The 49,481-nt window shown below is 53.8% G+C and carries 38 protein-coding genes (1 of these 38 running past the window's edge); 21 read left to right on the forward strand and 17 right to left on the reverse strand.

All coding sequences use genetic code 11. The features are described 5' to 3' along the window. The 9 genes from CKX93_RS08745 to galU form a co-directional block, all read left to right on the forward strand. A protein-coding gene (locus tag CKX93_RS08745; protein WP_084178556.1) for a prephenate dehydrogenase crosses the window boundary here: on the forward strand, positions 1 to 372 show its final stretch. 486 nt of this gene lie to the left of the window's left edge; 372 of the gene's 858 nt are visible here — the last part of the coding sequence; its start codon lies off the left edge, out of view; the stop codon is at positions 370 to 372. Continuing rightward, on the forward strand, positions 369 to 1,724 hold the full coding sequence (aroA, locus tag CKX93_RS08750; protein ID WP_076753898.1) for a 3-phosphoshikimate 1-carboxyvinyltransferase: 1,356 nt from the start codon (positions 369 to 371) through the stop codon (positions 1,722 to 1,724). Before CKX93_RS08745 ends, aroA begins: the two co-directional genes overlap by 4 nt. Before the next feature lie 10 nt (positions 1,725 to 1,734). Then, the gene (cmk, locus tag CKX93_RS08755; protein ID WP_076753912.1) at positions 1,735 to 2,436 is read left to right on the forward strand and encodes a (d)CMP kinase; all 702 of its coding nucleotides are present in this window, start codon (positions 1,735 to 1,737) and stop codon (positions 2,434 to 2,436) included. A gap of 77 nt (positions 2,437 to 2,513) precedes the next feature. Beyond that, positions 2,514 to 4,187, forward strand: coding sequence for a 30S ribosomal protein S1 (rpsA, locus tag CKX93_RS08760; RefSeq protein ID WP_076755120.1), 1,674 nt, complete (start codon positions 2,514 to 2,516; stop codon positions 4,185 to 4,187). Positions 4,188 to 4,248: 61 nt separating this feature from the next. After that, positions 4,249 to 4,539, forward strand: coding sequence for an integration host factor subunit beta (locus tag CKX93_RS08765; RefSeq protein WP_076753914.1), 291 nt, complete (start codon positions 4,249 to 4,251; stop codon positions 4,537 to 4,539). 2 nt (positions 4,540 to 4,541) lie between these two features. Then, entirely contained in the window at positions 4,542 to 5,765 is a 1,224-nt protein-coding gene (gene lapB / locus CKX93_RS08770; RefSeq protein WP_076753916.1) for a lipopolysaccharide assembly protein LapB, read from the forward strand. A 47-nt stretch (positions 5,766 to 5,812) separates the two neighbouring features. Next, a complete protein-coding gene (gene pyrF / locus CKX93_RS08775; RefSeq protein WP_076753918.1) occupies positions 5,813 to 6,529 on the forward strand; it encodes an orotidine-5'-phosphate decarboxylase in 717 nt (238 codons plus the stop codon). Positions 6,530 to 6,636: 107 nt separating this feature from the next. Then, entirely contained in the window at positions 6,637 to 6,912 is a 276-nt protein-coding gene (locus CKX93_RS08780) for a ComEA family DNA-binding protein (RefSeq protein ID WP_076753920.1), read from the forward strand. A 96-nt stretch (positions 6,913 to 7,008) separates the two neighbouring features. Beyond that, complete coding sequence (gene galU / locus CKX93_RS08785; protein ID WP_076753922.1) at positions 7,009 to 7,896, forward strand: UTP--glucose-1-phosphate uridylyltransferase GalU; 888 nt, start codon at positions 7,009 to 7,011, stop codon at positions 7,894 to 7,896. Here the strand turns inward: galU and CKX93_RS08790 are convergent. Together CKX93_RS08790 and msrP are read right to left on the reverse strand one after the other, a co-directional pair. Next, the gene (locus tag CKX93_RS08790) at positions 7,860 to 8,510 is read right to left on the reverse strand and encodes a protein-methionine-sulfoxide reductase heme-binding subunit MsrQ (protein ID WP_076753924.1); all 651 of its coding nucleotides are present in this window, start codon (positions 8,508 to 8,510) and stop codon (positions 7,860 to 7,862) included. The genes galU and CKX93_RS08790 overlap by 37 nt on opposite strands. Before the next feature lie 30 nt (positions 8,511 to 8,540). Then, positions 8,541 to 9,488, reverse strand: a complete 948-nt coding sequence (msrP, locus tag CKX93_RS08795; RefSeq protein ID WP_076753926.1) for a protein-methionine-sulfoxide reductase catalytic subunit MsrP — start codon at positions 9,486 to 9,488, stop codon at positions 8,541 to 8,543. Between the two features lie 158 nt (positions 9,489 to 9,646). Here msrP and CKX93_RS08800 point away from each other — a divergent pair, with 158 nt between their 5' ends. From CKX93_RS08800 to CKX93_RS08815, 4 genes are all read left to right on the forward strand, one after another. Then, positions 9,647 to 10,633, forward strand: coding sequence for a cytochrome-c peroxidase (locus CKX93_RS08800; protein WP_200799791.1), 987 nt, complete (start codon positions 9,647 to 9,649; stop codon positions 10,631 to 10,633). Between the two features lie 89 nt (positions 10,634 to 10,722). Beyond that, positions 10,723 to 11,523 carry a BUD32 family EKC/KEOPS complex subunit gene (locus CKX93_RS08805; protein ID WP_076753930.1) on the forward strand — a complete coding sequence of 267 codons (801 nt, stop codon included), beginning with the start codon at positions 10,723 to 10,725 and terminating at the stop codon, positions 11,521 to 11,523. 147 nt (positions 11,524 to 11,670) lie between these two features. After that, entirely contained in the window at positions 11,671 to 13,260 is a 1,590-nt protein-coding gene (locus CKX93_RS08810) for an inorganic phosphate transporter (protein ID WP_076753932.1), read from the forward strand. A gap of 65 nt (positions 13,261 to 13,325) precedes the next feature. Beyond that, positions 13,326 to 13,916, forward strand: coding sequence for an NnrU family protein (locus tag CKX93_RS08815; protein WP_076753934.1), 591 nt, complete (start codon positions 13,326 to 13,328; stop codon positions 13,914 to 13,916). Positions 13,917 to 13,972: 56 nt separating this feature from the next. Here CKX93_RS08815 and CKX93_RS08820 read toward each other — a convergent pair whose 3' ends face one another. The 7 genes from CKX93_RS08820 to trxB all read right to left on the reverse strand — a co-directional run bounded on the left by CKX93_RS08820 (position 13,973) and on the right by trxB (position 20,354). After that, positions 13,973 to 15,202 (reverse strand): RuBisCO large subunit C-terminal-like domain-containing protein, encoded by a 1,230-nt coding sequence (locus CKX93_RS08820; protein WP_076753936.1) that lies wholly within the window; start codon positions 15,200 to 15,202, stop codon positions 13,973 to 13,975. Then, positions 15,199 to 15,627, reverse strand: a complete 429-nt coding sequence (locus tag CKX93_RS08825) for a secondary thiamine-phosphate synthase enzyme YjbQ (RefSeq protein WP_076753938.1) — start codon at positions 15,625 to 15,627, stop codon at positions 15,199 to 15,201. The genes CKX93_RS08820 and CKX93_RS08825 overlap by 4 nt, the downstream gene beginning before the upstream one ends. A gap of 67 nt (positions 15,628 to 15,694) precedes the next feature. After that, positions 15,695 to 16,066, reverse strand: coding sequence for a hypothetical protein (locus tag CKX93_RS08830; RefSeq protein WP_076753940.1), 372 nt, complete (start codon positions 16,064 to 16,066; stop codon positions 15,695 to 15,697). A gap of 28 nt (positions 16,067 to 16,094) precedes the next feature. Then, on the reverse strand, positions 16,095 to 17,459 hold the full coding sequence (locus CKX93_RS08835) for an NAD(P)/FAD-dependent oxidoreductase (protein ID WP_076753942.1): 1,365 nt from the start codon (positions 17,457 to 17,459) through the stop codon (positions 16,095 to 16,097). 124 nt (positions 17,460 to 17,583) lie between these two features. Then, positions 17,584 to 18,246: a leucyl/phenylalanyl-tRNA--protein transferase gene (gene aat / locus CKX93_RS08840; protein WP_200799792.1), complete on the reverse strand. Its 663-nt coding sequence runs from the start codon at positions 18,244 to 18,246 to the stop codon at positions 17,584 to 17,586. Next, positions 18,243 to 19,394: a GNAT family N-acetyltransferase gene (locus tag CKX93_RS08845; protein WP_200799793.1), complete on the reverse strand. Its 1,152-nt coding sequence runs from the start codon at positions 19,392 to 19,394 to the stop codon at positions 18,243 to 18,245. The genes aat and CKX93_RS08845 overlap by 4 nt, the downstream gene beginning before the upstream one ends. Positions 19,395 to 19,403: 9 nt before the next feature. After that, on the reverse strand, positions 19,404 to 20,354 hold the full coding sequence (gene trxB, locus CKX93_RS08850) for a thioredoxin-disulfide reductase (protein WP_076753944.1): 951 nt from the start codon (positions 20,352 to 20,354) through the stop codon (positions 19,404 to 19,406). Between the two features lie 125 nt (positions 20,355 to 20,479). On the opposite strand from trxB, the gene CKX93_RS08855 reads away from it, so the two are divergent. The 6 genes from CKX93_RS08855 (at position 20,480) to CKX93_RS08880 (ending at position 26,058) form a co-directional block, all read left to right on the forward strand. Beyond that, on the forward strand, positions 20,480 to 22,789 hold the full coding sequence (locus CKX93_RS08855; RefSeq protein WP_234982750.1) for a DNA translocase FtsK: 2,310 nt from the start codon (positions 20,480 to 20,482) through the stop codon (positions 22,787 to 22,789). 122 nt (positions 22,790 to 22,911) lie between these two features. Beyond that, a complete protein-coding gene (lolA, locus tag CKX93_RS08860) occupies positions 22,912 to 23,526 on the forward strand; it encodes an outer membrane lipoprotein periplasmic chaperone LolA (protein ID WP_076753948.1) in 615 nt (204 codons plus the stop codon). Between the two features lie 190 nt (positions 23,527 to 23,716). Further along, on the forward strand, positions 23,717 to 24,115 hold the full coding sequence (locus CKX93_RS08865) for a bactofilin family protein (RefSeq protein WP_076753950.1): 399 nt from the start codon (positions 23,717 to 23,719) through the stop codon (positions 24,113 to 24,115). 61 nt (positions 24,116 to 24,176) lie between these two features. Further along, positions 24,177 to 24,515, forward strand: a complete 339-nt coding sequence (locus tag CKX93_RS08870) for a bactofilin family protein (RefSeq protein WP_076753952.1) — start codon at positions 24,177 to 24,179, stop codon at positions 24,513 to 24,515. A 27-nt stretch (positions 24,516 to 24,542) separates the two neighbouring features. Continuing rightward, positions 24,543 to 25,607 carry a M23 family metallopeptidase gene (locus CKX93_RS08875; protein ID WP_076753954.1) on the forward strand — a complete coding sequence of 355 codons (1,065 nt, stop codon included), beginning with the start codon at positions 24,543 to 24,545 and terminating at the stop codon, positions 25,605 to 25,607. After that, complete coding sequence (locus tag CKX93_RS08880) at positions 25,597 to 26,058, forward strand: bactofilin family protein (RefSeq protein WP_076753956.1); 462 nt, start codon at positions 25,597 to 25,599, stop codon at positions 26,056 to 26,058. The genes CKX93_RS08875 and CKX93_RS08880 overlap by 11 nt, the downstream gene beginning before the upstream one ends. A gap of 33 nt (positions 26,059 to 26,091) precedes the next feature. Here CKX93_RS08880 and modC read toward each other — a convergent pair whose 3' ends face one another. From modC to CKX93_RS08920, 8 genes are all read right to left on the reverse strand, one after another. After that, a complete protein-coding gene (gene modC / locus CKX93_RS08885) occupies positions 26,092 to 27,162 on the reverse strand; it encodes a molybdenum ABC transporter ATP-binding protein (protein ID WP_076753958.1) in 1,071 nt (356 codons plus the stop codon). Then, positions 27,159 to 27,848 carry a molybdate ABC transporter permease subunit gene (gene modB, locus CKX93_RS08890; RefSeq protein WP_076753960.1) on the reverse strand — a complete coding sequence of 230 codons (690 nt, stop codon included), beginning with the start codon at positions 27,846 to 27,848 and terminating at the stop codon, positions 27,159 to 27,161. The genes modC and modB overlap by 4 nt, the downstream gene beginning before the upstream one ends. 123 nt (positions 27,849 to 27,971) lie before the next feature. Continuing rightward, on the reverse strand, positions 27,972 to 28,739 hold the full coding sequence (modA, locus tag CKX93_RS08895; protein WP_084178615.1) for a molybdate ABC transporter substrate-binding protein: 768 nt from the start codon (positions 28,737 to 28,739) through the stop codon (positions 27,972 to 27,974). A gap of 93 nt (positions 28,740 to 28,832) precedes the next feature. Continuing rightward, positions 28,833 to 29,228, reverse strand: coding sequence for an RNA-binding S4 domain-containing protein (locus CKX93_RS08900; RefSeq protein WP_076753962.1), 396 nt, complete (start codon positions 29,226 to 29,228; stop codon positions 28,833 to 28,835). A gap of 118 nt (positions 29,229 to 29,346) precedes the next feature. Then, on the reverse strand, positions 29,347 to 30,573 hold the full coding sequence (locus CKX93_RS08905; RefSeq protein WP_076753964.1) for an MFS transporter: 1,227 nt from the start codon (positions 30,571 to 30,573) through the stop codon (positions 29,347 to 29,349). A 108-nt stretch (positions 30,574 to 30,681) separates the two neighbouring features. After that, positions 30,682 to 31,296: a response regulator transcription factor gene (locus CKX93_RS08910; protein ID WP_159435501.1), complete on the reverse strand. Its 615-nt coding sequence runs from the start codon at positions 31,294 to 31,296 to the stop codon at positions 30,682 to 30,684. Further along, positions 31,296 to 32,768 (reverse strand): sensor histidine kinase, encoded by a 1,473-nt coding sequence (locus CKX93_RS08915; protein WP_076753969.1) that lies wholly within the window; start codon positions 32,766 to 32,768, stop codon positions 31,296 to 31,298. Before CKX93_RS08915 ends, CKX93_RS08910 begins: the two co-directional genes overlap by 1 nt. A gap of 180 nt (positions 32,769 to 32,948) precedes the next feature. Continuing rightward, a complete protein-coding gene (locus CKX93_RS08920) occupies positions 32,949 to 33,323 on the reverse strand; it encodes a DUF6746 family protein (protein WP_084178557.1) in 375 nt (124 codons plus the stop codon). 527 nt (positions 33,324 to 33,850) lie between these two features. On the opposite strand from CKX93_RS08920, the gene CKX93_RS08925 reads away from it, so the two are divergent. Both CKX93_RS08925 and CKX93_RS08930 read left to right on the forward strand, forming a co-directional pair. Beyond that, positions 33,851 to 35,695, forward strand: coding sequence for a ShlB/FhaC/HecB family hemolysin secretion/activation protein (locus tag CKX93_RS08925; protein ID WP_076753971.1), 1,845 nt, complete (start codon positions 33,851 to 33,853; stop codon positions 35,693 to 35,695). Between the two features lie 24 nt (positions 35,696 to 35,719). Then, positions 35,720 to 49,481 (forward strand): filamentous hemagglutinin N-terminal domain-containing protein (locus CKX93_RS08930; RefSeq protein ID WP_240076654.1); only part of this gene is annotated, 13,762 nt, incomplete at its 3' end.

Here is a 49,481-nt window from a genome sequence, read left to right on the forward strand (position 1 = left end):
TTGTGGGAGCTGACCGGTGCGCAAGTCGAGTTGATGGCGGTGGAAGAGCACGATCAGGTTCTGGCCGCCACCAGCCATCTGCCGCACATCCTAGCGTTTGGCTTAGTCGATTGCTTGGCTGGGATGCGCGAGCAGGAAGAGATTTTTCGGTACGCCGCTGGCGGCTTTAAAGATTTTACCCGCATCGCCTCTAGCGATCCGGTCATGTGGCGGGACATCTGTCTGGCCAATCGCGAGGCGATCCTCAAGATCATGGCTTTGTACCAGAAGGACCTACAACAACTCACCACCGCGATCGAGCAGGGCAATGGCGATGAGTTACTCGGTATTTTTCAGCGAGCCAAGGCAGCACGCGATCGATTCTGTTTATGAACAATAGTCCACAACCCATTGAATTTACTATTAATAGCGGCGGCTACCTTAGCGGCTCTGCGCGCGTGCCGGGCGACAAGTCGATCTCACATCGCGCCATCATGCTGGGTGCTTTAGCTGAGGGTCAGACCCCGGTGACAGGCTTTCTCGCTGGTGAGGATTGCTTGGCGACCATTGCCGCTTTTCGGGCTATGGGTGTGCATATCGACGGGCCAGATGAGCAGGGGCGGGTGGTGGTCGACGGTGTGGGACTGCGTGGTCTGCGGTCGCCCAATGCGCCCTTAGATTTAGGCAACTCGGGTACCTCCATGCGGCTCATGGCCGGTCTTTTGGCTGGGCAGGGGTTTGACGTCACGCTTCACGGTGATGCCTCTTTGAGTCGCCGGCCAATGCGGCGTGTGACGCAGCCACTGGCGCTGATGGGTGCGCACATTGAAACCGCAGAGGAAGGCAGGCCGCCACTACAGATTAAATCCACACAGCAGCTTCAAGGCATGGACTATGCGCTGCCCATGGCCAGCGCCCAGGTGAAATCCTGTTTGCTGCTGGCAGGTTTATACGCTAAGGGGCGGACCTGTATCGCTGAGCCTGCACCCACCCGCGACCACACCGAGCGTATGCTCCAAGGCTTTGGCTATCCCGTGCAGGTGGATGGCGCGCGCATCTGTATCGAAGGTGGCGGTGCGCTCAAAGCAACGCCTATTGATGTGCCTGCCGATATCTCATCGGCCGCCTTTTTCTTGGTGGGTGCCAGCATCGCCGAGGGCAGTGAGTTGGTGCTTGAGCATGTCGGTATTAACCCGACGCGCACTGGAATCATCGATATTCTGAAGCTCATGGGCGCCGATATTGAGCTGCGCGACAGGCGCGAAGTCGGCGGTGAGCCAGTAGCGGATCTGGTTGTGCGTGCGGCGCCATTAACAGGGATCGCCATTCCCGAGGCTTTGGTGCCTTTGGCCATTGATGAGTTTCCTGCCGTGTTTATCGCGGCGGCTTGTGCCCGCGGCCGCACGGTGTTGACCGGGGCAGAGGAGCTGCGGGTCAAGGAAAGCGACCGTATTCAAGTCATGGCTGATGGCCTGCAAGCCCTGGGCATCGATGCTCAGCCCACCGCCGATGGCATGATTATCGAAGGTGGGCAACTGCAGGGCGGAGACATTCAAAGTCACGGGGATCACCGTATCGCTATGTCATTTGCCATGGCCGCGTTGCGCGCCAGTGGCCCTATCCGCATCCACGATTGCGCCAACGTGAACACCTCATTCCCTGGCTTTGTGTCCTTGGCGCGGACAGCGGGCCTTGAGATCAGCCAGACGCCAAGCTCTGCTGATACCGCTGAAAAACGTGCATGAGGATTAACGTATGAGTCAAAGCGCGCCAGTGATTACCCTTGATGGGCCGGCAGGAGCAGGCAAGGGCACGATCAGCCGCTTGTTGGCCACGCGCCTGGGCTGGAGTTTTTTGGACAGCGGCGCTCTCTACCGCCTGGTTGCGCTCGCTGCCCAAAAACGGGGTCTGACCCCGTTGTTAGATGAGGCCGTGCTGGCAGATGTGGCGCTGAATTTGGATGCGCGCTTCACTCAAGACACGGCCGGTGAGCCGGTGATTCTGCTGGCCGGTGAGGTGGTTGGCACGCAGCTGCGCACCGAATCCTGTGGGGATTTGGCCTCGCAAGTGGCCGCTATGCCTGATGTTCGCGCCGCTTTGCTTGAACGTCAGCGGGCCTTTGCGCAGTCTCCGGGTCTGGTGGCTGATGGCCGCGATATGGGCACGGTGGTATTTCCACAAGCGCCGCTTAAGGTGTTTTTGACCGCTAGCGTTGAAGAACGCGCCCGCCGTCGCCATAAGCAGTTGATGGAACAAGGACTTAGTGCTAGTATCGACGACCTTTTGGGTGAAATTGCCGAGCGAGATCGGCGGGACAGCGAGCGTAAAATAGCGCCGCTTAAGCCCGCAGACGATGCCCTGATACTCGATTGCTCCGATTTATCGATCGAAGCGGTGGTATCCGAGCTGATGCACCACGCAGAGCAAGCAGGCCTAACAGAGCGCCGCGGCAGGTAAGCTGCGGCGAATTTTCCAAACCGGTGGGCAGATGGATGCTGCAGCCTTTAACCAAAAAAGCAGGTTTAAACAATCACATGAGCGAAAGTTTTGCGCAAATGCTCGAAGAGAGCATGGCCGCCACCCAAATGCGGCCCGGAGCCATTCTTTTTGGCAAAGTTATCAACATCACTGACGACATCGTACTGGTCAATGCCGGTCTGAAATCCGAAGGTGTGATCCCCATTGAGCAGTTCTATAACGAAAAAGGCGAGCTGGAAGTTCAGGTCGGTGATGAAGTAGAAGTTGCTCTGGAGTCCGCCGAAGACGGTTTTGGCGAGACCCGTATGTCTCGTGAGAAAGCCAAGCGCGCTAAAGCTTGGGTGCGTTTGGAACAGGCGATGGAAGGCAACGAAACCATCACTGGCACCATCAGCGGCAAGGTCAAAGGCGGCTTTACCGTCGAGCTTGGCGATATTCGCGCGTTCCTGCCCGGATCGTTGGTGGATGTGCGTCCCGTACGTGATACCGGATACCTCGAAGGCAAAGAGCTGGATTTCAAACTGATCAAGCTGGATCAGCGCCGCAACAACGTGGTGGTCTCACGCCGCGCCGTAGTCGAAAAAGAATACAGCGCCGAGCGTGAAGCTCTGCTGGAAAATCTCCAGGAAGGCCAGGTCCTCAATGGCGTGGTCAAGAACCTCACCGATTACGGTGCGTTCCTTGACTTGGGCGGCATTGATGGCCTGTTGCACATCACCGACATGGCTTGGAAGCGCGTCAAACACCCCTCTGAAGTCGTCAATATCGGCGATGAAGTGGAAGTCAAAGTGCTCAAGTTCGACCGTGAGCGCAACCGCGTCTCATTGGGCCTGAAACAGTTGGGCGAGGATCCTTGGGAAAATCTGGCCCGCCGCTACCCCACGGGTGCGCGCATGTACGGCAAGATCACCAACATCACCGACTACGGCTGCTTTGTTGAGATCGAAGATGGCGTTGAGGGTCTGGTGCACGTCTCTGAAATGGATTGGACCAACAAGAACCTCAACCCTGCCAAGATGGTCGCCGTCGGTGATGACACCGAAGTGATGATTCTTGATATCGATGAAGAGCGCCGCCGCATCTCCTTGGGTATGAAACAGTGTCAGCCCAACCCTTGGGATGAGTTTGCTGCCACCCATAACAAGGGTGAGAAAGTCTCTGGCACCATCAAGTCCATCACCGACTTCGGTATTTTCGTCGGCTTGGATGGTGGTATCGACGGACTGGTGCACTTGTCTGACCTGTCTTGGAACATGCCCGGTGAAGAAGCCGTGCGCAACTACAAGAAAGGTGATGAGCTCGAGGCTGTGGTGCTGGCTGTGGATCCTGAGCGTGAGCGTATCTCGCTGGGTATCAAACAGATGGACAAAGACCCCTTCTCTAACTTCGTCGCTGAAAACAGCAAAGGCGCTGTGGTGCGTGGGGTGATTAAGGAAGTCGATGCCAAGGCTGCCATCGTTGATTTGGGTGATGGTTTGGATGGCGTATTGCGCGCTTCTGAACTGTCTCGCGATCGCGTTGAAGATGCCCGCACCGTGCTCAATGTGGGTGAGGAAATCGAAGCCAAGTTCACCGGTGTTGACCGCAAGAACCGGACCATCATGCTTTCCATCAAGGCCAAAGAAAGTGCTGATGAAGCTGAGATGATGCAGGATTACAGCAGTTCCTCTGTCGCCACGACCTCGCTTGGGGATATCCTCAAGGAGAAACTGGCTGGCAGCGATAAGTAATCTAGCAAGCTAAGTAGGCCGGGCTGGCAACAGCCCGGCCGTTTTGGTCTAGGGGGACGTGATGACCAAATCCGAATTGATAGAGATTCTGGCGCGCAAGCAGCCGCATCTGGCATATCGCGATGTTGAGCTGTCGGTGAAGACCCTGCTCGAACAGATGAGTCAGATTCTGGCCAGCGGTGAGCGCATTGAAATTCGTGGTTTCGGTAGCTTCTCTCTGCATTTTCGACCACCGCGCACCGGCCGTAATCCCAAAACCGGTGAGACCGTGGCCTTACCCGGCAAATACGTCCCGCACTTCAAGCCCGGCAAAGAGCTGCGCGAACGGGTGAACGAAGTCGCCGGATCCTAATCATGGGCATCGAGGGGCTGCTCTGGCTGCTCCTCCCGGTAGCTGCGGCTTCCGGCTGGTGGGCCGCCCAAAAAAAACACAAACGGGGTACGACCCCATCCCCCCAATGGGGTCGCACCCCATTTCCCGATGACTATATCCATGGTCTCAATTATCTATTGACCGATCAGTCCGATCGCGCCTTAGACGTCTTCATCCGTTTGGTTGATGTGGACCCTGATACCGTAGAGACCCACCTCATCCTCGGCAACTTATATCGTCGTCGTGGTGAAGTAGACCGAGCCATTCGCATCCACCAAAATCTGCTGGAGAAAAAAGACCTGCAGGGCCGTCACCGCGCCGGGGCATTGCTCGAACTGGGTCGCGATTTTATGCAAGGCGGTGTGTTCAACGAGGCCGAACGGCTGTTTCGGGATTTGTTGGCCTTGGGATATTTCAAGGCGGAAGCCTACTCGCAGCTGCGTAGCCTTCATGAGCAGGAAAAGGAGTGGGCTAAAGCGATCGCCATCTGTGAACAACTGGCTGAAGTCACTGATGAGCCGCAGAATGTGCTGATTGCCCATTACCACTGTGAGATTGGCGAAGCCGCTTTTGCCATGGCGGAAACTGAGCGAGGCGCCGAGCATGCGCGCCGGGCCTTAAGCTTTGATCATGATTGTGTGCGGGCGAGCTTGCTGCTCGCGGATATCGCCCAATCACAGGGCAATAGCCGACAAGCCATCGATCACTTGCGCCGCGTTTTGCAACAAGACAGTCGCTTTGCAGCCCTAGCTCTAGAGCGCGCTGGTAAGGCCTTTGGGTTCTTGGGCGATGATTTGGGCTTAGAACAGTTTCTTTATGAAACCTTGGAATACGACACGTCTATTTCAGCAGCTTTAGCGGTGATCGAACAACTGCTAAAAAAGCAAAAACGGGAAGCTCTGGATCAGTTTCTGGAACAACAAATGAATCAGGCTGATGTGTCGCTAAGGCTGGTTCTGGCTTACTTAAAACATCGTGGTGCGAGGCGGTTGGGGGGACACTTTGAGGTGCGCGAGCGGGTGGTGGATGCGTTGCAGCGTTTTCTGGAAGACCGCCCCTTATATCATTGCCAAACCTGTGGATTTCGCAGTAAAACGCATTTTTGGCATTGCCCCAGCTGTAGTCAGTGGAGCACGGTGATTCCCAATACCAAGGGGCCACAGACCCGCGTGGACAGTGTCTTGCCCAAGTTGCCGCCGAATTAGAGCCCGGTCCCACCCTCATCAAACCATTCATAGGGAGAGTTACTGTCATGTCGGAAAACCGTGCCTTAGGTCCCAGAGTAATCGTGGCCCTAGATTATCCCAATGCGGCCGAGGCACTGGCGATGGCGCAGCGGTTAAGTCCAGAGCTATGTCGCTTAAAGGTGGGCTTTGAGCTATTTGTCAGCGCCGGCCCTAGCCTCATCGAAACATTGCAAGATCAGGGCTTTGATGTGTTCTGTGACCTCAAATTTCATGATATCCCCAACACCGTTGCTAGCGCATGTCGTGCCGCTGCGCGCTTGGGCGTGTGGATGCTCAATGTCCATGCCAGCGGCGGCCCGGCGATGTTAGAGGCAGCGCGGGCAGCCATCGATGAGGGCGCCCATAAGCCGCTGCTGATTGGTGTTACCGTCCTGACCTCCATGGACGATGCGGATCTGCATGCTTCCGGTCTAGCGCGCAGTGCCTCAGCACAGGCAGGCTTTCTCGCCGACTGGGCGGCCAAGGCTGGCTTGGATGGCGTGGTGTGTTCCGCCCAAGAAGCAGCGGGCATGCACGCGGCTCACGGCCGCCAATTTTTGACAGTGACACCGGGCATTCGTCCGATAAATGCTACCGCTGACGATCAAAAACGCATTGTCAGCCCAGCCCAAGCAGCGGCCAATGGATCCGACTACTTGGTCATAGGTCGGCCTATTACAAGGGCTGCACGCCCATTGGACGTCCTGAGCAGCATCAATGATGAGCTGAAACAGGTCATTTGACCCCATTTGGGGGTCAGACCCCAGTAAGCGTAGACTCGCTAAGACAGATCCACGGATCAGGAACCCCAAGGATCTGTTTTTTCTCATGGAATGCCAAGGAGGCACAGATGAAACGCTTAGCTATTTTCTTACTCACCCTCTCGCTCTTAATGGGCGCAGGCCTGGCTCAGGCCCAAACCATGGTCAATGTGAACGAAGCCGATGCGGCGGCCCTAGCTGCAGCGCTCACTGGCGTGGGCCAGGCTCGTGCTGAGGCCATCATTAGCTACCGTGAAGCCAATGGCCCGTTCCAGTCGGTGCATGAATTGTTGCAGGTGCCTGGAATTGGGCCTGCGACCGTGGAGCTGAATCTGGATCGGATTCAGTTGGGTAACGAGGAATAGGTCTCGGCCCCAATGGGGGGCGACAATTGCTCGCCCCCTTGTTTTTTCCTCCCCAGGTGGCCATGCTTTTAAGTCCATGCATGTGTTAGTGGATTTATGAAGAAAAAACTCCGCAAAGCCGTCTTTCCCGTTGCTGGCATGGGAACCCGATTTCTGCCGGCAACCAAAGCCAATCCCAAAGAAATGCTGCCGATTGTCGATAAGCCGCTGATTCAATACGCAGCGGAAGAGGCGGTGGATGCCGGCTTTGACACCTTAATTTTTATTATTGGTCGCAATAAACGCTCCATCCCCGATCACTTCGATAAAGCCTACGAGTTGGAAACCGAAATGGAAGAGCGGGGCAAACACAAAATGCTCTCCACCGTACAAAATATTCTGCCCAGCCATGTGGCATGCATTTACTTGCGCCAAGCTGAAGCGCTGGGCCTGGGTCATGCCGTGAACCTCGCTGCCCCCGTGGTGGGTGATGATCCTTTCGCGGTGATTTTGGCCGACGATTTGGTGGAAACCCAAGGTAAGAATGCCATCGCGCAAATGGTTGATATCTACAATGAATTTAACTGCAGTGTTCTGGGCGTTGAAGAAGTGCCGCGCCAAGAAACTGGCAGCTACGGCATCGTCACGCCCAAGGAAATTCGCGAGCGCCTATGGGCGGTGAAATCCATTATCGAAAAGCCCAAGCCAGAAGATGCGCCATCAAATATGGCGGTGCTGGGTCGTTATATCCTCACGCCGCGTATCTTTCAGTTGCTTGATCAGACCCCGCGCGGCGCTGGCGGTGAGATTCAGCTGACCGACGCCATCTCGGCGTTACTCGCTGAAGAGCAGGTGCTAGCGCATCGGTTCGAAGGCACGCGCTTTGATTGTGGTAGCAAGCTGGGCTATCTGCAGGCCACCGTTGAATTCGCCTTAAAACACCCCGAGTTGGCGGAGGATTTTCGGGCCTACTTACGTGATGGTGTCTGCTCGCGTCTGACCTGAAGTTCGGCTTTATAACTCAGCCATTTAGCATCGAGAAGGCGCAAAATAATCAGTAATACCAACGCCAGCAGAGTCAGCCATAGCTCAGCGCGAAACCCTCGCGCCAGTAGGAAGAAGTGCAGGATGCCGCCGGCCGCACACAGATAAGACAAACGATGCAGCCAACGCCAACGCGGCATCCCCAAAGCCTTTTGCAACAGCGGGACGGAAGTGATCACCAGCGGAATCAATAACAGCCAGCTGAACAGACCAATTTGCAAGTGCAGCAGTTGGGAAAGCTCGAGCCACACCACGGTCCACACCCAGTGCAGCTCCAGCCAAGCCCAGGCCAACAGATGAGCGGTGATATAGACGAAAGACCACAGCCCCAGTTGCCGTCGGATCATCATGAACTCCAGCCGATGAGTGAGGCGAAACAGAGGGCCTAACGCCAGCGTCGCCAGCAGTGCATAAAGCCCCCAGCGCCCCAAGCTGTGCAGCACTACCTCTTCTGGTATCACGCCCAAGCGGTCTTGATGCCACGCCAAAGCCAAGCCAAGCAGCGGCAAGCTCATGCCGATAAACAATGCTAGCCGAAGCAGGCGGATGGTGGACTTGGCGGCTTTGACAGGCATTCTAGAAGAGGCTACGCAGATCCATGATGCTCAGAAGTGGATACTCAGATCCATGCCGACATACAAATGCGCGACTTGATCGCCATAGCCATTAAACATTTGTGTGGCGATGCGCGCGCGTTCACCCAGACGCCGCTCGGTGGCTTGTAGCCAGCGCGGATGGCGAACCTCGGGATTCACATTGGCGTAAAAGCCATATTCCCGGGGCTGTTTCGCCTCCCATGAGCTCAACGGTTGGGTTTCCTGAAAGCGAATGCGCGCGATCGACTTGATACTTTTAAAGCCATATTTCCAGGGAACGACCAGTCGCAAAGGGGCACCATTTTGCGCCGGCAACATCTCGCCATACATGCCTACGGCGATCAGCGTCAGCGGATGCATGGCCTCATCGATACGCAGCCCCTCCTGATAAGGCCAATCCAAGGCAGGACGACGCTGGCCCGGCAGGTTGTCCGGATCCATGATGGATTCAAACAATACGTACTTGGCCCGCGAGGTCGGTGCTAACCGGCGGATTAAATCAGCCAGCGGAAAGCCCACCCAGGGAATCACCTTGGACCAGGTCTCCACACAGCGTAGCCGATAAATGCGTTCTTCCAGCGTTCGGCCCGCCAATAGATCTTCGAGGGGATAAAGTCCCGGTTTGGCAATTTCGCCCTCGATCCGCACCGACCAAGGCTCGGTGCGCAGAAAGTGCGCATTGTCTTTAGGGTCTGATTTGCCCGTGCCCAGTTCGAAGAAGTTGTTATAGCTGGATGCCAGCGCCTGATCCGTAGGCTCCTCATTCGTACCGTCTGTCCATGAGGCAATTGCCTGTCCATAAAGCAGGCGCGCGGCAGCCGGGGTGCTTATCAGTCCGGGCATCAATCCTGCCAAACCCAAGGCAGCAGAGCCTTTGATCAGGTCACGCCGGCTAATCACGCGCTCTGGCGAGGCGCGCTTTGCTGAAGCCTGTGTGAGAAGATTTTTTCGCTCCATGTCCTCAAATGCCCTTATTTGCCGAAGGGGTTTTTGACTCAACTCATGAGTAGGTTAGCTAATCAGCAAATACTGTTGCAAAGCAACAGGCCGAGTAATAAAACAGCTTAGAACAAGTCTTACTCACCGTGAAGCTAAAGGAGCTCACAATGAAAAAAATGGCAAGAATGCTAGGGGGCGTCCTGCCAGCAATGGTGCTCGCCAGTGCGGCAGCAGTAACGACCGCATCGGCAGATGACTATGCGAGCTACCGTGCGTATTTCGAACCGTTGCCGGCTCTGCCGCCGATCCCGGCCAATAACTCGTTGACCCCAGAGAAAATTGAACTGGGCAAGATGCTATTTTTCGAACCGCGTATCTCCGGCAGTGGTGTGATTAGCTGTGCCACTTGTCATAACCCCGCTCTGGGGTGGTCGGACCGTATTCCGCGGGCCACCGGTCATGATGGCCAAGTGGGTGAGCGTAACACGCCGACTGTGCTGAATTCCGGCTTCCTGGGTTCACAGTTCTGGGACGGTCGTGAACCCGATTTAGAAGGTCAGGCTTTGGGTCCGATTGAGGCGGATATCGAAATGGCCATGGATCTGGACAGCGCACTGACGGTGCTTTCCGGCTTTGACGTCTATAAAGAAAAGTTCGCCGCAGCCTATCCCGGACAGCGCAATCCCATTACGGCTGAGAACGTTGCCTTTGCACTGGCTTCGTTCCAGCGCACGCTGAATACACCGAACTCACCGTTCGATCGCTTCCTGCAAGGCGATGACAACGCGATGACTGAAGCGCAAAAGCGTGGCATGGTGGCCTTCGTCTCCAATGGCTGCATTGCCTGTCATCGCGGTGTGAACCTGTCCGACAGCCGTTTCCATCGCTTCGAACTGCCGGGTTCCACCGACCAGGGTCGTTTCTTGGTGACGGGTGATGAGGGTGATATGTTTGCCTTCCGTACCCCGACGCTGCGTAACGTCGCGGTGACCTATCCTTACTTCAACAACGGTGCTGTGGACTCTTTGGAAGAAGCCACGCAGCTGATGGCCCGCCAGATGTTGGGTCGTGAGCTTAACCGTCGCACGGTAAATGACATCGTCGCGTTCCTCAACGCCCTCACCGGCGACATGCCCGACGTCAGCTTCCCGGCGCTGCCGTAACAAATGGGGTACGACCCTAGGGTACGACCCCTTTTGGGGTCGTACCCTTTTTTTAAAAAGGGGTCTGTCCCCTTTTTTGGCGCTGACGAATGCATACCTTCACCAATATCGAAGATTGCGTGCACTACATTCATCATCGGTTGCGGCCGGGCGATGATGTGCAACCGGTGATCTTAGGCGGTAAGCGTTATTTTCTGAAACCGGTGGGAGCCAAACACTACGGGCCGTTGCGCAGTGTGTTTACTGCGCTAGCCATGAAGATTGCTCTAGGACATTGGCCGGCATTTACAGCGTTGAATCGCTCACCGGAACAAAGACTGGCCTTTGAAGGCCAACGATTACGCAGTTTGTTACAAGCCGGGGAGTCTGTTCCTGAAGTACTGATTTCTGATCCTAAAGCCCTAGTTCTAAGCGATGCAGGCACGCCCATAGATGCACAAATGCGGCAGATGGACGCGGTGAAGCGACATGAACTGGTCGAGCGATTGGCCCTCGATCAGGTCCGTTTTCATGAAGCGGGCTATTGGCATGGAGCGGCGCAAATCAGAAATATTAGTTGGAACGGTGAACATTTTTGTCGCTTTGATTTGGAGGAAGACTTAGCCGCGATCATGCCATTGAACCTGTGTCAGGCCATGGATGTTTTCCTTGGCGTCTATTCACTAGTGGGCGAGGGCGCCTTGGGCGCGATGCAGGAACGCCAAGCGCTTGCGACAAATTACCTCACTACCTACCGCCGAAATCTAGTACAGCATCATCTCGACTCAGAGTTTGCATTGATCTACCGATGGTTAAAACGCATCGCCATCGCTGTCGGCTGGACCCAAAACTTTGCCGGCAACGACATAAAAGTCATAGTGGGCACTCAACAAGTCATGTCTAAACACTAGTCGGGGATACCACACAAAAAAGGGGACAGACCCCTTTTTAGAAAAGGGGTCTGTCCCCTTTTTTTGTCTTTTTTGGCTTTTTTGTTACAGCCGTATGACGCTCTCGTTTAAAATATCGCTCAGTGACAGATCCTGTCTGGGGGCTTCGTGGAAGAGAAAGATGTAAACGTCCTGCAGCGCCGCGCTGAGCTGCAGTCAACGGAAGTCATTCGGTTCGGTACCGCGCTGCTGTTTGTGGTGGGCATCATGATGTTCACCGTGGTGCGCGGCGAGTCCCTGGGGATTGAAGGCAGTATTTTTGTGGTCGTGGCCGCCATGGTCGGCGCCTACATGGCCATGAACATCGGTGCCAATGACGTCGCCAATAATGTCGGGCCCGCGGTCGGCTCTGGGGCGATAACGCTCGGTGGTGCGATCTTGATCGCGGCGGTCTTCGAAGCAGCGGGGGCCATTATCGCCGGCGGTTCCGTGGCCAGCACCATCCGTAGCGGCATCATCAACCCCGATCTCATCCCCGATCCAGAGACTTTTATGTGGGTCATGCTGGCGGCGCTATTGGCCGCTGCGCTCTGGATTAACCTCGCCACCGCTTCAGGGGCGCCGGTATCCACCACGCATTCCATCGTTGGGGCGGTGCTCGGGGCGGGTGTCGCCTCCAGTGGCCTTGGTGTGGCCAACTGGGATGTGCTCGGACGTATTGCTGCCAGCTGGCTGATATCACCGGTGATGGGCGGCGCCATCGCCGCAGCGCTTCTGTACTTCATCAAACGTCGCATCACTTACCAACAAGACCTGACTGGCGCGGCCTGTCGCTGGGTTCCGGTATTGATCGGCGGCATGGCCTTTGCCACCGTCACCTACCTAGTGACCAAAGGCCTCAGTAAAGTCGTCGAGATAAGCACTTTACAGGCCTACGGTTTGGGCCTAATCGCCGCTGTTGTCACCTACCTGCTGGTCAAACCGCTCATTCAAAAACGGCGCTCCCGCATCGAGAACTCCAAGCGCGGGGTTAACCGCCTATTCACCATCCCTCTCGTTTTCGCCGCGGCCATGCTGAGTTTTGCGCATGGTTCTAATGATGTGGCCAACGCCATCGGCCCGCTAGCGGCCATCGTCGAGGTGGTCAGCTCCGGCGGGGCAGAGATTGCCGTTTCCGCACCGATCCCGCTATGGGTGCTGGTGATCGGTGGCCTGGGTTTATCGGTGGGACTATGGCTGTACGGCCCCAAAATTATCCGCACCGTGGGTACAGAGATCACCGATATCGACCGCATGCGCGCCTATTGCATCGCTATGGCCGCGACGATCACCGTGTTGATCGCCACCCAGCTGGGCCTGCCGGTGAGCACCACCCATGTCACCGTTGGCGCGGTATTTGGTGTGGGTTTTCTCCGCGAATACTTGAAAAGCAGCTATGACCGCAAGCTGCGTGACATCGAAGAGCACCACCATGCCAGCAATCAGGCCGAGATAGACGCCTTTATGCGTCGCTGGCAGAAGGCGCCAATACGCGAGAAGGGCGACATGCTCGCCGAACTCAAGCGCCAGGCCAAGAAACGGCGCGATGACGCGTTGTTCACCAAGAAAGAGCGTAAAAGCCTGCGCTCCGTCTACCGTCGCCAGTTGGTAAAGCGCTCGATGGTGTTGCGCATCGTCGCTGCATGGATCATCACCGTGCCCATGTCAGCGGCGATCGCCGCGTTGGTCTTTTTTATGATTCGCGGCATGCTGATCTAAATTAAACAGCCTGCTTATGCTATCCTGCGCCAGCAAAAATGGCCTGAAATAAAGGAGCGCACAGCGTGAGCCTGTTGATTATCGGATTGATTCTGTTCTTGGGAATGCACTCGATGCGCTTTGTCGCCCCGGGTGTGCGTCAAAACGTGATCGATAAGGCCGGTGATAAGGCCTGGATCGGCATCGCCTCGATCGTCTCGCTGGTGGGCTTGTATCTCATTGTCCAAGGCTATGGCACAGCGCGTCTGGAACCGTTCTGGCTGCAGCGCATCTGGATGTCACCGCCATGGACCGCGCATGTCGCTGCCCTGTTTATGCTCGTCGCCTTTATTATTCTGGCTGCTGCCTTCGTCCCCAATAACCACATCAAGGCTATGTTCGGACACCCGATGGTGATTTCCGTGAAGGTCTGGGCGATCGCTCACTTATTCGCCAACGGTACGCGCGCCGATGTCATTCTCTTCGGTGCGTTTCTTATCTGGTCGGTGCTGTCGTTTCGTGCCGCACGTCAGCGCGATAAAGCCGAGGGTGTGGTGCGCGCACCGGGCAGGGGCGGCATGACTGCGCTGACGGTCGTGGTCGGTGTCGCGGCTTACTTGGTGTTTGCGTTCTATCTGCACATGCTGCTGATCGGCCGCGGCGTCACTTTGGGCTAAAACCCTAGCCCACCGCTGTCGGCCCAAAAACCATACAGCACAGCAGCAACAACGGATTATTCGCCGCGTATCTGCGCCCAAGCTTGAAGCAAGCTTGCGGCGCCTGCGTGCGGGCCGTCTGGGTGTGCAAACACTCCACGCCCCGGCACAAAGCCGAAGTCTACCGTGCCCATCTTGGCGTAAACACCGGGTAGTGTGGCAGCGGAATCACTGCCACCCGGCACCGGCAAGCAAGGCTTGATCGGCCCCATGGGCTCGGAACAAGCACGCACGCAATCCATCACTTCCTGTTCAGGCGTCATCATGCGCGGCCCAAAGCCCGGCATAATCACCACGTCATAACCCGCCAGCCGCTGCAGTCGCGTCAGCACCCGTGAGTGAATGCCGAAATGCGCCAAGCGCGCAAAGCTGGCGATCATGGGAAAATGCGCCATCAGCGGTACCTGCGCGTGCCGACGCAACATGCGCACGGCTGAGAGGCCGACGGGCAGGGCATTGACTAATAGGGCTCCAGCGCCGCACTCAACCGCGACATCGTGCAAATCACACAGGCGATCTACTTCGTCGGTGATGTTCGCCAAATACCATTTGGGTCGCCCGGTCTGTTCGGCCACTTCTCGGCAGACCTGACCCAGCGATGCGCACCGCTTGGCCAAGGGTGACCAATCCGGATCCGCCAACATCTCATCATCCTTAGCGATATCTAAGCCGCCCAGCCATGCCTCGCGGGCAATATCGGCAAAGGCATCGGGCGGTAGGCCAATATTCGGCTTAATCACGCCAAAAAAAATCGGCCGATCATAAGCGTCTAGGGCGCGGCGAATCCCTGCTATCCCAAACTGCGGCCCCTGAAAATGCTGCAAGAAGGTTTCCGGAAACTGAATATCCTCGAGCCGAATCAGACCGATGCCCGGTGTAAAAAAAGGCCCTTCGCCGACAATCGCCGAGAGTAAATTCGGCAGCCTGGGTCCGAAGTTGCCGTGCGGATGGGCGATGCGCACCTGACACACACTGATGCGACCGTTTCCGGTGGAAGGGATGGGGTAGCTGTATTCGTCCTGAGTGGCGATCACCTCCAGCTCAAGCACTTTCGCCGCAAACTGGGGACGAAGATCTTCATCCACCCCAACGCGCTGCCACTGCGCGGTGGATTGCTCGCTACATAAATGCGCTGCCGCCAATTCTGGATCACCGCTGCATTCAAAACGGTAATCCAGCAACAAATAATCATCCAGATTCAAGTCCTGGGTGCGGGCAAAAAATCCAGCGCGATCCTCCGGATTCATGCCTGCCCCATGATCTGCACAGACAATTGCCGAGCCGCACGCGGGCCGTCCAATTCAACAAAAAACACCGACTGCCAAGTGCCGAGTAACAGCTTGCCATCGACGATGGGGATGTTTTCTGAGGTATTCATCGACAGCGCCAGCAAATGCGAGTGGGCATTGTCGCGCCCATCCAGCGTGTCTTCATTGTGTCGATAAGGGGCCTCGCGCGGCACACGGGCGGTTAGATAATCGATCATGTCTTGCTGCAACTTGGGCTCGCGCTCATTGATACACACGCTGGCAGTTGTGTGTTTGGAGATGACCGTGACCAAGCCTGAGCGGATGCTTTCGGCGTCAATCAGCGCCTGCACCGAAGCTGTGACATCGATCAGCGTGATCGGTGCGTCTGAGGATAAATCAATGCTGTGAAGACTGATGTGCATGCAAAGCCCACCCAAAAAAAAGCCCCTGCCATGCTCAGCTGCATGACAGGGGCGAGACTGGCCTCAATCAGGCATGCGAACGACGATAACCGCTACTCACGCCAAACAGGTTCAACATCAAAGGGAAGACGGCAATGGTGTACAACACACCGAAGCCAATTCCAGAACCGATTAGCATGGCGTAATCAATTCCTGAGAGCATAGCCCAGCTGGACTTGGTCGTGTAGGGCAAGATGATGACCGACACCACGAAGACCAATGCCCCGAAAATGATCGACGCCTTAATCGGCAACTTGAATTGGATATCGCTATTCATGGCGCGCGTGAAAAAGATTGCCAGCAACACGATATCCACTACCATCACCGGCACAATGATGTAGAGATAATTCAAAAAGAACTCGTGAACCACCGAGATCAAACCAATGAGTGAAAACGCCATGACAGGTTTCCTTTATCGCTAAGGGGAATTAGATACGGCCACGCAGCATGGCGCGATAAGCAGCCAGCAGCAGACGATCTTTCATCACCCAGGGGACCCAGTGCTCTTCATAGGGACTAATAAAGTCGAACGAGGGCACCATGTCGAGGTTGTAATCAAACTCCACCAAAATGGCTTTGCCCAAGCCGGTGATCAGCGGGCAGGAGGTGTAACCGTCATAACTGGCTGTGTGTTCACGACCGGCAATGCTTTGCACCATATTGGTCACAGCCACGGGTACCTGGGCTTTAACACTGGCCGCGGTTTTGCCGATGGGTGTACCGACGATATCACCTGCGCCGTAAACATTGGCGTAACGCGCATGCTGCAGACTGAAGCGGTCGACTTCCAGCCAGCCACGAGCCGGGCCCTCTGCTGCGGCCAGCGGACTTTCTCGCAGGGAGTCAGGTGCGGACATGGGCGGTACCACATGGATAAAGTCATAATCCAACGTCTCCCGACCAATCGGCGTTTGGAAGGTTGCGCGGCGAGCATCGGCATCGATGGCCACCAATTGGTGATCCCAGTGAAGACTGATATCGCGCTCGGCGAAGTTATTGATCAGCCACTCATTGGTAGCCTCCACAGCGAATAGCGAGGTGCCGGGAGTGAGGTAATGGAACTCGCCGCGGGCTCGATTGCCGCGTTCTTTCATCCGGCTTTCGGTGAGCATCGCCATCTTCAGCGGCGCACCGGCGCACTTCATCGCACCCGGGGCCCGGGTGAACAAGGCACGGCCGCCTTCGCGGGTGTACTTGTCAATCGCCGTCCAAGTCTGCTGAGCATATTCGGGACGGTCGTACACACAACCAATACCGCGCGTGCCGATCAGCTCAGGTGACATCCCTTCGACCGCACTGTGGTTCACCTGAAGGCCAGTGGTGACCATCAAATAGTCATAGCTGATGGCTTCACCGGCATCGGTGATTACCCGGTTATTGTCCGGATCGTACTCGCGCACCATGGCATGCACCCAGTTGACACTGGAGGGCAGGTAGCGCTCATTGCGGTCAACGGTTTGATCCACATTCCAAACACCGGTGGCCACCAGAGTGAGGCCGGGCTGGTAATAATGATTGCGGCGGCGGTCAATAATGGTGATGTTCGCGCCATCAAGCTCGCGGGATAAGCGCGTGGCGCAGGACAGGCCAGCAGCGCCAGCGCCAACAATCACCACATGAGCATTGGTTTTGACTTTGGCTTGAGCCTGGCCGGCATACAGCAAGCTAGAAGTGCCAGCCCCAGCAAGTAAAGCGCCGCCACCAGCCATACGCAGAAAGTTTCGGCGCGAGACATCTTTCTCCGCCAGAACTCGCTGCACCGCGCCATTAAGCTTCAAATTGGGTTTGCGCATGCTGTTTCTCTCCTTGGCAAAAATAAGGTCACCGATCGGATCTAAAGCCCGCTTCAGTTTCGAAATAAGTATATTAGGTATTGCTACCACAGCACGTTTGGGTTTGCCGTCAGCTTGCGCACAGTCAATTAAATTCGCCCAAAATCTTGAGGTATTTCTGTCGCGATAAAGTCTTGGCGCCCATGCGCAGCAGGTGCTCATTGGGCATTTGGCAATCAATAAGCGCAAAGCGCCGCTCGATGAGATGGCGACATAAGTGCACTAAAGCCACTTTTGACGCATTACTCTCGCGACTGAACATCGATTCAGCACAAAACACCTGATCCACGGCTACGCCGTATAGGCCGCCAACCAAACACCCCTCGCGCCAGACTTCTACAGAGTGCGCATGGCCTTGCGCATGTAACTCGAGGTAGGCCTGCTGCATCGCCGGCGTTATCCAAGTGCCATCATCGGCGCTGCGCGGCGCGGCACAGCCGGCCACCACTTCAGCGAAACTGCGATTGTGGGTGACGCTAAAGCGTTCCTGCTTGAGAATGCGGTTTAAGCTGCGACTGATGTGCAACTCTTGGGGCACAATCACGGCGCGCGGATCCGGACACCACCAAAGAATGGGCTGATCCTCGCTAAACCAGGGAAAAATCCCCTTGCGATAGGCATACATCAGGCGCCGCGGACTTAAATCCCCACCCATGGCCAGCAGCCCATTGGGATAGTCCAAGGCCTGTGCGACCGGCGGGAAAGCCGCCATCGGCTCGCCCGGTGGCAAAACAGTAATCGGCTTCATTCACGAAACGGTGATAACTCCATCAACTGCGCACATTGTGCTTGCATGGCTTCTTCTTCGCGACGACAGAAGTCATGAATGGGTGCACGAAATCCCGGTTCCTGAACCCAATGGCCCGACCAAGTGGGAGTCGGTAGAAATCCGCGGGCGATCTTATGTTCGCCTTGCGCGCCCGGCTCAAAGCTTTGTAGGCCCTGTTCGATGCAATATTCGATGCCTTGGTAGTAACAGGCCTCAAAATGCAGGCCGTCATAGTCACGCCGCGCTCCCCAATAGCGCCCATACAAAGTGTCATGGCTGGCGTAACATAAAGCAGCAGCTACCGGTTCGCCCTGATCCTCCGCCAGAATCATCAATACCTGCCGCCCCAAAGCGCGACCGGTCTCGCGAAAAAAAGCCTCGGTAAGGGTGGGGATGCCGTATTTGCGTTCAAAGGTATCCATGTAGAACCCATGAAATACCTGCCACAGTTCGTCACTGATTTCATCACCGTATAAGCGTTTTAGAACGAGGTTTTGTTCGGTGACGCGGCGGCGTTCACGTTTGACGTTCTTGCGTTTTTTCGAGCTGAACCCTGCCAAAAAATCCTCGAAGTCGCGATAGCCCTGATTGCGCCAGTGGTACTGACAGCCCATGCGCAGAGACAAGCCGGCCTCACGCATCGCCGCGGTATCGGCCTCATCGGTGAATAAGAAATGCACGCCGGAGAAGCGGCTGCCGACATGCTCGATCGCCTGTTGGATTAAGGTGTGTCTGAGGACCCGCGCATCGCGTTCTGGATGGACCAAAAGTCGCTGGCCAGTGGCTGGAGTGTAGGGGATAGACGACACCAGCTTGGGGTAATAATTGAGCCCGGCGCGCTCCCAAGCCTGCTGCCAGGCCCAGTCAAATACGAACTCACCATAATTGTTGGTCTTGGCATATTGCGGCAGGGCGGCCACCAAAGTGCCATCGGGTTCACGCAGAAGAAGATGCCGGGGGTACCAGCCAAACTTGGCGCCCAAGCAGTCATGGCGCTCTAAAGCGCTGAGAAAAACGTGACTTAAAAAGGGGTTTTTGTCGCCGCCAAGCCGATCCCATTCCTGGGCGCTAACGGCATCCAGTTGGTCGCTAAGCTGAAGTTCCAGGGGAACTGGGCCCTCAGACATTATTCGCCCTCATGATTCATCCAGATACTTCTCCGCATCTAGGGCCGCCATACAACCGGCGCCCGCCGAGGTTACCGCCTGACGATACACCTGATCCATGACATCGCCGGCAGCAAAGACGCCAGTGATGCTGGTTGCGGTGGCATTGCCGGTGAGGCCGCCTTTGACCTTGATATAGCCATTATCCATTGCCAATTGGTCGGCGAAGATTTCCGTATTCGGGCGATGGCCAATGGCGATAAACACCCCCTGCAGGGTGATGTCTTCGGTGGCGCCAGAGTCGGTGTGTTTGATGCGCATACCCGTCACCCCGGAATCATCGCCCAAGACCTCATCCAGCACATGATTCCAAGCGATGCGCACTTTGCCTTCTTTTTCTTTCTCGAACAGCTTGTCCTGCAAAATCTTCTCGGCGCGCAGCTTGTCACGGCGATGCACCAAGGTCACATGCGAGGCGATGTTGGCCAAGTACAAGGCCTCCTCAACCGCGGTGTTGCCACCCCCGATCACCGCCACCGGCTGATTGCGGTAGAAAAATCCATCGCAGGTCGCGCAAGCGGAAACGCCGCGGCCTTTAAAGGCCTCCTCTGAATCCAGGCCTAGATACATGGCTGATGCGCCCGTGGCAATAATCAGTGCATCGCAGGTGTAGCTCCCCGCATCACCAATCAGCTTAAAAGGCCGCTCGCTCAGCTCGGCGGTATGGATATGATCGAAAATAATCTCTGTATCGAAGCGTTCGGCATGACGTTTCATCTCTTCCATCAGCGCTGGACCCTGAACCCCATCCGCCGCGCCCGGCCAGTTATCGACATCGGTGGTGGTGGTCAGCTGACCGCCTTGTTCTAAACCAGTCACCAGCACCGGCGCGAGATTAGCACGTGCAGCATAAACCGCAGCGGTATATCCTGCGGGTCCAGAACCTAGAATCAGTAAACGGCAGTGTTTGGAATCGTTCATGCAGCAGTGCACCATTGGATGAAAATCAGCAGGGACGTTAATCTACCCAAATCTGCAATAGATTTCACTTAACGAGCGCAACATTGGCAGCTTTAAAACGCAGTAAAAAAACCGCCGGCTCAGGCATGGCGCCCACCACAGCCGTTCGGCCGATGCAAAGACGGCTGCGCGAAGTGGCGTTATTGGTACTTACCGCGATCGCGGTTTATCTGTTCCTGGCCTTAATCAGTTACAGCCCCGATGATCCGGGTTGGTCCCGCACCGGCTCTGATTTGCTGGTGCAAAACCTAGGTGGCCGGGCAGGCGCGTGTTTCGCCGACATCTTTTTTTATGTGTTTGGCTATCTCGCCTATCTAGCCCCATTTGCCGTGGGTTTTAGTGGTTGGTGGATCTACCGCGGCCGCAGCGACACGGGACAGCTCGACTGGGGCTTTCTGGCCTGGCGCTGGACCGGTTTGGTGTTGACGCTGGTCGCGGGCTGTGGATTGGCGGCGATGCATTTTGTCGGTGAGGTTTTGCCAGTGACGGCTGGCGGAATTCTCGGCTTGGTGGTGGCGCAGACGATGCTGCCCGTCCTAGATCTAGTCGGCAGTAGCCTCCTATTGCTGGCGGTATTCCTAGGGGGTCTGACCCTGTTCACCGGCATCTCATGGCTTCGCCTGACGGATCAGCTGGGGCGGCTTTTGTTGGCTTTAGCTGGCTTGACTATCGGCGCTGTGCGTCGCTTGCAGGAATTTGTTTTAGAACGCCGCGCCGCCAAACAGGCTAACAACAAACCTCAAAGGGCGGCAAAACAGCCCATCGAGCCGCCGCGCACCACCCAAGCGACGCCGCGCATAGAACCCTTAGCCGCGGTGGTGGCCACACCAGCACCGGCGATGCCCAAACCGATGAAGCTGGATCAGATGTCCTTGTTTGATATCGGCAAGGTCGACCCCGATAAGCCGCCGCCGGTGGATTTATTGGATGATCCCAAACCCCAAAAGGGCGGATTTTCCAACGATGCGCTCCAGGATATGGCGCGCCTGGTTGAAGAAAAGCTTGGGGACTTCGGGGTCGAGGTACAGGTGGTGGCGTATCATCCCGGACCGGTGATCACCCGTTTCGAGCTGCAGCCGGCGGCAGGCGTGAAGGTCAGTCGCATATCGGCGCTGTCCAAAGATTTGGCACGTGCGCTTTCTGTTTCTAGCGTGCGCATCGTTGAGGTGATTCCCGGTAAGTCCACTGTTGGTCTGGAGATTCCCAACCAAAAACGCGCCTTGATCAGTTTATCTGAAATCGTGCGCGCACCCATTTTCGCGGATGCCGAGTCGCCGCTGACCTTGGCGTTGGGTAAGGACATCAGCGGCCTGCCCGTGGTGGCGGATTTGGCGCGCATGCCGCATCTGTTGGTGGCGGGCACGACTGGCTCGGGTAAATCCGTGGGCATTAACGCGATGCTGTTGTCGATGCTTTTGAAAGCACGGCCCGATGAGGTGCGCATGATTCTCATCGATCCCAAGATGCTGGAGTTGTCGGTTTATCAAGACATACCGCATCTGTTGGCACCGGTGGTGACCGACATGAAAGAAGCCGCCAATGCGCTGCGCTGGGGCGTGGCCGAGATGGAGCGGCGCTATCGTCTGATGTCACATTTGGGAGTGCGCAACATCGCCGGCTGCAACCGCGCCATTGAAGACGCCAAACAGCGCGGCGAGCCGCTGAAAGATCCCTTCCACAATGTGGGCGGGGAATTCGAGGCGCATGTCCCTGCGCCCGATCTGGTGCCCATGCCCTATATCGTTATTGTTATTGATGAATTCGCCGACATGATGATGGTGGTGGGTAAGAAAGTCGAAGAACTCATCGCTCGATTAGCGCAAAAAGCCCGTGCTGCCGGGATCCATTTGATCTTGGCCACACAACGCCCCTCGGTGGATGTCATCACCGGTCTGATCAAAGCTAATATCCCCACGCGCATGGCCTTTCAGGTCTCATCGCGGGTGGATTCGCGCACGATTCTGGATCAGATGGGCGCAGAGCAGCTTTTAGGCCACGGCGACATGCTCTATCTGCCGCCGGGCAGCGGCCATCCGGTGCGTCTGCATGGCGCGTTCGTCGCCGACCATGAAGTGCATCAGGTGGCGCAGTACTTACGCGCCCAAGGTCAGCCCAACTTCGTCGAGGATGTCTTGTCCGAGCCGGAGTCGGGGGCGGCGTTTATTCCGGGTTTGGAGCCGGTGGGTTCCGGCGCGGAATCGGATCCGCTTTATGACCAAGCGGTGGCGATCGTGTTGGAGTCTCGTAAAGCCTCCATTTCTTATGTGCAGCGGCGCCTGAAAATTGGCTATAACCGGGCCGCGCGTATGATTGAAGATATGGAGAACGCCGGCTTGGTGAGCGCCTTGCAGCCCAATGGCAATCGCGAAGTCCTCGCGCCGGCACCACAGAACTAAGAAGACCACCTCACATGGCAGACATACATGAATGTGGATACTGCTAGCGCATGCAGAAGTCTCATAGAACCGAGATGATCGTGCCACTGTCCAAGCTAAACGCGTTTACCCGAGGATTTAAGATGAAAACGATTGTGGCAGCGCTCATGTTTCTTATGCTCGTATTGCCGGTTCAGGCAGGCGAAGGCCGTGAGCGCCTGCAGGGCTTCATCAGCACCATGCAGAATTTCTCTGCGCGTTTTGAACAGGTGGTGCTTACCGAGCGCGACGAGGTCATGCAAGTCACTGAGGGCCGGGTTTATCTGCGCCGTCCCGGACAGTTTCGCTGGGATTATGAGACACCCTTTCGCCAGCAAATCATCTCCGATGGCGATCAGCTGTGGTCTTATGACGAAGATCTGGCGCAGGTGCTGGTGCAGCCGATCGATGCCGCGCTGACTCAAACGCCGCTAATGCTGCTCACCGATCCGCAGCCGCTGGACGATAATTTCGTGATCACCGAAGAGGGCATGATTGACGACCTCCTGTGGGTGGCGCTAGAACCTAAGGGTGATGATGCTGAGTTTTTGCGCGTCCTCATCGGCCTAGACGAGCGCATGATCAGACGTATGGTTCTCTACGACCCCCTCGGTCAACAAACCCGCATCCGCTTCACCCAAACCGTCCTCAATGGCCCCATGGCCACGACCCTCTTTCAATTCACGCCGCCCGACGACGTCGACCTCATCCAGCAATAAAAAAACCGGGACAGATTTATTTTTCGCGATTGGGGTCGTACCCCATTCCTTTTTTTCAGCTCGAGCAGACCCCACTTGGGGTCGTGCCGCGTCCTAGATCGCAGCCGGCTTAGGTGCCAAGAGGCAGTGAATCGCGATACTATTCCGCAACAGCAGCACCGCGTTGCGCATATGAGCTTGGGGGATTCGCATGGAAGTATCAGAAAAAAACAATCTGATTGTCGGTGAAGGCGTGCGCGTCAATGCCGCTGTCGAGGTGCCAGGCGAGGTGCATGTGGAAGGCACGATCTGTGGTGAAGTGGTAGGTCAGCACATCAAGATAGGCACGACTGGACGCATCGAGGGCTGCCTTGAGGCCGATCATATCGAGATCAGTGGTTATGCGGGTGAGAAGGTGCATGCCCGTAAGACTCTAGTGCTGAGATCCACTGCGCATGTGATCGGCGAGGTGCAGTATGAAGCGCTGCAAATCGAGGCAGGTGCAAAAATCCAGGCTAAGTTGCAGTGCAGCACGAAATTGCCCGAAAAAAATGAAAAACCCATAGAAAATAAACAAATAAGTACAGGCGAAGAGGAAAAAAATACCTAACATAATTTATTTTTTGCTAAGATGATACCTATTCAGGGGGGTAATATTCACCGGAGGCTTCATGTCAGCAACAGAAAAAGGCAATTTGGTCATTGGCCAAGGTGCTAAAATAAAAGGCGATATTCAAGCTCCGGGGATGGTGACTATAGCGGGAACCGTGACTGGTAAGCTTCGCGGCAAATCAGTTCAAGTCACCCAAAGTGGTCGTGTTGAAGGGGAGCTGCATGGCGACCAAGTCGAGATAGAAGGGATTGTCAGTGACGCCATAACGGCTAAACAAAACCTTCGAGTGCGTGCCTCGGCTCAAGTCATGGGAAATGTGCACTATGGCTCCATTGAAATTCAGAATGGCGCCCGTATTGATGGGCAATTGATCGCTGAACAAAAAGCACGCAGCTAAGCACAACAAGCACGCGGTTAGGGGTTTATGAGGAAAGCGTCGGATTATCAGTGGCTGGAAGCGCTGCGCGAGAGTTTAGGCGCCAATAGTGACAGTGCTCAGGTGCTGATTGCCACCTCCGATGGTGCGCGCCATATCGAGATGTCGCGGCGAGATATCGACCGCTTGCTGGCCGACCATGACAGACGCATCAAAGGCCAAAAGCGCCTCTTCACGTGGATTGTCACCATGGTGCTCATTGCATTGATGGCCACCGGCGCTAATTATTTCTTGCTCAGTGGTCAATACGCCCAGCGCTCTGGCGAATATCAGCAATTGACCAATGCGCTGGATGAATTGCTGTACACCGCGCGGTCGGATACCACGCTACCCATCAGTCTTGATCCCAATGATTTAGAACGCAATGTGCGTGAACTTTCATCGGTGCTGGCCTACACGGATCAGGCGTTTCGTATCTATGTCGAGTCCACCCGCCCGTTACTGGGTGAGCGCCGCCAAGCACTGCAAGAGAGTCTGGGTTCTGCCGGATTTGAACTTGAGCGAGTGCAACAGGTGATGCAGGAGTCTCAGCCCGTCGGTGGTATGTTGGTGGATCGCGAAATCAGCCGTATCTTGGATTTATATCTCGATGATCCAATCTACAACGAGCTTGAGGCTCTGAGCATGCTAGATACCTTCGCGGACTCACTGCCCAATGCGCGTCCGGTGGTAGCTGGCCGAGTGACTTCGCCCTTTGGCATGCGGCGTCACCCCGTGACCGGACGTTTTGCGCCCCATCGCGGCGTTGATTTTGTCTCTTATGAAGACCGCAGTATCCTCGCCGCCGGAGCAGGGCGGGTGAGTTTTGCGGCGCGCGATGGCGGCTTTGGCAAGGTGGTAATCGTGGACCATGGTATGGGTATCGAATCACTTTACGCCCATTTGGCTTCGTTTGATGTCGAGGAAGGTCAGTGGGTAGAAAAGGGCGACCAGCTGGGCGTCATGGGCGCCACCGGCCGCACCAGCGGTATCCACCTGCATTACGAAGTGCGCTTTAATGGGCGCTATCTAGATCCGCTGAAAGTCTTTGAGGTGGGCAGTTATGTTCGGTAAGAAAAAACAAACCCCAGAGATGCCCGTGCAACCCGGTCAAGTAAAGGTGGGCTCACAGTCAGCTGACATGACCAAGCCGCAAACACCGCCATCAGATTCTGCGTTGGTTGCTAAGGTGCCGCCCAAAGCCAATGGCGAGGTTCCCGTCAAAGCATCCGTGGTCAGTGAGGGTACACTTGTCAAAGGCTTTATTGAGGCCAAAGGACCGCTGCATTTCCTCGGTCACATCGAGGGTGAGGTGAAAGCTCCGCAAGTATCGTTGGGGGCTTCAGCCCAGCTTAAAGGCATTATCCGTTGCGAACAGCTCTCCTTGCATGGGCGCATTGATGGCGAAATCCACTGCCGCGAGCTCGTCGTTGGCCGCACCGCCCACATCCAAGGCTCTGTCCACTGCGAGTCCATCTCGCTTGAGACCGGCGCCACCCTCAACGGCGACATCCAAGTCAAATAATGGGGTACGACCCCTTTTGGGGTTGTACCCCATCTAGCTGCCCATGGCGGCGCTCTTGACCACTGCAAAAACAGCCATCCCAGGCCGCAGCCCAAGCATCGCTGAGGAGCGCTGACTCACGCGCGCTAACAAAGTGGTCTCACCAGCTTGGAGGCGCACAAGCGAGTAACCAGGATGGGGGTCATCAAATGTGTCCTGTACGCGCACCGGCAAATAATTCAACACACTCGTATCGGTGGGTTTGCTGAGACTGATCCCCACGTCCCGCGCCATAATGCGCACCCGAACAGGACCCCCCGCAGGCACGTGGGCGCCCGGCATCAGCAAGGTGCCCCCAGAAAAAGACAACTCCGTCAGATGATGCTCGACATGATACGCAGTCACTCGAGCATTAATCACCGCGGCTGCGCCCTCAGTGTAAGCCAAAGGCAAATCCGCGCGGGTCAGTATGTCTTGCAAAGGGCCTTGAGCCAATAACTGTCCCTCACTGAGCACAACCATATGATCAGCCAGTCGCATGACCTCATCGATATTGTGGCTGACATACAGTACCGGGATCGACAGCTCATCGCGCAGCCGCTCCAGGTAGGGCAGGATCTCCCCCTTGCTGATATCGTCGAGAGAAGCCATGGGCTCATCCATGAGCAACAGGCGCGGACTGGTCAAAAGCGCCCGAGCAATAGCCACACGCTGTTTTTGACCGCCGGATAATTCATCCGGAAAGCGTTGCAAAAGTTCCGATAAACCCAGCAACTCAATGGTCTCCTCCCAGCCCACGAGGCGTTGGTTGGCAGCAACCCTCTTAAGGCCATATTGCAGATTGCTTATCACCCGAAGATGGGGAAATAAACTCGGCTCTTGAAACACAAATCCCAGCGGCCGCAGATGGACTGGAGTGAAATGCCCCTCGTCCTGCCAAATCTCATCAAAAAAGCGCAGCGCACCGTCATAAAAATGCTCCAAGCCAGCAATGCAGCGAAGCAGGGTGGTTTTGCCAGAGCCAGATCGGCCGAACAATGCCGTGACGCCCTGACCGGGGATCTTGAGATCCACATCCAGCGCAAAGGCGCCGCGCTGCACCTGAAAACGCGCCGCAATGGTCATGTCGCCAGACTCACGACTTTAAACTTGCGGTTCAAAGCAAACACCATCAGCAGCATCGAAAACGACAAAGCGACCAAAATCGCCGACAGCGTATGTGCCGAGGTGTAATCCATCGACTCAACGTGATTGAAGATCGCGATGGAGGCGACCTGAGTTTGGCCCGGGATGTTACCACCCACCATGATGATGACGCCAAACTCCCCCAGCGTGTGCGCAAAAGACAACACTGCTGCCGTCAAAAAGCCGCGTTTGGACAAGGGCAGGATGATGCTAAAAAACCGGTCCAGCGGTGAAGCGCGCAGCGTTGCCGCGACCTCAAGAATACGCCCCCCAGCGGCCTGAAAGGCGTTGGTTAACGGCTGCATCACAAACGGCAGGGAGTAAATCATCGAGCCAATTACCAGCCCCGTAAAACTAAAGGCCAGATGATTAAACCCCAGCGCCTCGAGGCTGCCGCCTACCCAACCTTGCGGTCCCAATAAAAGCAGCAGATAAAACCCCAACACCGTCGGCGGCAGCACCAAAGGCAGCATCACCAGCGCCTCGATCACGGTTTTGCCACGCCACTGCGTATGCGCCAGCCACCAAGCCACAGGCGCACACAACACCAAAAGAATACTCGTGCTGATTAGCGCCAGCTTAAACGTGATCCAAAGCGCGGTAGCATCCTGCGGTGAAAGCATCATTCAAAAACCGGGACAGATTTATTTTTGGGGTGAACCACAAACAAGATGCGCCTGGCACGACTCGGAATAATAAACAGTGACATGAGCGCGATGATAGCAAAAAAGGGGTCTGTCCCCTTTTTTCTAGTGATAGCCGGCAGCCTCAATAACTGCTCGCGCTTCGGGCCCTCGCATCCAGGCCATGAACCGCTCAGCGGCCTCGCGTTCGCAGGTGCGCTTTAGGATAATTGCCTGTTGCTCAATGGGGTCGTACCCCATTTGTGGTGGCATCCAGTACGAGCCAGGCACTCGACCTTCAGCGTCGCGAACCTGAGCCAGTGCCACGAAGCCCAGCTCCGCCGCGCCCGAGGCCACTTGCTGATAAGTCTGGCCCACTCCTTGACCACGCACCAGCCGCCGCTGGGTATTCAGTTCGTCCCAGACACCCATGTGCATCATGACCTGCTGCGCCGCTACGCCGTAGGGGGCCGTGCGCGGATCTGCCATCGCTAAAAAACGAAAATCACCGCTGTGCAAAACCTCACCCGCTGAATCCACAACCTCCTCACGTCGCGACCAGAGCACCAGAACTCCCTGGGCATAGGTAAAGCGGGACTCAGGGATACCAAGCCCTTCCTCGGCCAGGCGTTCGGGGCGCACAGCATCAGCGGAGAAAAACACATCAAACGGCGCGCCATTGACAATTTGCGTGTATAGCGCCCCCGATGCCCCAGAGCTTAGAGTGATTTGCGTCCCAGTCTCCTCACCGTACAACGCGCTCAGCGTTTGTAATGTCCCAAAAAAGTTCGCGGTCACAGCAACGCGCAGCTCAGCCGCGCCCAACACCGGGGAGAGGCCCAGCAGAATGGCCGCCAAAAAGGGGACGCATTTATTTTGAGTTACGAGCCCCATCAATTTGTTCCACATCGTGGCACGCTAACTCCCCAAGTTAAGTAAGGGGTCAGACCCCTGTGGATAAAAAAAATAAATCTGTCCCGGTTTTTACTAAGTTCGCTTGAGATCGGCTAATCGCCGCCGATCGCGCTTATCCGGCCGGTTGTGCGGATGTGGTGTGGTCAACGCTCCCAAGCGTTGCAGCTGCCTTTGCCGCTCACGAGTAGCGATACTCTCGGGCGTCTCTTCATAAAGCTGCTGAGCCCGTGCTGCAGGCCCACGCTTATCATCCAGATCCATCACCTTAACGAAAAAGGTGACAGACCCCTTTTTGATGCTCAGCTCATCCCCGATGCGCAGTTCGCGAGACGGCTTCGCGGCACCGCCGCCCACGCTGACATGCCCCGCTCTAATGGCCTCCACAGCCAATCGCCGCGTTTTAAAAAACCGTGCAGCCCAAAGCCAAAGGTCGAGGCGAACACGAGTCTCTGAGTCTTTGCCGCGCAAGATTCACTCCGTCAAAGTCACCCTAGGCGCTACTATCCCAATCGCGCCAAGCAACCACAAGCCTTGTTTCAAAATGGGGTCTGACCCCTGTGGATAAAAAAATAAATCTGTCCCGGTTTTAATCAACTGCGTCGCGGTGATACGAGCGCATCGCGGCCACGAAGCTGATGATGGCAATGGTGGCGCAAACGATGATCAGCGAGAAGATGGCCTGTGACGCGGCATACTGGCCTTCAAACGCGCGATCCATGAGGAAGCCTGCGATCGGTGGCCCAAGGCCCAGTCCTCCAACGCTCATGACGAATAAGTACACGGCTCCCGCCAAAGCCCGCTGATCGGGCCTCACCATGAACTGAATCAGCGCGGCGGCAACGCCATTAAAAGAGAAGGAAAACAAGACCGCCGTACCGAGCAAAATCAAAGCGGTGAAGCCGTCATCCGCAAAAAGCCCTAGCCCATAAAGCGGTAGCGCCGCGACGATTGCAATAATCCCAATCCAAAAGCGCCGCGCTGGATTTTTACGCGCAAGATAATCAGCGAGTAGGCCCATAAAAATGACGGTCACAGCGACGCCAAGCTGGAACCAGCCATAGTGCCGAATCAGATCAGGGCGCTCAAACACATCGACAAAAATGATGCTGATAAATGCCAGTACCGTGTAACCGATGACCCCCAGCATGCCAAAGCCGAGCAGATGCAGCTGAATCGTGCGCTTGCCCAGCATGTCGCGCAGGCTGGCAAAAATGTCACCGACGAAAGTTCCGGCAACGAACCGGTTTACGCGCACATCGCGAATGAAGAAACAGGCCACCGGCGCCAACAGCAGCCCCGGAAGGCCAACCACCACCATGGCGGTTTGCCAGTCGGTATTTTGCGCCACAGTCCCGCCGACCAAAAAGGACAGGCCGATGCCGATGAAAATGGCCGAGGCATACACCGAAAAAATACTGGCCCGTAGTTCCGGGCGGAAGGTTTCTGCGAGCAGCGCATAGGCCGCAGGGCTGAGCATGGCCTGACTCACCCCCAGGATCAGGCGATACACCACGAGCATCGCAAATGAAGTTGCGAACCCGCTCAGTACAGTCACTAAACTCCAAGCGAACACCGCAATCGCAATCATCTTGCGCCGCGACCATTGATCAGCCAGTCGCCCCATGGGGATGCCGGCAACGGCATAGATCAACGAAAAGGCGGTGCCATACAGCAGGCCGATTTGCACATTGGTTAGCTCGAAATGCGCGCGGATTTGTGGCGCGAGCACGGCAACGATCTGCCGATCCACAAAACTCAGCACATAAATCAAAAACAGGATGACGATCAGCCAGAACGAATAGCGTCTAAACACCTATGCAGCACCAAAAAAGGGGTCAGACCCCTGTGGATAAAGTGGGGTACGACCCCGACAGATTTATTTAATTTATTTTGAGCATAAACTGTAAAAAGCATTATGCCATCAGGTGAAATTAACGCGGTACTGAGTAGCAGCTCTTACCAGCCGAGAGCCACTCATACCCATCTTGCGGGTGATATTGCGTCGGTGTGTCAAAATGGTGCTCACTGAGCGCTCCATACGCTCAGCAATGTCTTGGTTTCGTAAGCCCTCGCCGATGAGCATGAAAATCTGCATCTCGCGTCTTGTGAATAAATCCCTTGGGTTTTGGGTCAATGAATAAGGCTGGATTTTACCCATCATCTGACGGATTGGGTTTAAGAGCGTGTTGTAAGCGGAGGCCTTGTCAACAATGGCACCTAAGTGGGGGTCGAGCCATTGGGGGGCGATAAAATTATCGGCCTCGCCTGACAAGACAATGACCTGTGCGTCTGGGTTGATCTCTCGTAACAAATGTTGCGCAACACGCAAACCCGAGCCATCTGGCAGAAATAAATCCAGAAGCAGCAGATCCGGCTTGTGCGTCGCGCATGCCGATATGCCCGCCGCCACGCTATGTGCCACTTCACACACGTTGACATCTGATATGTTGCGAAGCAGCATCGAGAGCATTTCGGCAAACATACGTTCATCTTCAAGGATGACTGCCTTGAGAGATTGCTTGTCCGTTTGATGCATTAGCATGGTTCCTCGTTTGCTTGATTAAGAAGTATGTTGAAACAAGCACCCTGACCGGGTGTTGATTGTGCGATCAACCCCGCTTGGGTGCGCCTAATGAAGCTTCTGATCATGAATAGCCCCAAACCATGGCCCATGGATTGCTCCTTGGTTGTGTAGAGGGGGTCGAATAAGTGGGCTTTCTGTCTTTTGTTGAAACCATGGCCAGTGTCGCAGGCTGAGATCTGAACGTATTCGCCTGTCGGTAAATCACCAACGTCCAAAGCTATTTCGCCGTCCCATTCGTACAAACTGGCCCTAAAAATTAGTTGGCCGCCATCTGGCATCGCATCTCGGCTGTTCAGTGCGAGGTTGAGCAGCGCCATAAGCAGAAAACCAGGATGACTGAGCACTACCCAATCCGTATCTATCGATGACCACTGAATCTTGATCTCCGGACCCAAGATATTTTGTAACAGCGCGCGGAGTTCGTCGAAGATCTTGCACACGGCCACTGGCTGCAACTGAAGTTTTTGATCACTGCCGAGGCTCAGCAGTCCGTTGGTGAGCATGTGTGCATGCTTTAATGCGCCACCCATGATTTCCAAAGGCGCATGCATTTCATCCCAGCTCTTCTTGTCCTTAACTGTATTTAGTGTGCCGTGTCCCATCTGCAGGACACCCAATAAATTATTGAAGTCATGCGCTAAACCGCGTGCCATAAAACTAATCGTCTCATACTGATTCGCTTTCAAACGCAGAGCCTCCGTGCTTTTTCTCTCATGTTCTAAGAGTTGGGCTTGTTTGAGTGAAATCTCTCGCTCAAGCAGTTCTCTGTCTGCATCTTCCTTAAGCAGCAAAATTAATCCCGGCGTCTGTATGATTACTGCTAAAAAGGCGATCAGGAAAAGCATTAAATTGCCCGCGGTAATAACGAACAAACTCAGCTCGCTAAGTAGCAGGGTCTCTCCGGCCCGGTATAGAAAAATGCTGGCGGTAATCAGATGCGTGAAGGCAATGGTTCGCGCTGGGATTGAATCTCGTCGTGAGGCTGTAATCAGCAGCAAAAACATGGCTAACTGCATTGCCAGAGAAAGGATTGAAAAAAGAAAAATTCGGTGGTTTACGGTAATCCCAGGCACATCGACAAGGATCATTAGGTTAAAGGCCGTCACGCCAATGAGAGAGAAAATTATCACGTACTTTTGCAGATGCTCGCGCTCAAAATACCCAAGATAAGCTGTCAGCAGAGCTCCTTGACCTAAAATGATCAAACTATTACCTACATGTAGGGTTAATAGGTCGGGATAAATGCCACGCAGGGATACACATAAAATCCCCAGACCGATGAGCAGCATACCCGCACCCCAATGCGGCAAGATCGGCGTGGGCGCGTAGCGGCGAAACAGAATCGCAATGCCACCGGCCACGAGATGGCCAAAGCTGCTAGCAAGCAGCAGAGTTCGCTGGTCAAAGGTCTCTAGAAACCACATGCCGTTATATTAGACAGTTTCTTGGCGTATTGATTGATCACATTTGGGTAAAAAGCTACTCGAACTACCCAATGGATTTATTTGGGGTCAGACCCCTGTGGATAAAGTTGGGATAGGGTCTGAAAAGGGGACGGATTTATTTTTGAGGGAAAACCCAAAAGATTATGCCTCCCTTCTTACTTAGGGAATAAGTTTTCGCACGGTTTGCAGATATTCCTGGCCTTTTTCCTCGATGGTACTGAAATCATTGGCCTCGGAACCCACATGCACTTCCTCGAGAACATCGGCAAGCTCAGCCAGCTCCAGAGTGAGACGCTGCAGGGCATTTTCCAGAGTGTATGTGATCTCATGAACTTCGGCTGAACGGGCAGTATTCATTGGTTCAGCCAAAACCGTGCCTAAGCGTTGGTTGTACTCCGCTAAATTCGTCAGCGCAGCATCCAGAGTCGGAGCAGGCAAGCCTTTAAAATGATCAACACGTGCATCTGCCAGGGCGACACCAGCCAAAGGCATGAGAGGTACCAAAAGCAGCAAAGCTAAGAACATTTTTTTCATCAAAATCACCAATTCGAGAAGAGAGGAGTGGGCAATACGCCCGAGCTAGCGTAATTCCATTTAATGCAAATAGCAATCATTACTATTTGATGGCTTGGACGCTCAGTCCACATGATCATAAATATGCCGACCACGGCTAAAAATAAAATCAGAATGGGGTCAGACCCCTGTGGATAAGTGGAGGCTGAGCCCGGAATCGAGCTCGCATTTCAAATGCATTCACGCACTTTTGAGATCGCCTCCAAACGCCGTTTAGGTCACGCAGACTCAATGAGAGCGGCATCATCATTTCGTATGGCATTGACCCAACTCGATTACGAGAAAATGCTACTTTCACCCTCGATCATTTTTCGGTGGGAATTACTCCCCGTGTCGCTCTTATAAATAACTCTATCTTGCGCCATTCAAAGGATTGGGTGCGCAAAGTGATTGATAAAAAGTAATAACGCAAGATTACGCAAGAAAAAGCTAATTAGTTAGTAGTATTAAACTGTTGCCTAAGTACCTTCTAAGAGGTAATTTAGGGCGTGCACATTTACATTGTCCAAAAAGCTCTACCAAACGCCATCGCGGCTGCAATCCGGTCTCTTTGCGTCATCGGCATTGGGCTGGCATCGGTCTATGGACCGGCCTTGGCGCAATCTCTTGACCCTGCGATCACCCTCCCTGAGGTGGCGCCACCCATAACAGCGCCGCCTCCAAGCCCAGAGTTCTTCATCGATGGTGGCCCACTATTGGGGGTTGAACCAGGCGGGTCGACGTTCGTGCTTCAAGGAGTGCGCATTGCTGGGAATACGCGGTTCACCGACCAGGAACTCACCGCAGCGATAAGCGAAAAAATCGGCACAGATGTTGATTTTGCCGCGCTGCAAGAGATTGCCAACACAATCAGCCGCTTTTATCGCGATGCGGGGTACCCTTTCGCGCGTGCTTACCTGCCCGCCCAAGACATCCAAAACAATATTGTTGATTTTGAGGTTTTAGAGGGCAAATACGGCGAAATCAGCGCCGTAGACGCCCTTGCCGCCACCCCTGCAATCGCTCTGCAAAGCCGTCGCAACCGCGCTCTCGAAGGCATCATCCAAGCGCTTGAGGAAGACTTTGATATCTCCGAGCTCACTCAGGTGATGGCCGCAGTTGATGAACTCTATGACTCCCGAATGGATTCCATAGAAGAGGAGTATGCGGAATTCGAATTGGAACGCAAACCGAACCCCGAGGCTCAGGCGTTTCTGGGAAGAATACAAACCGGTGATCTGATGGAGTCACGACAGATTGAACGTCTTGCACTTATTCTCGACGACATCCCCGGCTATACGGCTGTTCCAGTGGTACGTCCCGGAACGCTGCGTGGAACCGGAGACCTAGAGGTTCGAATGGTGGAGGATGAACAAGTCATTATCTCCGCTGGACTCGATAATCATGGCAGTAAGGCCTCAGGCCGTAACCGTGCTCGCGTGGATATCGCCCGCTCACGAAACTTTGTCTTTGGCGATATCCTCAGTTTCACAGGATTAGTGACAGATGAGCAGACCTGGCTGACTTCTTTTAGTTACGGATTGCCATTAGGCAGTAGCGGGCTTCGTCTCACCAGTAATGCACTGATCAGCAGTTACCAACTCGGTTCAGGGGAGTTCGCAGGCCTAGCGGATGGGGGTACCCATCAACTCGGTGCTCGGCTGAGCTATCCACTGCTTCGCAGCCAATCCCGAAATATCACGGTTTTTGGTGGGGCCAACTACACCTGGTACGAGAACAATCGTCTCACCGAAACCGAAGAGTACAACATCACTGCCTTACCCGTGGGCATAAACTTCGATTGGCGAGATCAGATCGGAGGTGGTGCGGTTACCTATGGTGCACTCACTGTCGAGCACAACCGTATCACCAATGATGAGCGGGTGGCTGGCCCTGACGAGAGCTATAACATCCTCTCACTCAACGCTGCCCGAGTGCAGCGCATAGCGGATCGTTGGCAGGCACTCGCGCGACTCTCCCTTCAGTATTCTGATGACTTCGTTGACAGCGCCAGTTTCATCTCTCTCGGGGGTGCTAACGCAGTTCGAGGTTATCCCGTCGGTGAGTTCAGCGGTCGCCGTGGGGCCGTATTCCAGGGTGAGGTCAGCTACAACATGCGGCGCTATCCCGCCACGCCTTATGTATTCATCGATTTGGGCCAAGCAGAGCGCATCTCGGCCGTGTCCGAAGCCGAAACCCGGAGCCTGGCCGGTTATGGCGTGGGTTTGCGGTATCGCATTGAGAATCTGAATTTTGATGTCGCTGCGGCTTGGGACAGTGAAGGTGGAGACTCGGTGGCAGAGCCTGAGACCAGCTTGCCATGGATATGGTTTTCCATGAGTAACCGCTTCTGATGCGCCGGATAGAGACTGTAAGCCATGAAAAATAGCTCACTGAATCATGTCTATCGCCTGGTGTGGAATGCGGCCTTGCGGGTTTGGCAGGTAGCTTCCGAAATCACCCGTGGCCGCTCAAAAACCAAGAGCCGCCCCGCACGCAAGGTAACAACACTGGCTCAAATGCTGGCAGCAGGTGCATTAGGTCTCAGTGCCAGCGTAGCACTGGCGGAATTACCACAAGGGGGAAACATCTCTGCTGGTAGCGGGAGCATCGAGTCCAGCGTCCGAGATATGACGATTCGGCAGCAGTCCGATCGCATGGTGATTGATTGGCAAAGCTACAGTATCGGCAAAGATAATCGCGTGATCTATGATCAGCCCTCATCAGAATCGATCGCCCTAAACCGAGTGTTAGGAGGGGATCCCTCTGAAATACGGGGTTCATTGATCGCCAATGGACGTATTTTCTTAATCAACCCCAACGGCATCATTTTTGGTGAGAGTTCGGTGATTGATGTTGCCGGAATCGTGGCATCAACGCTCCATATATCCAACGAAGATTTCATGAGCGGTAATTTCACCTTTGAAGGCAGCTCCAACAGCCCCATCATTAACCGCGGCAACATCATGACCCAACAGGGCGGCATGGTGGTGATGATCGCCGCCAAAATTGAGAATGTGGGCCGTATCAATGTGCCTGGCGGCGATGTGCTTTTGGGTGCCGGCCAACGTGTCCGGCTCGATCTGGGTGGACCCGTGAAAATTGAGGTGGCAGGCCCCCTCGTTGATGCTTACATCAAAAACGGCGGCATCATCCGCGCTGATGGTGGCAATGTGGTGATGACCCTAGAGGCAGCTGACCAACTGGCTGGATTGGCCATCAACAACACAGGGATCATCCAAGCGCGCGGCATCGAAACCGGTGACGGTGGCACCATCCGACTCTCCGCAGGACAAGGCAAAATTGTTAACAGTGGAACCTTGGATGTCTCATCCGAAGGCGGCGCTGGCGGCACCATCGAGCTGGTGGCCGCTGAGGTGAATATCACCGAAGGCGCTGTGGTCGATGCATCCGGCAAGACCGGGGGCGGCGATATTTCCATCGAGGCCCCGATAGAGCCTCTGGTGGCTCTTGAGAAGACCGGTGGAAATGACTCTACCGTGGCGAGGGAGTCTGAATCCGTCGCGGGCAGTGATGGCGCTGAAATCACGATCCAATCTGAGTCGGTGGTTGTTATACAGGCCCGGTTGGATGTCAGCTCATCAAGCGGAGCCGGTGGTTCGTTGCGTATCGAGGCCGGTGGTATACAACTGGCGGGCGGCGATTTACGGGCTACAGGTGCCACCCAAGGCGGCACGATCGACCTCGCCAGCAAAAACCAGGCGATCAGCCAAAGCCAGTTCGATGTCAGCGGCAAGCAGTCGGGCGGTCAGATCGCCCTCAGCAGTGGCACTCGCGAAGAGAGGTTGCCGCAGCAGCCGCAAAACCCAGCCCCAGCACCCACCGCCATTATGATCAGCTCCAGCTCTTTGCGCTCAGATTCTGAGCTTGGCTATGGCGGCGACATCCGCATCAGTGCCGACCATCTCGGCTTGCTGGAAAGCAACACGGTCTCGGCCGATGGCGCCCTCGGTGGTGGCACGATCTTATTGGGTGGCGGCTACCAGGGTAGAGACGACAGCATCGCCAATGCCCAGCGCACCTTCATCAGCGCCGGATCCACCATCACAGCCAACGCCACCATGCAGGGCGATGGCGGCACCGTGGTTGTCTGGGCCGATGAAGCAACGCGCTACTTCGGCCACATCAGTGCCACCGGCGGTGAGCAAGGGGGTGATGGCGGGTTTGCAGAAGTGTCAGGCAAAGCCTTCTTGGATTTCAGCGGCACAGTTGATTTGACTGCGGTGGCGGGCAAGACCGGGACGCTGTTGTTGGATCCTTACAACATTACGATTCAGGAGGAGGGTCCTGATTCAAGCGCGCTAGAGTCAAGCCCGTTTACGGCTGCAGAAGACGATTCTATCCTAACCATTGCCACGCTTGTGGCGGCATTAGCAAGCAGTGATGTGATCGTATTCACTGGTGATGATGAAAGTGATGGAGATCAAACTGGCACCATTACCTTAGCGAATGATCTTAGTCTAAATACTCCGAGAAACCTGACCTTACAATCGAGTGAGTCCGGTGGCATCGTCTTGAATGCCAGTATTTCGAATATTAGCTCTGGCAATTTAAAACTCATTGCGGGAAATGTTGGGGTAACAATTACTCAGAATATTACGCTTGCCGGTGGCCGTTTCGAAATTGACTCAAAAGGGTCGGTCACCAGCGCCGAGTCTCTAACAATTCGAACCACCGCTGCAGAAAACACAGGCTTAGGGTCCGGCAATGTGGTGATTGAATCACACAGTGGTTCTATCTCGATTGCCAATATCGACACCTTCAGTGCCAAAAACAGTGGCGGTTCAGCTGGGGCAGGGGGTGGTGTAACACTCACCGCCAATGGACAACTGACGGTAGGTAACATCAATACTTATGGGGGTGATGCTGCTGGCGGTGCAGGCGGTGCAGGCGGTTCAGTAAATCTGAAAAGCACCACAAGCTCGGTGACGGTTGGCACAATCCAGACCTTCGGCGGCAAAGGTAATGAAGGTGTCGGTGGTGGCGGTGGCGGTGTCACCGTGACTACTGATGATCCCACGAATGGACGGGTGAGTTTGCAGGCGATCACGACCGATGGTGGCAACGTTGTAACGACTTTTGAGGGGAGCGCCACTTCTGGTACACAAGATAACGCTGGACCAGCCGGCCGAATCGTAATCGATTCCGCAGCTTTGATCAGTTTAGCAGGTAATGTGTCTGCGAAAGGTGGTGTTTCGGGAACAGGCACTGCGCAGGGCGGCAATATCACGATCAAAAATGATCTTGAGCTCGTTGGCGGTGGCCGAGTTATGACCACAGGTTCCACGGGTGGTAATTTTATTTTTGAAGGTACGATTGAATCGGAGACTGTCGATTCGGCCAGAGATTTGGAAATTAGTGCAGGTACTGGAACCGTTGTATTTAAACGGGCGATTGGGCTTGGCGATGATGAAAAACTTGAGCTCGGACTGATCAAAGTGCAAGCAAATGGAGGTATTACAGTTGAGGAATCAATCACAGCCCGTGGCGGTTTGGATTTTAGTACGGGCTTAGGAATGATTACTCTGGGTACCAGTTCTAACCCCATTGTTATTCATTCAAATCGTACTAATGCCGAAAACCAAGTAGGTCAAGGTGCTATTAAATTTTCAGGCCGAGTCACCCTATTCAATAACCTCACCATAACGCGTGGGCAAGGGACTGTTTCGTTCAGTTCAGGAAGCAGTAACAACATCACCGGTAATGGGTTTGATTTGACCATCAATGGCAGCGGATCAACCGGCAGCTCAAATGGTGATATCTTGATTTCAAGCGCAACCACTGCGATATCTGGTTTGGGCCACATTTCTTTGAGCAAGGTGGGTGACCTCATTATTGCTGGCCACATCACAGCGAGGTCATTAATTTATCAGGATGAAGGTACGGGCATCATTACGATCGGGTCGAGCAGTACCAGTGTGCGAACCTTTTCGGACCAACAAACGATTGATGGTCAGGACTATGCTGTATTTCTTAAAACAGCCGGTGAAATTAATATTCTGCGTGGCATTCAGGCCACCAACTCGGGTGCTGCCATTTTTGTCCAATCGACCCACAATGAACTTCGATTATCAGAAGCATTTTATTCCAGGGTTCTAACCAATAACGGCGATATCACGTTATCGGGTGTGGGTGTTTCTCAAGCGGTATCAAGTTCGGGAAACCAAATCAATGCGGGAACCGGTCAAGTTGTAATGGATGCGGGCGGTTCAGTGATGAGTCTAGGTGGTCGAGTCATGAGCACCTACGATGAATCAATAACCGGAAATGATGGCTTTGCAGTCTTGCTTCGCAATGCCAGTTCAATTGAGATTGAATCTGTAACCGCCACGACTGGCACACTCCAACTTGGCACCCCGTCCGCCAAATTGCCTGAGGTTACTGACAATGACGTTACCGGAAATGTGGCTCAGACGAACAGTACAAGCAATGGAATTTCGGTGAAGACCATTGCGGCCAACACAGGCGGTGATATTACCATTACAGGGACACAGAATAACTTTGATCACACCGGCTTGATTGAACTGAACGGTAAGTTAAATATTCAGTCAAACTTCGGTGGATTGAGCCTTTTGGGAGATATTACTGCAACAGAAATTAGGCTGGCTGCTGGTGGTGGTGCGTTAGCGTTGCATACATTCAATGTGACAACGACTCCTGTCCCGTCATCGCCACCTGAGGGTGCAGGTGATGGCTCCATCAAATTAATCGGACTGGGGGTCACGCAAGCGTCAGGCTCGATGATCAATGCGGGTTCATCACAAATCGAAATTGATGGTAGAGATGTCGGAACTTCATCGACCGGAAACATCGATCTTGCTGGACAAATTATTACCACCAACAACTCTAGTTCAGCGGTGAGAGTTTATCATTCAACGGAAACAGGAAGTTCTATTCGTATTGGATCTATTGCTGCCCAATCTGGTCAAGTGACGTTGGGTACTTCTGCCACCACTTTGTCGGGTTCGGGTTCTCGCAGTGGCACGATTTCGCAATATGCTGATAGTGACGAGACGTCCATGATTATTGATGCAGGGTCTTTACTTGTTGAAAGTCGAGGCTCTATAACTTTGAATAACAACAATCAGTTTGCGGATCTGATCGGGGTTCGTTACGGCGGAGCGGTTGATATCCGATCTATGGATGGTCTGAGGCTGCTCGGATCTGTCACAAACTATTTTAGTACTCTTCACTCTGTGAAGCTTGAAACGCTGGCGAGTGGCTCTGATGCTGCACTTTTAAACATCAATGGTCAAAATATTACTGCAAACGGGATCACGCTGTTGGGCCAAGGAGTCGGCTCAGGTGATTCACTTGTGGGTGGTATACAAAGCTCCGGCGGAATCCTGAATGCTAACAATGGAGCCGTATTAATCAATGCTGGGGATGGTTCGATTAACCTTACTGGCACCACCATTCGCACCAACAATGCATCCTCAACTTCTGTGCAACTTTTAAATACTGGCCCAGGTGGTCATGTTATTTTGGGTAACATTCAAGGTTCGACAACCAATGCCAGTATTGGCACTTTAGTCTTGGGTGGCGCGGGTGATGACAATATCCAAGGTACAGTGACACAGTCCTCCGGCACTATCATTACAGCTGCAGCAATTACAGGCAACACCACGGGCGCTGTAACCTTGGGCAACGATAACCTAATCCGCAGCAGCACAGCGGCGGGTGCTTTTGGTGAATTGAAAGCCTTTACCGCTGGTGGCGCTTTTGTGCTCAACAACGCGTGGACTCAAGGACTGCATATTACTGGGCCGGTCGCGGCTTCCAATGATTCAAATAATGCCAGCATGACCATCACAACAGGTGCTGATCAGCTTTGGCTCAAAACAGGTGCAAGTTTAGCGGGTGATGGTATTACTTTAGAGTCAAAAACAGCCAATGGATACATGACACTCCAAGGCGTTATCGATGCCAGAGCAGGTGACATCACGCTCACTGCTGTGGGCAATAATGCCAGCAGTATTTCAATTGAGCAGACAGGAGGTAGTCTCATCACCACGGGTGTGTTGCAAGGCAGCGGAGCAAATTCAGTTCAATTAACTCAAACTACTAACAGTGTTGCTCAACTGGGGCCGTTTAACCTAACTGCCGGTAATTTTGAGCTGGATAATTCTGCGCGGGAAAGCGAATTGACCATTGTGGGTCATTTAAGAACGACCGCCGGTAAATTGGATATCAAATCGGGCGGTGCCATCAATCAAACAGCTGGTGCCATCACTGCAGTCGATTTGCGAATTATTGCGGTTGGCGCTGCACTTCTTGGCGAGATAGGTAACGAGATCGGCAATATTTTGACGGTTTCAACCGGAGGTGACTTTACACTGTTTGACAGCACCTTGGGTTTGACCTTTAACGGTAATTCTGGTGGGGCAAGTTTTGATGGCAATGTCATAGCTACAGAGAATGGTAATGTCAGGATTACAACGCAGGGCGGCTCACTCAATATTGCGGCTAGCAACATCACAGCCACTGGTACCGGCAACATCATTTTATCCGGGGCGGGTATTGCGACGACCAACCCCTCGTTGATTGATGGCGGAAGCGGCACCATCACCCTTGATGGTGGCGGCAGTGCGATCCAGTTAGGCGGAGATTTGACCACGACTCATAATACAAACGATTCCGTTGTCATTCGTGATGCGTCATCGGTGAGCTTATCAAACGTGACTTCAGGAACTGATGGTTCGTTGACTTTAGGTGTTGAAGCGGGTGGTAAAGGTGTGGGTGCGGTGACTCAGGTTGTCGATACCAAAATCATTACGGGTAAGGTTTCCGCTTATGCATCACGTTCTTCGCGAGCAGCTATTTCATTGGCTAACATTGGAAATGAGTTTACCAAGCTAGGCAACATCACCTCAGCCGCGCTTAATCTGTATTCTAGTGATACAGCGGGTCTGACTTGGGCGGGTGATGTCGATGCCGAGGGTACGACTGATATCGTTAGCTTGGGTGAGTTGAACCTTGATACTTATAATCTTTTGGCGACGGGTTCAACACTCAATATCACCGGTGTCGGTGTGTCTCAAAGCACGGCGACCCGATCAGGGGCTTCTAATCCGAGCACGATTCAGTCTGCGACCGCTAATATCCAGGCGGGATCAGGCTCAATCAGCTTATTGAGCACCAATAATGATTTCACGGGAACGGTCCAGTTGTCAGCGACTGGTGCTGATGCAGCCATCCGTGATCGTAATGGTCTTGTTTTAGCCTCGATCATTCGTCGCGATATAAATATTGGCTTAGATACCGCAACAGGTATCACTGCCATTGCGGGAACGACTCTGCAAATTGCTCAACAGGCAATTGTTCGAACTGCTAATGCGAAAGTTGACTTAAGAGCACTAGGGGGCAATTTCCAAACTTCTGAATCCATTACAACTGAAGATGGTTTGATCAACATTGAGCAGGCTTCTGTGACTGACACACATGGATTGTCGGTTAATCATGCGTTAATCAGCACTAGCGGTAATATTTCACTTAGAGGCAACCAAGTTATTCACTCTAATGCCGGTATTCTCAGCACAGAAGGCCTTGGTGCGATAGATGTCACTGCAACATTGGCAGCCACAGGTGGAATCACGATGGTATCCGGTACCACCTATACGGCTGGTAGTGGTGGCATAGCACTGAATGCAGTGAATAACATCCAGTTAACTGAGGTGACGACTACTGGCAATGTGGCAATCAATTCATCGGCTGGCTGGATCAGAGATGTGAACAACAACACTGCCATCAATATCACCGCCGATTTGGTTAAATTGACCGCTGCAATAGGCATAGGTCAGTCGGCGACAAATAACCAAGAACTTAATCTATCAGTCAGTAAGTTAGTGGCCAGTACTGGCAATGGCGGCATTTTTGTCACCAATGATCAGGCACTGATTTTAGGCGATACCACTGAGGGGGGTATCAGCACTACCTCTGGGGGCAATATCAGCATTGTGGCTCTTGGTGATATCACGACTGAGGACACGATTGCTACTGGCGGCGCTAATGGCAATATCAGTTTGAAAGCCTTGTCAGGCGATGCGACACTCTCTAATGACATTATGGCGCATGGAACTGGAGTTTTGAGTTTGGTGACCGATAATGGCACGCTCTCGCAAAACGCAGGTGTTCTGACTGCTAATACGTTAACCGTGAATACCTTAGGGGACAGCACGTTAAACCAAGCCAACCAGATTACGCAATTAGGTGCTGTTGGAACTGGCAGTGGTGGTAATTTTGCTTTAACGAATGCAAGGCCGTTGACTCTAACGGGTGCTAGTGAGGTTGGAGGGAGTTATACCTTAGCTGTAACGGGTGCTTTAGCACTGGCATCGCAAAATATTACAGCGGTTGGCAACGTTAGCTTGACCTCAGACGGGTTGACTCAAACTGGCGGTACCGTCGATGCGGGCGCAAGTACGATTTTAATTAAGTCCGAATTTGTTGATATAAATTTGGCTGGCACTTTAACGACAACGAATGGCACATCAGATGCTATACGTATTCTGAGAACAGCTAGTGCGGTGCTCGGCAATATCAATGCCGAATCGGGTGGCTTGGTATTGGGGGCTAGCTCTAATCCGATTACAGGAATACTTTCACAAAATTCAGGTACTCATCTGAATGTGGGGCGGGTAACTGGCCATACTGAAATGACAGTCAATTTGACTGCGGCTGGCAACCAAATTCGTAATCTTGGCAGCTTCACGGCGGCTGGGTTTGGGTTAGTCACCAGCACAGCGTTAGATACATCAGGCACGCTATCTTCTTCGGGTGCGGTCAGTTTGAGAGCTACAGATAGTCAGCTAACTTTAGCGGGTGTTATTTCTGCTTCGGGTCAAACTCTTGGTTTGACGGCTAAAGGCATCCATCAAACCGCTGGAAACATTTTGGCTGCAGCCACTTCATTGACTGCCGCGGGTGATGTGATTGATCTGAACCAGTCATCAAATGACTTTACGGGTGCAGTGAGTATTACTCAAACGGGCGCAGGCAGCGTGACCCTTCGCGACACCAATGCACTGGAATTAGGTAGTGTTTCCGTGGGTGCCGGTCCGGTTACTTTGAACGCTGTCGGTATAACCCAAACTGGGGCATTTAGCCAAGCTGCAAACGGTGGGGCGGTAATTTTCCATGCTGGTGCCGGGGAGATTACATTAGCCAATGCAGGCAACAATTTTACCGGTTCGGTGGCTTTAAATAATTCAGGTGCGCATGCAATAGCGTTGACAAATAGCGGTGCATTAGAGTTAGGAGCGTCGTCAGTCGGCACCGGCGCAGTCACGCTGACAGCAACGGGGATTACACAATCTGGTGTATTCACCCAAGCAGCATCAGCAGGCCTGGTCACTCTCAACGCGGGTGCGGGAGTGATTGAGCTTGACGAAGCCAACCAGTTCACCGGTAATGTGTCGCTTAATAACAGTGGCAACAACAATGTGGTTATTAACAATGTTGGTGCATTAAGTTTGGCAGCCTCTGATGTGGGTAGTGGTACCTTATTGGTGACGGCAGCGGGTATTTCGCAAACAGGTGCGTTGGTTCAAGGTTCTAATGCCGGCCTAGCCACATTTAATGCGGGCGCTCATACCATTACGCTAAACAATGCCGGCAACGACTTTACCGGCGCCGTGTCTCTCAATAATTCTGGCAATCATGCGGTGGTCATTACTGATGCTAACAATATTGTTCTAGCAGAATCGGTTTTAGGTTCGGGGGCTTTGACAGTCAATTCCGTAGGCGTCAGTCAATCCGGCGGTATTGCCCACTCTGGCGATGCCGTGTTTAATGCCGGTGCGGGCCAAATTTCGTTGGCTGACCTTACGAATGCCTTCAGTGGATCGGTGGCGTTGAATAATTCCGGTGCTCATCTGATCGCGATTGAAAACACTAAGTTATTAACCTTTGCAGCCTCTAATTTAGGTTCTGGAACCTTGACCGTGAGTGCCGATGGTCTTGCCCAAACCGGCGCGATTGTTCAGGCATCGGGTGCAGGGCTGGCCAGTTTTGATGGTCGTGCTGCTGCGGTTAATTTAAACAATGCCGATAATGAATTTGAAATCGTGAGTGCGTCTAGCACTGCGGGTGGCATTACGGTGTTTGAAAAAGACGGCTTTGCCGTGCATACGCTCAATGCTGGTTCAGATAACGCACTGACCTTGCAATCGGGTGGTGCGATTACCACAGCTTCAGGTCAGGGTCAGATTACTGCAGGGGCATTGGTCGCTAAGACACTTAATGACGACGGTGCGGCTATTGCTTTGACCAATACAGCAAACAATGCCATGAGTATTAATTTGCAGGCACGCAATGCCGCCAATAATGCGAATGCCACCGGGTCAATTACATATGTCGACGCTAATGGTTTTGAAGTGGCAGGCCTGGCAACAGCCGTTAATGCTTTGTTCACAGCAGGTGGTTCGGTGACACAATCTGGCGTTGCAAATGTGGCTGGTTTTGGTCTGCAAGGAGCAGGTGGCTATGTTCTGGACAATGCAAGTAATCAGATTGCTACCCTAGCTTCGAGTGCAACCGGTAACGTCTTTGTGGTGTCTTCAACCGCTACAACAGTGGGTACCGTTAACCCCACAGGCATTAACACTAGTGATGCCGATTTTGCTCTGAAAGCCGCCAGTATTGTGATCAATGAGTCGATCAATGCCGGTACAGGCAATGTGTACCTAGAAACGACAGACTCTGCTACTGGAACGATTACACAGGCGAGTGGAAAAGGCATCACAGCAGAGGGTCTAGCCATTAAATCGGCGGGTAATGTGACTCTTACGGATACAGCTAATGCTGTCACTCAGTTTGCTGCCGATATCACTGAAAACAAAACCCTGAGTTATCGTGATGTTGACGGCATAACCATTGCGAATCTTGCAGATATTGCCACAGCGGGTAACAGCGTATCAGGCCTAACCAGTTTGGGTGCGAGCTCGGCGGTGTCGTTAAATGTCGGCGGCTTACTCACGCAGCAAGCTCAGGATGCAGTCATTAACATAGCCGGTGCTTTAACTATCGATACGACACGCTTTGATGCGGGTGATGTTGCCGTAACCAACACAGGCGCAACCAGCTTGGGTAATACCTTGGTTGGCGGCGACTTCACGTTAGATAGCACCGGTGTCATTACGCAAGTAAATGGTACAACTGAGGATAAAATCTTCTTGCGGGTTGGCGGTGAATTTATTACACCGAACGGTGCATTTACTGAGGCCGACAATAGTGAGAACTTTATTGGTATCGGCACTTCAACTGCAGAGGCGGTGCCTAACGAAATCCGTATGACAGGTGTTATTACCTTGTCGCTGAATGAAAATGTGCTAAAAGGATCGGCAGCCGGTCATACAGATATAGTCATTAATCTTAGTGATTTATCTGAGTCCAGTATTTTGGTAACCAGCGTCGATGGTGCGGCAACACTCACTCAACCGGCACAGGGTGACGCAATTGTATTAACTCAGGCAAATGAGATTGCTGGGCCTATTTCGATTACAACGAAAGGCACCTTTGTAGGAGGCGGAGCGCCGGTTGCAACAGGTATTAAACAAGAGGGCAGTTTATCAATAGCTAAGGACCTGCAATTAACTGTTCAGCAAACCACTGCGAATACCTTCCCTGATGCATCAACGGGCGTGGGCTTCATCAATTTGGGCACAGGTTCAAATAGCTTTACTGGTAACATTTCAGCAACGGCTATCGGGATGGATGTGATTCTAAACAATTCGGTGGCTACTCAATTAGGTAGCTTAAATGCTCGCGCTATTAAAATAAACAGTGGAAATGGGGCGATCACTCAAACTGGTGTGATTAACGCCGAAAGTCTATTGGTATCAGTTGCTGGGGCAGTTACCCTAACCGGTAACAACCAAGTCGGCACTCTAGCTGCGGCGAGTGTGGCTCGGTTTGATCTCACCAATGCTCAAGCCTTAACAGTGGGTAGTGTCGGCGACACGAACGGAATAACCTCCACTGGTAACGTTACATTGACGGCGGATGAGTTGACGATTGAACAGGTGATTTCAGCCGATGGTCAAACCGTTACCTTGAAGCCCTATACCGACGCAGTGGCGATTAATCTTGCGGGCAGTCCAGTTTCATCCGGTGATCTAAATATCACCTCGGAAGAACTGGGACGTATCACAACGACCAATCTGGTGATCGGCTCAGCTACAGCGGGTGCTTTTACGATTGATGCGTTGACTCGTGTAGGTACTAACCTGAGCTTAATCAATAACAACGACATATCTATTAAGGGTGCTTTAAATTTGGGTGCCGTAAACTTAGCGATTGAGTCAACGGGTGCCGTCACACAAACCGCTGCAATCACAGCTTCTGGACTCGGATTATCAGGCACGGGTCACTTTACGCTAACCAATACCGCTAACTCAGTGACGACCTTGGCGGGCGGCGATAGCACGACTCAGCTTGGCAGTCTGTCTTTCATCAACGCGGGTGAACTGACCATTGGATCAGTGAATCTGACGGGTATTACTGCAACGGGTGCGGTCGATATTTCTACGCGAACCGACGACTTGACGGTTACTGAAAACATTAGTGGCAGTTCCGTTGAGCTCCAAGCGGGGGCTTCAGAAATCGCAAGTACGACTACTGGCGGTAACGTGCACCTTTTGGGAACGACACCACCAACGATTTCGGCAACAAGTGGCAATGTCGTGCTCTATACGGGTAGCTTGAGTGGTAGCACAGGGGTGGCTGCTTTAGTCGGCAGTGGCAACTTCCGTTACAACGGCATACGTGGAACTTATGATTCTGGTCTTGCCGCTATAGGCAATACCGGCACCTTTGCAGTTTACCGTGAACAGCCTATTTTGACGGTAACACCTGGCACCGCTTCGAATCAGTATGGCGATACGCCAGATCTGACCTCTGTCACTGCCAACTTAACTGGGTTTGTGAATGGAGATGCCGAGGGTCAAGCGGGCATTAATGGGACAGCTGAGTTCACCACAACGGCCACAGATGCAAGTAATGTGGGTGACTACGACATAACCTACACCTCTGGGCTACTCAGTGCCATCGGCTATGGTTTTGAAAACAATACTAATATTGATGGCTTCAGTGTTACGCAGCGATCTTTGATCATCCAAGGAAGTCGAACATACGATGGCACCACGGTGGTGAACGCAGATCGTTTATCGCTAGAGGGTCTTGTCGTTGGTGAAGAACTTGGGCTCGAAGGAAGCTTGGAGTTGGTGAATAAGCATGTGGGCGGTCCGGTAGGGATTCAAAGTCTGTCAGGTCTGACCTTGTTAAATGGCACAAACGGCTTGGCGTCTAACTACCAACTTACCCTTGAAGGGGGTAACAATATTACTATTCTTCAGGCCCCATTGAGTGTCACAACCACGGATGTAGTGCGCCTCTATGACGGCAGTTTAAATGCAGCGGGTACAGCGATTGTTGTATCTGGCAGCAATACTCAGTTGTTTGGAGATGATAGCCTATCTGGTGGTGTGTTCACCTTCACAAACGGCAATGCTGGCGAAGGCAAGACAGTTGCCGTCAGTGGCGTGACCGTCAATGATGGCAATACTTCAGGTGTCAGCAACTACGATATTACGTTTGTGGACAACACCACCAGCACGATCACGCCAGCAGCGATTACGATCAGCACCAGTGATGTGTCTAAGACCTACGACGGTACGACGTCGGCGGCGGGCACGGCAGTGGTGACCGTGGGTACGCTATACACCAATGCCAGTAACAGCAACATTCAGGACCGCCTCTCCGGCGGCAGCTTTGCCTTCACCGACGCCAATGTCAGTCGTGACGGCAGTGGTAATGTACAAAGTAACAAGGTGGTAACTGTTGATGGTGTGACCATCGATGATGGTAATAGTGGTGGCAACTACACGATCACCTTCGAAAGCAACATTACCAGCACCATTAATCCGATCAGCCTGATCATCCAAGGTGGTCGTACTTATGATGGTACAACGGTGGTGAACGCAGATCGTTTATCGCTAGAGGGTCTTGTCGTTGGTGAAGAACTTGGGCTCGAAGGAAGCTTGGAGTTGGTGAATAAGCATGTGGGCGGTCCGGTAGGGATTCAAAGTCTGTCAGGTCTGACCTTGTTAAATGGCACAAACA

Source organism: Ectothiorhodosinus mongolicus (assembly GCF_022406875.1).
In the GTDB taxonomy this organism is placed as follows: domain Bacteria; phylum Pseudomonadota; class Gammaproteobacteria; order Ectothiorhodospirales; family Ectothiorhodospiraceae; genus Ectothiorhodospira; species Ectothiorhodospira mongolica.

Coding starts and splice junctions, on each gene's coding strand:
- modA (WP_084178615.1), bottom strand. CDS start 28,739: ATGGGGCTCGTAACTCAAAATAAATGCGTCCCCTTTTTGGCGGCCATT.
- CKX93_RS08790 (WP_076753924.1), bottom strand. CDS start 8,510: ATGCCTGTCAAAGCCGCCAAGTCCACCATCCGCCTGCTTCGGCTAGCA.
- galU (WP_076753922.1), top strand. CDS start 7,009: ATGAAGAAAAAACTCCGCAAAGCCGTCTTTCCCGTTGCTGGCATGGGA.
- CKX93_RS08855 (WP_234982750.1), top strand. CDS start 20,480: ATGGCGCCCACCACAGCCGTTCGGCCGATGCAAAGACGGCTGCGCGAA.
- CKX93_RS08865 (WP_076753950.1), top strand. CDS start 23,717: ATGGAAGTATCAGAAAAAAACAATCTGATTGTCGGTGAAGGCGTGCGC.
- CKX93_RS08870 (WP_076753952.1), top strand. CDS start 24,177: ATGTCAGCAACAGAAAAAGGCAATTTGGTCATTGGCCAAGGTGCTAAA.
- rpsA (WP_076755120.1), top strand. CDS start 2,514: ATGAGCGAAAGTTTTGCGCAAATGCTCGAAGAGAGCATGGCCGCCACC.
- aat (WP_200799792.1), bottom strand. CDS start 18,246: ATGAAGCCGATTACTGTTTTGCCACCGGGCGAGCCGATGGCGGCTTTC.
- CKX93_RS08800 (WP_200799791.1), top strand. CDS start 9,647: ATGGCAAGAATGCTAGGGGGCGTCCTGCCAGCAATGGTGCTCGCCAGT.
- trxB (WP_076753944.1), bottom strand. CDS start 20,354: ATGAACGATTCCAAACACTGCCGTTTACTGATTCTAGGTTCTGGACCC.
- CKX93_RS08910 (WP_159435501.1), bottom strand. CDS start 31,296: ATGCATCAAACGGACAAGCAATCTCTCAAGGCAGTCATCCTTGAAGAT.
- CKX93_RS08820 (WP_076753936.1), bottom strand. CDS start 15,202: ATGAATCCGGAGGATCGCGCTGGATTTTTTGCCCGCACCCAGGACTTG.
- pyrF (WP_076753918.1), top strand. CDS start 5,813: ATGTCGGAAAACCGTGCCTTAGGTCCCAGAGTAATCGTGGCCCTAGAT.
- CKX93_RS08845 (WP_200799793.1), bottom strand. CDS start 19,394: ATGTCTGAGGGCCCAGTTCCCCTGGAACTTCAGCTTAGCGACCAACTG.
- CKX93_RS08875 (WP_076753954.1), top strand. CDS start 24,543: ATGAGGAAAGCGTCGGATTATCAGTGGCTGGAAGCGCTGCGCGAGAGT.
- msrP (WP_076753926.1), bottom strand. CDS start 9,488: ATGGAGCGAAAAAATCTTCTCACACAGGCTTCAGCAAAGCGCGCCTCG.
- modC (WP_076753958.1), bottom strand. CDS start 27,162: ATGACCATTGCGGCGCGTTTTCAGGTGCAGCGCGGCGCCTTTGCGCTG.
- CKX93_RS08880 (WP_076753956.1), top strand. CDS start 25,597: ATGTTCGGTAAGAAAAAACAAACCCCAGAGATGCCCGTGCAACCCGGT.
- CKX93_RS08805 (WP_076753930.1), top strand. CDS start 10,723: ATGCATACCTTCACCAATATCGAAGATTGCGTGCACTACATTCATCAT.
- modB (WP_076753960.1), bottom strand. CDS start 27,848: ATGATGCTTTCACCGCAGGATGCTACCGCGCTTTGGATCACGTTTAAG.
- CKX93_RS08835 (WP_076753942.1), bottom strand. CDS start 17,459: ATGCGCAAACCCAATTTGAAGCTTAATGGCGCGGTGCAGCGAGTTCTG.
- CKX93_RS08825 (WP_076753938.1), bottom strand. CDS start 15,627: ATGCACATCAGTCTTCACAGCATTGATTTATCCTCAGACGCACCGATC.
- CKX93_RS08920 (WP_084178557.1), bottom strand. CDS start 33,323: ATGAAAAAAATGTTCTTAGCTTTGCTGCTTTTGGTACCTCTCATGCCT.
- CKX93_RS08915 (WP_076753969.1), bottom strand. CDS start 32,768: ATGTGGTTTCTAGAGACCTTTGACCAGCGAACTCTGCTGCTTGCTAGC.
- lapB (WP_076753916.1), top strand. CDS start 4,542: ATGGGCATCGAGGGGCTGCTCTGGCTGCTCCTCCCGGTAGCTGCGGCT.
- CKX93_RS08765 (WP_076753914.1), top strand. CDS start 4,249: ATGACCAAATCCGAATTGATAGAGATTCTGGCGCGCAAGCAGCCGCAT.
- lolA (WP_076753948.1), top strand. CDS start 22,912: ATGAAAACGATTGTGGCAGCGCTCATGTTTCTTATGCTCGTATTGCCG.
- CKX93_RS08780 (WP_076753920.1), top strand. CDS start 6,637: ATGAAACGCTTAGCTATTTTCTTACTCACCCTCTCGCTCTTAATGGGC.
- CKX93_RS08830 (WP_076753940.1), bottom strand. CDS start 16,066: ATGGCGTTTTCACTCATTGGTTTGATCTCGGTGGTTCACGAGTTCTTT.
- cmk (WP_076753912.1), top strand. CDS start 1,735: ATGAGTCAAAGCGCGCCAGTGATTACCCTTGATGGGCCGGCAGGAGCA.
- aroA (WP_076753898.1), top strand. CDS start 369: ATGAACAATAGTCCACAACCCATTGAATTTACTATTAATAGCGGCGGC.